The 53,182-nt window shown below is 61.0% G+C and carries 60 protein-coding genes (2 of these 60 cut by a window edge); 21 read left to right on the forward strand and 39 right to left on the reverse strand.

Going from position 1 to position 53,182, the window contains the following annotated elements:
- A protein-coding gene (locus N2601_RS19045) for an aldo/keto reductase (protein WP_104821700.1) crosses the window boundary here: on the reverse strand, positions 1-748 show its 5' portion. It extends 248 nt beyond the left edge of the window; only the first 748 of its 996 coding nucleotides appear in the window; its start codon is at positions 746-748; its stop codon lies off the left edge, out of view.
- Between the two features lie 136 nt (positions 749-884).
- On the opposite strand from N2601_RS19045, the gene N2601_RS19050 reads away from it, so the two are divergent.
- The gene (locus N2601_RS19050) at positions 885-1,778 is read left to right on the forward strand and encodes a LysR family transcriptional regulator (RefSeq protein ID WP_104821701.1); all 894 of its coding nucleotides are present in this window, start codon (positions 885-887) and stop codon (positions 1,776-1,778) included.
- 42 nt (positions 1,779-1,820) lie between these two features.
- On the opposite strand, the gene N2601_RS19055 is transcribed toward N2601_RS19050, so the two are convergent.
- Positions 1,821-2,315 (reverse strand): YciE/YciF ferroxidase family protein, encoded by a 495-nt coding sequence (locus N2601_RS19055; protein ID WP_104821702.1) that lies wholly within the window; start codon positions 2,313-2,315, stop codon positions 1,821-1,823.
- 169 nt (positions 2,316-2,484) lie between these two features.
- On the opposite strand from N2601_RS19055, the gene N2601_RS19060 reads away from it, so the two are divergent.
- Positions 2,485-3,102 (forward strand): hypothetical protein, encoded by a 618-nt coding sequence (locus N2601_RS19060; RefSeq protein WP_104821703.1) that lies wholly within the window; start codon positions 2,485-2,487, stop codon positions 3,100-3,102.
- Between the two features lie 50 nt (positions 3,103-3,152).
- On the opposite strand, the gene N2601_RS19065 is transcribed toward N2601_RS19060, so the two are convergent.
- The 4 genes from N2601_RS19065 to N2601_RS19080 form a co-directional block, all read right to left on the reverse strand.
- On the reverse strand, positions 3,153-3,596 hold the full coding sequence (locus N2601_RS19065; protein WP_104821704.1) for a GNAT family N-acetyltransferase: 444 nt from the start codon (positions 3,594-3,596) through the stop codon (positions 3,153-3,155).
- Positions 3,597-3,615: 19 nt separating this feature from the next.
- A complete protein-coding gene (locus N2601_RS19070; RefSeq protein WP_104821705.1) occupies positions 3,616-4,566 on the reverse strand; it encodes an aldo/keto reductase in 951 nt (316 codons plus the stop codon).
- 112 nt (positions 4,567-4,678) lie between these two features.
- Positions 4,679-5,671, reverse strand: coding sequence for a GlxA family transcriptional regulator (locus N2601_RS19075; protein ID WP_260303286.1), 993 nt, complete (start codon positions 5,669-5,671; stop codon positions 4,679-4,681).
- Positions 5,668-6,234: an isochorismatase family protein gene (locus tag N2601_RS19080; protein ID WP_104821707.1), complete on the reverse strand. Its 567-nt coding sequence runs from the start codon at positions 6,232-6,234 to the stop codon at positions 5,668-5,670. Before N2601_RS19080 ends, N2601_RS19075 begins: the two co-directional genes overlap by 4 nt.
- Positions 6,235-6,549: 315 nt before the next feature.
- On the opposite strand from N2601_RS19080, the gene N2601_RS19085 reads away from it, so the two are divergent.
- Complete coding sequence (locus N2601_RS19085; protein WP_104821708.1) at positions 6,550-7,536, forward strand: Gfo/Idh/MocA family protein; 987 nt, start codon at positions 6,550-6,552, stop codon at positions 7,534-7,536.
- 105 nt (positions 7,537-7,641) lie between these two features.
- On the opposite strand, the gene N2601_RS19090 is transcribed toward N2601_RS19085, so the two are convergent.
- Entirely contained in the window at positions 7,642-8,028 is a 387-nt protein-coding gene (locus tag N2601_RS19090; protein ID WP_104821709.1) for a GtrA family protein, read from the reverse strand.
- Entirely contained in the window at positions 8,025-9,038 is a 1,014-nt protein-coding gene (locus tag N2601_RS19095) for a glycosyltransferase (protein ID WP_104821710.1), read from the reverse strand. Before N2601_RS19095 ends, N2601_RS19090 begins: the two co-directional genes overlap by 4 nt.
- 238 nt (positions 9,039-9,276) lie before the next feature.
- On the opposite strand from N2601_RS19095, the gene N2601_RS19100 reads away from it, so the two are divergent.
- Both N2601_RS19100 and N2601_RS19105 read left to right on the forward strand, forming a co-directional pair.
- Complete coding sequence (locus tag N2601_RS19100) at positions 9,277-11,112, forward strand: hypothetical protein (protein WP_104821711.1); 1,836 nt, start codon at positions 9,277-9,279, stop codon at positions 11,110-11,112.
- Positions 11,113-11,214: 102 nt separating this feature from the next.
- Complete coding sequence (locus N2601_RS19105; protein WP_104824955.1) at positions 11,215-11,769, forward strand: RES domain-containing protein; 555 nt, start codon at positions 11,215-11,217, stop codon at positions 11,767-11,769.
- A 40-nt stretch (positions 11,770-11,809) separates the two neighbouring features.
- On the opposite strand, the gene N2601_RS19110 is transcribed toward N2601_RS19105, so the two are convergent.
- Positions 11,810-12,037: a homogentisate export protein gene (locus N2601_RS19110; RefSeq protein WP_104821712.1), complete on the reverse strand. Its 228-nt coding sequence runs from the start codon at positions 12,035-12,037 to the stop codon at positions 11,810-11,812.
- A 137-nt stretch (positions 12,038-12,174) separates the two neighbouring features.
- Here N2601_RS19110 and xseA point away from each other — a divergent pair, with 137 nt between their 5' ends.
- The 3 genes from xseA (at position 12,175) to N2601_RS19125 (ending at position 15,598) form a co-directional block, all read left to right on the forward strand.
- On the forward strand, positions 12,175-13,791 hold the full coding sequence (xseA, locus tag N2601_RS19115; protein WP_104821713.1) for an exodeoxyribonuclease VII large subunit: 1,617 nt from the start codon (positions 12,175-12,177) through the stop codon (positions 13,789-13,791).
- The gene (locus N2601_RS19120; protein ID WP_104821714.1) at positions 13,791-14,387 is read left to right on the forward strand and encodes an NAD(P)H-dependent oxidoreductase; all 597 of its coding nucleotides are present in this window, start codon (positions 13,791-13,793) and stop codon (positions 14,385-14,387) included. The genes xseA and N2601_RS19120 overlap by 1 nt, the downstream gene beginning before the upstream one ends.
- A 101-nt stretch (positions 14,388-14,488) precedes the next feature.
- Positions 14,489-15,598 (forward strand): endonuclease/exonuclease/phosphatase family protein, encoded by a 1,110-nt coding sequence (locus tag N2601_RS19125; RefSeq protein WP_104821715.1) that lies wholly within the window; start codon positions 14,489-14,491, stop codon positions 15,596-15,598.
- A 38-nt stretch (positions 15,599-15,636) separates the two neighbouring features.
- Here the strand turns inward: N2601_RS19125 and N2601_RS19130 are convergent, their stop codons facing one another.
- From N2601_RS19130 to N2601_RS19165, 8 genes are all read right to left on the reverse strand, one after another.
- Positions 15,637-16,890, reverse strand: coding sequence for an aminopeptidase (locus tag N2601_RS19130; RefSeq protein ID WP_104821716.1), 1,254 nt, complete (start codon positions 16,888-16,890; stop codon positions 15,637-15,639).
- A 90-nt stretch (positions 16,891-16,980) separates the two neighbouring features.
- Positions 16,981-17,454 carry a Cys-tRNA(Pro) deacylase gene (gene ybaK, locus N2601_RS19135; RefSeq protein WP_104824956.1) on the reverse strand — a complete coding sequence of 158 codons (474 nt, stop codon included), beginning with the start codon at positions 17,452-17,454 and terminating at the stop codon, positions 16,981-16,983.
- A gap of 31 nt (positions 17,455-17,485) precedes the next feature.
- A complete protein-coding gene (locus N2601_RS19140; protein WP_104821717.1) occupies positions 17,486-17,713 on the reverse strand; it encodes a ribbon-helix-helix protein, CopG family in 228 nt (75 codons plus the stop codon).
- Position 17,714: 1 nt separating this feature from the next.
- The gene (locus N2601_RS19145) at positions 17,715-18,140 is read right to left on the reverse strand and encodes a putative toxin-antitoxin system toxin component, PIN family (protein WP_104821718.1); all 426 of its coding nucleotides are present in this window, start codon (positions 18,138-18,140) and stop codon (positions 17,715-17,717) included.
- A gap of 50 nt (positions 18,141-18,190) precedes the next feature.
- A complete protein-coding gene (locus N2601_RS19150; RefSeq protein WP_104821719.1) occupies positions 18,191-18,541 on the reverse strand; it encodes an ArsC family reductase in 351 nt (116 codons plus the stop codon).
- 99 nt (positions 18,542-18,640) lie between these two features.
- Complete coding sequence (locus tag N2601_RS19155; RefSeq protein ID WP_104821720.1) at positions 18,641-19,702, reverse strand: M14 family zinc carboxypeptidase; 1,062 nt, start codon at positions 19,700-19,702, stop codon at positions 18,641-18,643.
- Positions 19,703-19,855: 153 nt separating this feature from the next.
- The gene (locus tag N2601_RS19160; RefSeq protein ID WP_104824957.1) at positions 19,856-21,037 is read right to left on the reverse strand and encodes an MFS transporter; all 1,182 of its coding nucleotides are present in this window, start codon (positions 21,035-21,037) and stop codon (positions 19,856-19,858) included.
- A gap of 284 nt (positions 21,038-21,321) precedes the next feature.
- Complete coding sequence (locus tag N2601_RS19165; RefSeq protein WP_104821721.1) at positions 21,322-22,296, reverse strand: quinone oxidoreductase family protein; 975 nt, start codon at positions 22,294-22,296, stop codon at positions 21,322-21,324.
- Between the two features lie 92 nt (positions 22,297-22,388).
- Between N2601_RS19165 and N2601_RS19170 the strand changes: the two genes are divergently transcribed.
- Entirely contained in the window at positions 22,389-23,267 is an 879-nt protein-coding gene (locus N2601_RS19170; protein WP_104821722.1) for a LysR family transcriptional regulator, read from the forward strand.
- A gap of 91 nt (positions 23,268-23,358) precedes the next feature.
- A complete protein-coding gene (locus tag N2601_RS19175; protein ID WP_104821723.1) occupies positions 23,359-24,993 on the forward strand; it encodes a SulP family inorganic anion transporter in 1,635 nt (544 codons plus the stop codon).
- A 14-nt stretch (positions 24,994-25,007) separates the two neighbouring features.
- Here N2601_RS19175 and N2601_RS19180 read toward each other — a convergent pair whose 3' ends face one another.
- Positions 25,008-25,628 (reverse strand): 2'-5' RNA ligase family protein, encoded by a 621-nt coding sequence (locus N2601_RS19180; RefSeq protein ID WP_104821724.1) that lies wholly within the window; start codon positions 25,626-25,628, stop codon positions 25,008-25,010.
- A 246-nt stretch (positions 25,629-25,874) separates the two neighbouring features.
- Between N2601_RS19180 and N2601_RS19185 the strand changes: the two genes are divergently transcribed.
- Both N2601_RS19185 and N2601_RS19190 read left to right on the forward strand, forming a co-directional pair.
- A complete protein-coding gene (locus N2601_RS19185) occupies positions 25,875-26,003 on the forward strand; it encodes a hypothetical protein (RefSeq protein WP_260303290.1) in 129 nt (42 codons plus the stop codon).
- Between the two features lie 172 nt (positions 26,004-26,175).
- The gene (locus tag N2601_RS19190) at positions 26,176-26,739 is read left to right on the forward strand and encodes a methylated-DNA--[protein]-cysteine S-methyltransferase (RefSeq protein WP_104824958.1); all 564 of its coding nucleotides are present in this window, start codon (positions 26,176-26,178) and stop codon (positions 26,737-26,739) included.
- A gap of 32 nt (positions 26,740-26,771) precedes the next feature.
- On the opposite strand, the gene N2601_RS19195 is transcribed toward N2601_RS19190, so the two are convergent.
- Positions 26,772-27,305: a hypothetical protein gene (locus N2601_RS19195; protein WP_104821725.1), complete on the reverse strand. Its 534-nt coding sequence runs from the start codon at positions 27,303-27,305 to the stop codon at positions 26,772-26,774.
- Positions 27,306-27,432: 127 nt separating this feature from the next.
- On the opposite strand from N2601_RS19195, the gene N2601_RS19200 reads away from it, so the two are divergent.
- The gene (locus tag N2601_RS19200) at positions 27,433-28,383 is read left to right on the forward strand and encodes a LysR family transcriptional regulator (protein WP_104821726.1); all 951 of its coding nucleotides are present in this window, start codon (positions 27,433-27,435) and stop codon (positions 28,381-28,383) included.
- Positions 28,384-28,407: 24 nt separating this feature from the next.
- On the opposite strand, the gene N2601_RS19205 is transcribed toward N2601_RS19200, so the two are convergent.
- Together N2601_RS19205 and N2601_RS19210 are read right to left on the reverse strand one after the other, a co-directional pair.
- Complete coding sequence (locus N2601_RS19205) at positions 28,408-28,821, reverse strand: GFA family protein (protein WP_104821727.1); 414 nt, start codon at positions 28,819-28,821, stop codon at positions 28,408-28,410.
- 140 nt (positions 28,822-28,961) lie between these two features.
- The gene (locus N2601_RS19210; RefSeq protein ID WP_104821728.1) at positions 28,962-29,333 is read right to left on the reverse strand and encodes a YciI family protein; all 372 of its coding nucleotides are present in this window, start codon (positions 29,331-29,333) and stop codon (positions 28,962-28,964) included.
- A 240-nt stretch (positions 29,334-29,573) separates the two neighbouring features.
- Here N2601_RS19210 and N2601_RS19215 point away from each other — a divergent pair, with 240 nt between their 5' ends.
- From N2601_RS19215 to N2601_RS19225, 3 genes are all read left to right on the forward strand, one after another.
- Positions 29,574-29,921 carry a YciI family protein gene (locus N2601_RS19215; protein ID WP_104824959.1) on the forward strand — a complete coding sequence of 116 codons (348 nt, stop codon included), beginning with the start codon at positions 29,574-29,576 and terminating at the stop codon, positions 29,919-29,921.
- Positions 29,922-29,927: 6 nt separating this feature from the next.
- Complete coding sequence (locus N2601_RS19220; RefSeq protein ID WP_104821729.1) at positions 29,928-31,187, forward strand: RNA polymerase sigma factor; 1,260 nt, start codon at positions 29,928-29,930, stop codon at positions 31,185-31,187.
- A 203-nt stretch (positions 31,188-31,390) separates the two neighbouring features.
- The gene (locus N2601_RS19225; RefSeq protein WP_104821730.1) at positions 31,391-31,831 is read left to right on the forward strand and encodes a hypothetical protein; all 441 of its coding nucleotides are present in this window, start codon (positions 31,391-31,393) and stop codon (positions 31,829-31,831) included.
- 108 nt (positions 31,832-31,939) lie between these two features.
- Here the strand turns inward: N2601_RS19225 and N2601_RS19230 are convergent, their stop codons facing one another.
- Positions 31,940-32,434, reverse strand: a complete 495-nt coding sequence (locus N2601_RS19230; RefSeq protein ID WP_245463919.1) for a TetR/AcrR family transcriptional regulator — start codon at positions 32,432-32,434, stop codon at positions 31,940-31,942.
- Positions 32,435-32,680: 246 nt separating this feature from the next.
- Here N2601_RS19230 and N2601_RS19235 point away from each other — a divergent pair, with 246 nt between their 5' ends.
- Positions 32,681-33,430, forward strand: a complete 750-nt coding sequence (locus N2601_RS19235; protein WP_104821731.1) for an SDR family oxidoreductase — start codon at positions 32,681-32,683, stop codon at positions 33,428-33,430.
- A 98-nt stretch (positions 33,431-33,528) separates the two neighbouring features.
- On the opposite strand, the gene guaA is transcribed toward N2601_RS19235, so the two are convergent.
- The 3 genes from guaA to N2601_RS19250 form a co-directional block, all read right to left on the reverse strand.
- On the reverse strand, positions 33,529-35,091 hold the full coding sequence (gene guaA, locus N2601_RS19240) for a glutamine-hydrolyzing GMP synthase (RefSeq protein ID WP_104821732.1): 1,563 nt from the start codon (positions 35,089-35,091) through the stop codon (positions 33,529-33,531).
- A 94-nt stretch (positions 35,092-35,185) separates the two neighbouring features.
- Positions 35,186-35,827 (reverse strand): 5'-methylthioadenosine/S-adenosylhomocysteine nucleosidase, encoded by a 642-nt coding sequence (locus tag N2601_RS19245; RefSeq protein WP_104821733.1) that lies wholly within the window; start codon positions 35,825-35,827, stop codon positions 35,186-35,188.
- Complete coding sequence (locus N2601_RS19250) at positions 35,824-36,270, reverse strand: PaaI family thioesterase (RefSeq protein WP_104821734.1); 447 nt, start codon at positions 36,268-36,270, stop codon at positions 35,824-35,826. The genes N2601_RS19245 and N2601_RS19250 overlap by 4 nt, the downstream gene beginning before the upstream one ends.
- 158 nt (positions 36,271-36,428) lie before the next feature.
- On the opposite strand from N2601_RS19250, the gene N2601_RS19255 reads away from it, so the two are divergent.
- Positions 36,429-37,505, forward strand: coding sequence for a DUF2252 domain-containing protein (locus N2601_RS19255; RefSeq protein WP_260303293.1), 1,077 nt, complete (start codon positions 36,429-36,431; stop codon positions 37,503-37,505).
- 14 nt (positions 37,506-37,519) lie between these two features.
- Here N2601_RS19255 and N2601_RS19260 read toward each other — a convergent pair whose 3' ends face one another.
- On the reverse strand, positions 37,520-38,323 hold the full coding sequence (locus N2601_RS19260) for an alpha/beta fold hydrolase (RefSeq protein ID WP_260303990.1): 804 nt from the start codon (positions 38,321-38,323) through the stop codon (positions 37,520-37,522).
- A 328-nt stretch (positions 38,324-38,651) separates the two neighbouring features.
- On the opposite strand from N2601_RS19260, the gene N2601_RS19265 reads away from it, so the two are divergent.
- The gene (locus N2601_RS19265; protein ID WP_260303295.1) at positions 38,652-39,329 is read left to right on the forward strand and encodes a GntR family transcriptional regulator; all 678 of its coding nucleotides are present in this window, start codon (positions 38,652-38,654) and stop codon (positions 39,327-39,329) included.
- Between the two features lie 6 nt (positions 39,330-39,335).
- Here the strand turns inward: N2601_RS19265 and N2601_RS19270 are convergent, their stop codons facing one another.
- From N2601_RS19270 to N2601_RS19295, 6 genes are all read right to left on the reverse strand, one after another.
- Positions 39,336-40,421 carry a DUF1513 domain-containing protein gene (locus tag N2601_RS19270; RefSeq protein ID WP_260303296.1) on the reverse strand — a complete coding sequence of 362 codons (1,086 nt, stop codon included), beginning with the start codon at positions 40,419-40,421 and terminating at the stop codon, positions 39,336-39,338.
- A gap of 5 nt (positions 40,422-40,426) precedes the next feature.
- Positions 40,427-41,536: an imelysin family protein gene (locus N2601_RS19275; RefSeq protein WP_260303298.1), complete on the reverse strand. Its 1,110-nt coding sequence runs from the start codon at positions 41,534-41,536 to the stop codon at positions 40,427-40,429.
- On the reverse strand, positions 41,536-43,095 hold the full coding sequence (locus N2601_RS19280; protein WP_260303299.1) for a di-heme oxidoreductase family protein: 1,560 nt from the start codon (positions 43,093-43,095) through the stop codon (positions 41,536-41,538). Before N2601_RS19280 ends, N2601_RS19275 begins: the two co-directional genes overlap by 1 nt.
- A 45-nt stretch (positions 43,096-43,140) precedes the next feature.
- Complete coding sequence (locus tag N2601_RS19285; protein WP_260303300.1) at positions 43,141-44,427, reverse strand: imelysin family protein; 1,287 nt, start codon at positions 44,425-44,427, stop codon at positions 43,141-43,143.
- 224 nt (positions 44,428-44,651) lie between these two features.
- Entirely contained in the window at positions 44,652-45,941 is a 1,290-nt protein-coding gene (locus N2601_RS19290; protein ID WP_260303301.1) for an RsmB/NOP family class I SAM-dependent RNA methyltransferase, read from the reverse strand.
- 213 nt (positions 45,942-46,154) lie between these two features.
- On the reverse strand, positions 46,155-46,484 hold the full coding sequence (locus N2601_RS19295; RefSeq protein WP_245463961.1) for a septal ring lytic transglycosylase RlpA family protein: 330 nt from the start codon (positions 46,482-46,484) through the stop codon (positions 46,155-46,157).
- Between N2601_RS19295 and N2601_RS19300 the strand changes: the two genes are divergently transcribed.
- The gene (locus N2601_RS19300; RefSeq protein ID WP_245464004.1) at positions 46,378-46,611 is read left to right on the forward strand and encodes a hypothetical protein; all 234 of its coding nucleotides are present in this window, start codon (positions 46,378-46,380) and stop codon (positions 46,609-46,611) included. The two genes, N2601_RS19295 and N2601_RS19300, sit on opposite strands and share 107 nt — an antisense overlap.
- Before the next feature lie 309 nt (positions 46,612-46,920).
- On the opposite strand, the gene N2601_RS19305 is transcribed toward N2601_RS19300, so the two are convergent.
- The 3 genes from N2601_RS19305 to N2601_RS19315 are packed head-to-tail and all read right to left on the reverse strand — an operon-like array spanning position 46,921 to position 49,655.
- Positions 46,921-47,793: an SDR family oxidoreductase gene (locus N2601_RS19305; RefSeq protein ID WP_104821744.1), complete on the reverse strand. Its 873-nt coding sequence runs from the start codon at positions 47,791-47,793 to the stop codon at positions 46,921-46,923.
- A complete protein-coding gene (gene queG, locus N2601_RS19310; RefSeq protein ID WP_260303303.1) occupies positions 47,793-48,950 on the reverse strand; it encodes a tRNA epoxyqueuosine(34) reductase QueG in 1,158 nt (385 codons plus the stop codon). The genes N2601_RS19305 and queG overlap by 1 nt, the downstream gene beginning before the upstream one ends.
- Positions 48,951-48,962: 12 nt before the next feature.
- A complete protein-coding gene (locus N2601_RS19315; protein ID WP_104821746.1) occupies positions 48,963-49,655 on the reverse strand; it encodes a glutathione S-transferase family protein in 693 nt (230 codons plus the stop codon).
- 151 nt (positions 49,656-49,806) lie between these two features.
- On the opposite strand from N2601_RS19315, the gene N2601_RS19320 reads away from it, so the two are divergent.
- Positions 49,807-50,607 carry an undecaprenyl-diphosphate phosphatase gene (locus N2601_RS19320; RefSeq protein ID WP_104821747.1) on the forward strand — a complete coding sequence of 267 codons (801 nt, stop codon included), beginning with the start codon at positions 49,807-49,809 and terminating at the stop codon, positions 50,605-50,607.
- Positions 50,608-50,677: 70 nt separating this feature from the next.
- On the opposite strand, the gene N2601_RS19325 is transcribed toward N2601_RS19320, so the two are convergent.
- From N2601_RS19325 to pyrF, 4 genes are all read right to left on the reverse strand, one after another.
- Entirely contained in the window at positions 50,678-50,842 is a 165-nt protein-coding gene (locus N2601_RS19325) for a hypothetical protein (RefSeq protein ID WP_199773511.1), read from the reverse strand.
- A 285-nt stretch (positions 50,843-51,127) separates the two neighbouring features.
- Positions 51,128-52,108: a complex I NDUFA9 subunit family protein gene (locus N2601_RS19330; RefSeq protein WP_104821748.1), complete on the reverse strand. Its 981-nt coding sequence runs from the start codon at positions 52,106-52,108 to the stop codon at positions 51,128-51,130.
- 111 nt (positions 52,109-52,219) lie between these two features.
- A complete protein-coding gene (locus N2601_RS19335) occupies positions 52,220-52,507 on the reverse strand; it encodes a DUF1330 domain-containing protein (RefSeq protein ID WP_104821749.1) in 288 nt (95 codons plus the stop codon).
- A 25-nt stretch (positions 52,508-52,532) separates the two neighbouring features.
- Positions 52,533-53,182, reverse strand: partial view of an orotidine-5'-phosphate decarboxylase gene (gene pyrF / locus N2601_RS19340; protein WP_104821750.1) — the 3' portion only. Its footprint extends 43 nt past the window's final position; the window shows 650 of its 693 coding nt (coding positions 44-693); its start codon lies beyond the right edge, outside the window — the gene reads right to left on this strand; its stop codon occupies positions 52,533-52,535.

Raw genomic sequence — 53,182 nt, forward strand, 5'->3', positions numbered from 1 at the left:
GCTTGGCGACGAGTGCGGCGTTGGCGTCGAAATTCTCGGCCTGGAAACGCGGCAGATTGCGGCGGAAGTCATCGGCTGCCAGTTCGTCCGCATTGCGGATCGCGCCGGTCAGGAAGCCGCGGCCAAGCGGGCTATAGGGCACGAAGCCGATGCCGAGTTCACGGCAGGCGGCAAGGACCTCTTCCTCCGGATCGCGGCTCCACAGCGAATATTCACTCTGCACGGCGGCAATCGGATGCACGGCATGGGCGCGGCGAATGGTGGCGGCGCTGGCTTCGGAAAGCCCGAGCGCCCGCACTTTGCCCTCCTTCACCAGCTCCGCCATGGCGCCGACGGTATCTTCGATCGGAACATTCGGATCGACGCGGTGCTGGTAGAAGAGGTCGATGACATCCGTGTCGAGGCGTTTCAGCGAGGCTTCGGCCACCTCTTTCACATGTTCCGGCCGGCTGTCGACGCCGACCATCGCTGCCGGACCGGATTTTTCCAGATCGAGCTTGAAGCCGAACTTCGTCGCGATGACGACGCGATCCCTGACGGGCTTCAGCGCACGGCCGACCAGCACCTCATTGGTGAAGGGGCCGTAGGTCTCGGCGGTATCGAAAAAGGTTACGCCGAGGTCGACGGCACGATGCAGCGTTTTGACTGACTCGTTATCATCCGTAGCGCCATAGGCGAAGCTCATGCCCATGCAGCCGAGACCGACGGCGGAGACAGAAAGTTCCTTGCCGAGTTTGCGGGTTTTCATAGTCGTATCCTTTTGAGCTTAATTCCGAGCCGCGACGACAATGATTGCCTGCCGCGTGACAAGCGAGAAACTATGCCTGGCGATAACGAATGAAAATGCATGCAAATCCAAATAGGCTGTTCTATTATTTAGATCAATGAACAGAACCCAGCTCTCTCAGTTGGCGGTCCTCGCCGCCGTTGCTGCCCATCGCAGCTTCCGTTCCGCCGGCAAGGAATTATCGATTGCGCCCTCCGCCGTCAGCCATGCGATCTCCAGCCTGGAGGAAAGCCTCGGCGTGCGGCTGCTTGCCCGCACCACCCGAAGTGTGTCGCCGACGGAGGAGGGTAAGCTGTTGTTGGAACGCCTGGCGCCGGCACTGGAGCAGATCGATATTGCCTTGGAGGATACGCTTGCCGCCCGCGGGCGTCCGGCCGGCAACCTTCGCATCACCGCGCCGCGTTTTGCGACCGACCTGCTGCTCGCCCCGCGGCTCGGCGATTTCCTGAACACCTATCCCGATATCACGCTGGAAATCGCCAATGAGGATGGCTTCAGCGATATCGTCAAGGAAGGCTTCGATGCCGGCATTCGCCTGGAGGAGAGCATCGAAGGGGATATGATCGCGGTGAAGGTCTCGCCGGATATCCGCACCGTCATCGCCGGCTCCCCGGCCTATTTCGAGAAGAATCCGAAGCCTTTGCATCCGCGCGATCTCGTCCATCACCGCTGCATCAAGCGACGATTTACCGATGGCTCTCTCTATCGCTGGGAGTTCGAGAAGGACGGTCGTGAGTTGATCGTCGCCATCGACGGGCCTTTGATCGTGATCGAGGACCGGCTTGCGGTTCTGGCGGCGATCAATGGCGCCGGCCTCGCCTATCTGTTTGACATCCGCGTGCAGCAGGAACTGGCCGAGGGCAAGCTCATCCGCGTGCTGGAGGACTGGTGTGCACCCTATCCCGGCTTCTGCATCTATTATTCCAGCCGCCGTCAGATGCGCCCGGCACTCAGGGCCTTCATCGATTTCTTCAAATATACCGGGCAATAGGAGAGCAGCGGGGCAGGCCCCGCCGCTCTTGCCACGAGGCAATCACGCTGCGGCTTTCTGATTGGCAGCGGTCATCGCCAGCTTCGAGAGGATCTTGTCGGTATTTCCCTCTTCCTGCAGCGTCTGGTCGAGCAGCTTGACCACCTGCTGCTGGCCGAGTGTGTTCGCCCAGGTGCGCAGCGTGCCGTAGCGGGCAATCTCATAATGCTCGACGGCCTGCGCGGCGGAAATCAGCCCGGCATCGAGAGCGGGCGTTCCCTTGAATTCGTCGATGATCTCTTCGCCTTCGGCGATGATTCCTTGAATGGCTTCGCAAGTCTTGCCTTGCGCGCGTTTGCCGATCAGTTCGAACACCTGCTGCAGGCGTTCCACATGTCCTTCGGTTTCCTGCAGATGCTTTTCGAAGCCGGCCTTGAGATCCGGCGATTGCGCTGCGCGAGCCATCTTGGGCAGTGCCCGAACGATTTGCCGCTCGGCATAATAGATGTCCTTCAGTGTATCGTAGAACAGATCTTCCAACGTCTTGTCCTTGGCCATTATCTCTCTCTCCGTGTTGTCAGAGCCTGATTTTTCTGGGATGCCGCTCGACGGCGACCCCTACAGAAGCCAGTGCAATCCCAATTGTTCCCGCTGCTGACAAATTCGGGGTGGCGGCGTGAGATAAGGTGTCTGTACCAGTCACGCGGGCGGAGAGAGGTTCGAGACGATGAAGAAGCCGGGATCGATGAAGGGGCTGGAGGAGCTCGGCCGCGTCCGGCTGTCGAAGAATTTCTTCCTGCGTGATTTCCTGCACTCGGAGATCGCCGATTTCCATCGCATTCCGAATATCCCCGATGATCCTGATCTGGCAATCGAGACCGGCAGCCGGCTTTGCGAGGAGCTGCTGGAGCCGCTGCAGGCGACCTTCGGACGACTGCATATCCGTTCAGGCTACCGCGCGCCCGAGGTCAATGCCTTCGGCAACAGGAACGGCTTCAATTGCTCGACCAATGCCCACACCGCCACGCATCATATTTGGGATATGCGCGATCTTGATGGTTGCATGGGCGCGGCAGTCTGTATCGTCGTGCCGTGGCTGATCGACAATTGCCGCGAAGAGGGAGATTGGCAGAAGCTTGCCTGGTGGATCCACGATCACCTGCCCTACGCTTCGCTCTGCTTCTTCCCGAAATTATGGGCCTTCAACATCCAATGGCACGAGCGGCCGCAACGGACGATCCAGAGCTATGCCCCGCCGCGCGGCATGCTGACCAAGCCCGGCATGGCAAATTGGCAAGGCGATCATTCGGCCCTCTACGAAGGATTTCCGAAACCGGTTATTTGACTGGGCATGATCTTATCCAAAAACCGCTTCACACTTTTTGGGATCATGCCCTAAAAACTGATGCGGTAACGAATGTGTCCGTCGCTCTCGACATAGCTGTCGTAGAGCTTGCGGGCCGTCGCGTTGCTCTCTTCCGTATGCCAATAGAGCCGCGCCCAGTCGTTCTTTTGGCAGAGGGCGACGAGGTCGTCCATCAACGCCCGGCCGACACCCCGGCCACGTGCGCTTTCATCGACGAACAGGTCTTCCAGATAGCAATCCGGCGTACGCACCCAGGTGCCCTCATGCGTCAGGCAGAGCGTGAAACCCTTCACCTCGCCATCGACTTCGGCGACGCGCATGAATATGGCGGACGCCGGATCGAAGACCCGGCGCCATGTCTTGTCGGTAATATCCGGCGCGATGCCGACGCCATAGAAAGCGAGATAGTCGGCCCAGAGCTCGCGCCAGCGGCTTTCGTCTTCTGGCTTGGCATCGCGGATCACCACGGTCATCGTTTTGTCCCTGCCTACGTTATTCGCCGGCTTTGTCGAGCAGCCTCATCGCTTCGTCGGAAAGCGAAAGCTTTGCCGAATTGATCAGCGCGTCGAGCTGGCTGAGACTGGTGGCGCTGGCGATCGGCGCGGTAACACCCCGTTTGCGCAGCAGCCAGGCGAGCGCGACATCGGCCGGCGTGGATTTGGTTTCCGCCGCGACTGTATCAAGAGCGGCGAGAATGCGGAAACCCTTGTCGTTGAGATAAGTCGCGACGCGGTTTTCGCGCGCCCGGCCTTCGGTATCGGCCTTGCTGCGGTATTTGCCGGTGAGGAAGCCGGCCGCGAGGCTGAAATAGGTGATGACGCCGATTTCTTCCTTGACGCAGAGGTCCGCGAGCGGACCTTCGAAGCTGTCGCGCGCATAGAGATTATATTCCGGCTGCAGCACGTCGTAGCGCGGCAGGCCAGCCTTGGCCGCGGCGTCGAAGGAGGCCTGCAACTGCTCGGCATTGAGGTTGGAGCAGCCGGCATGGCGAATCTTGCCCTGTTCCTTCAGCTTGGCATAGGCGCCGAGCGTCTCCTCATGCGGGGTTTCCGGGTCCGGCCAGTGCGAGAGGTAGAGGTCGATATAGTCGGTCTGTAGGCGCTTCAGCGAATCCTCGACCGCCTGCAGGATGTAGTCCGCCTTCAGCCCTTTCTTGCCGGGACCCATTTCCGAGCCGACCTTGGTGATGATAATGGCCTTGTCGCGGGCGACACGGCCCTGCTTCAGCCACTTGCCGATGATCTCCTCGGAATCGCCGCCCTTGTTGCCCGGAACCCAGCTTGAATAGACGTCGGCTGTATCGATTGTGTTGAAGCCGGCGTCGAAGAAGGCGTCGAGCAGAGCGTAGGAGGTCCTCTCATCGGCCGTCCAGCCGAAGACATTGCCGCCTAAGACGATCGGCGCGGTGAAAAGATCAGTTCGTCCAAGCTTACGCATTTCCATAATGGCTCTCCAAATCACTTGAGCAAAAACCGGCGTGGGGAAAAGGCCGGAAGGGGAGGGGACGTCGCGGCAAGCTATCGTTCTACCATTGGAAATGCCACTAACGATTATTTTATTCGGCCGCCGATCGTCGGTAGTGGCTGGGCGGCAGCTCATTATACTTCGACCAGACGCGCCGCATATGCCGCGGCGAGGCGAAACCGGATTTTTCCGCCACGCGCTCCATATCCAGCCGCGAGTTAGCGAGCACATCGCGGGCGAGCGTGACGCGCATCAGATTGACATAGGCGGTTACCGACAGCCCGGCATGCTCCTGAAACAGGCGGGAAATATGCCGCGCGCTCATCGCGCCGATACCGGCGAGCTCCGCGAGCGACCAGCCATGGGCGGGATCGGCCATGATCGCATCCTGAACGCGGTGAATGGCGGGATGCACATGGTTGCGGCCGCTGAGCCAGGGCGAAAGCTGCGGGTCGGCGCCGGTGCGGCGCATGTAGACGACCATGTATCGGGCGATGGTCAACGCTGTCACCGGCGAGGTGAGTTTCGAGACGATGTGCAGCATCAGGTCCGTGCCGGTGGAGATGCCGGCGCTGGAATAGCGCTCACGGTCCTCGACGTAGAGCCGGTTGTCGAGAACCCGCGCAGTCGGGGCATGGTGCTGAACTTCCTCGATGCACGCCGCATGCGTCGTGCAGGCATAGCCTTCGAGCAGCCCGGCGCGAGCAGCAAGTACGGCCCCAGAGCAGATGGTGATGAGGGTGACGCCCGGACGGATTACCGTCCTTAGCCAGGTGGCGAGGAGCCTATTCTCTTCATCGATGTCGCCGGCATCAGCCGGCGGCGTGACGCTGCCGGAGACGATAACCAGTGCACCATCGGGAACACGATCGGGCAGCGGCAGCAGGTCGGCAAGCGTCAGACCGATCGAAGTGGTCTGGGTCGGCCGGGCAGCAATGAAACGGTAATCGAACAGGATATCCTCCTGTTCGATATTGGCGCGGCGCAGAACCTCCACCGGCCCGGCGACATCCATCAGCAGCGTATAGGGTGGCAGTACGACATAAACGGGAATGGTCCGGAGGTGTCGGCCGGTTTGGTTCATGCAGCGCTCCTGGTGGTCGCGGCGGCAAGCGCATCGTCCACGGTGGCGATGCGGGCAAATCGACCTGATAGCACCAGCTCGGTCCGCTTCTTGATATCATCGGCGCTGAACACCGTGCCGGACGCGTGCGTCATCGGGAAAGTCAGCGTCGCCTCGGTGACATAGTCGACATCGTAGCCGAGGTCCGAGGCGTGGCGCGTCGTTGTTTCGCAGCATTGTTCGGTGCGGATGCCGGAAACGATCAGTTTGCGGATGCCATTTTCCACCAGCCAGACGTCGAGACTGGAACCCACGAGCGCGGAATGGCGGGTTTTGTGGAATACGGCGTCGGCCTCCAGCGCAATCTCCTCGAGCTTGCGGACATATCCGCTCGCCAGGCTGAAATGCTCGTCGCCATCGACATGGAAAATCTGGACCACCGGAATGCCGCGGGCTTTGGCTCCGTCGATCAGTGCCTGTAGCCGGTCGACGAAATCCGGCAGATCATCGGTTTGCCAGTATGGGCGCTGACGAAAGGACTCCTGAACATCGATGACCAGCAAGGCGGTGTCGGCATGGGACATTTTCGTATCTCCTGTGTTTGAAGGATAACCGAAGCTAGACCCGCCTTGATAGCCTCAAAAGCCAAAAGCCGGACAAAATGAGGACAAATCCGGCCATAGAGACATCCAGCAGCGCAACGAGTTTTCGGCTTGACGCTGCTCCATGCCATTGCGCCTTGGATAAGTGCCGAATAGAGTTGGTCCCGGTTTCGTCGCGAGCGAGACGACCCATCGTTTCGTTCCACCCATCAATTTCATAAGGTCCTGTTCGAAAGCCGCTCAGCGCTTGCCGCCCTGCGGTTGTTTGCTTCGGGATCGTGCTCCAGGAGGAAAATCATGCTGCGTTTCGGAATTTTGTCGACCGCCAAGATCGGCCGCGAACTCGTCGTGCCGGCTATTCAGGATGCGGAAAATTGCGTGGTGACGGCAATCGCCAGCCGTGATCTGGGGCGCGCTCGCGACATGGCGGATCGCTTCTCCGTCCCGCATGCTTTCGGCTCCTACGAGGAAATGCTCGCCTCGGACACGATCGATGCCGTCTATATTCCGCTGCCGACTTCGCAGCATGTCGAATGGACGATCAAGGCGGCCGATGCCGGCAAGCATGTGCTCTGCGAAAAGCCGATTGCGCTGAAGGCCAACGAGATCGACAGCCTGATCGCTGCCCGCGACCGCAACAAGGTGCTGGTGACGGAAGCCTATATGGTTACTTATACGCCGGTCTGGCAGAAAGTCCGCTCGCTGCTGCAAGCCGGCGCCATTGGCCGGCTGCGGCACATCCAGGGCGCCTTCACCTATTTCAACCGCGATGCCGGCAATATGCGCAACATCCCGGAACTCGGCGGCGGCGGCTTGCCCGATATCGGCGTCTATCCGACGATCAGCACCCGCTTCGTTACTGGTCGCGAACCCCTGCGCATCCAGGCGGTCACCGAGCGCGATCCGGAATTCGGCACGGACATCTATTCCAGCGTCAAAGCCGATTTCGGCGATTTCGAGATGACCTTCTATATCTCGACGCAGATGGCTGCCCGCCAAGTCATGGTTTTCCACGGCACGGACGGTTTCATCGAGGTGAAGTCTCCCTTCAATGCCGACCGCTATGGCGCCGAAGAGCTGGAGCTGACCAATCGCGGCCATTCGGAATCGCAGATCTTCCGCTTCCCCGATAGTCGTCAGTACAAGCGCGAGGCGGAAGCCTTTGCCTCGGCCGCAATGGGCAAGGGTGCGGAAGTCGTGACGCTCGAAAGCTCGAAGCTCAATCAGAAGGTCATCGACGCCATTTATCGCGCCAGCGAGAAGGATGGCTGGGAGCCGGTCTGAACTGGTGGAGCATGATCCCAAAAAGTGCGCAGCGGTTTTTGGATAAGATCATGCAAAATCAAAGAGCTAGAGCATGATGACGATTCGAAGGAAAGTCATCGTCCTCTAGGGATTTTGACGGTGGCGGAAGACGAAGCGTGAATAGCCGAAGAAGCTGAACGCAGTCGCCGCCGCCGAGGCCAGGATCAGCGCGATAATCGGCTTAAGGGTGGGCGCGGAAACGAGCAGCGAGCTGAACAGGGCATAGTTCAGCAATGCCGAGGTCAGGCCGACCGAACCATAGCGGAAGCCTTCGGCCGCGAGCGAGCGGTTGGAACGGCCAAAGGTGAAATTGCGGTTGAGAAACCAGGTGGCGAGCAGCGCGCTCGGGATCGAGATTGCTCGGCCGACGAAGGGGCCGAACGGCGTGAACCAGAGCAGCAGATGCAGCACGCCCGCATCGACCACGAAGCCGATGCCGCCGGCGATCAGGAAGCGAAGGAGCTTCTTCATGCAGCCTTGGCCTTTTTCCTCCGGCTCGCCGGCTTTTCGTGTTCGGCCATATAGAGCGTTTGCTCATCGCCAATCTGCCGCGATGGCGGTTTGGCCAAGCTCATATAGTGGATGCGAAGCTGTTCGGCGCGGGCGCGAGCGACGGAATCGAGGATCAGTCCGGCTGTGAACAGCATGAAGGAAATCATCATCAACGCCATCGACAGTACCCAGGTGGGCATGCGGGCGACCATGCCGGTTTCGAAATATTCGACAAAGACCGGGATCATGAAGCCGATACTCGCTTCCATGAACATGGCGCCCAAAATGCCGAAGAAGGCGAAGGGCCGCGTTTCCTTCATCAGCATCGCGAACATCCAGAGGATCTTCCAGCCGTCGCGGAAGGTCGAAAGCTTGGAATGCGAACCCTCCGGCCGACGACCGTAATCGAGTTCCAATTCGCTGACGGGCAGCTTCAGCCGGGAAGCATGCACCGACATTTCCGTCTCGATCTCGAAACCGCCGGAGACAGCCGGGAAGCTCTTGACGAAGCGCCGGGAGAAAGCGCGGTAGCCGGAGAAGATATCCGTGAAATCGGCGCCGAAGATCGTGCGGTAAAGCCAGTTGAAGATCCGGTTGCCGAAGGCATGGCCCTGTCGGCCGGCATCGTCATGTACGCCGCGGCGTGTGCCCACCACCATGTCCGAGCCTTCGGTCAGAAGTGTGCGGATCAATTCCTCGGCATCATCAGGCGCATAGGTGCCGTCGCCATCGGCCATGAGGTAGATGTCTGCGTCGATATCAGCAAACATGCGGCGCACCACATGGCCTTTGCCCTGACGCCGCTCGCGTACGACGGTCGCGCCCGCAAGCATGGCATGCAGCGCTGTGCCATCGGTGGAGTTGTTGTCGTAGACGTAAATGCCGGCATTCGGCAGCGCCTCGCGAAAGCCGCGTACGACCTGGCCGATGGTTGCGGCCTCGTTGTAGCAGGGCAGGAGAACGGCGATATTCAGGTTCTCATTCCACATGGTCTCTGGCCAATTCCTACGCATGACTTTCACTTGAGGCCCCGACGGATAATTCGAATGAGAACTTATCCCGCTGCGCGTTAATAAGACCCTATGGCTGAGGATGAAAAATGGCAGGTTGTGATCTCTGCGGGAACATTATCGTGATATCGGCTGCGGCGTGGGCCTGCTTTACCCTTTCTTGATCGGCAGCCGTTAGCATGGCGCCCTTGCATGTCCTTCAAACACGAGGTTCGAAATGGTGCAGGCGGTGGGATTATCGCGTGGATCGGCACTGGCGGTAACGCAGAAGACGTCTTCGCGCTGGTCGCAGCCATGGCTCGTCTCGCTGATCTACAGCGCCGTCATCATCGCCGCGCTGTTGATCCTCAATCGTCACGCCACGGACTATGTCGGCCCCGACAATGACGACATCATGCGCCTGGTCGAAGTACGCGATTTTCTCGGTGGCCAAGGCTGGTTCGACATGGTGCAATACCGCCTTGGCCTCGATGGCGGCACGCTCATGCATTGGTCGCGCTTCATCGACCTGCCGATCGCTGGCCTGATTGCCTTCTTTCGACTGTTCCTTGCGCCGGAAAACGCGGAGGCGGCAGCGCTTACGGTTTGGCCGCTGCTGCTCGTGCTGCCGCTGATGTTCTCCATGGGCCTAGCCGGACGCCGCATCGCCAGCACGGAAGGCATGCATTTCTCGCTCGGTCTGACGGCGCTCTTCATCCTGGTGTCGAGCCGTTTCAAGCCGGGCTCCATCGACCATGACAATGTGCAGCTCGGGCTTGTCGCGCTCACGGCCGCCATGCTGGCCGACGAAACCTGTAGGCCGCGTAATTTCGTCATCGCGGCCATCGCCCTTGCCATCGCCCTCGGCATCGGTGCGGAGACCACGCCGTTCGTCGCGGTCGCCTGCATGGCTGTTGCCGGGCTCTGGGCGTGGGATGGCGAGATTTTCGCGCCCGCCGCCCGCGCCTTCGCCTTGACGCTGACGATCGCCGTCAGCGCCGCTTTCTTCGCGCTGGTGCCGCCGCATCTCTATTCCAACGTCACATGCGACAATCTCTCGCTCGGCTTCTATAGCATCATCAGCATCGGCGGCGCCGGCCTGTTATTGTCCGCGCTGTTTGCCAGCCGCCTGTCGCGTCCCTGGCGTCTGGCGGTGTTGGCGGCCAATGGCGCCGTTGTCTTCGCGACGACATTGGCGATCGCGCCCCAATGCCTGCGCAATCCGCTCGCCGATCTCGATCCGATGCTGGTGCAACTTTGGTTGAACAGCGTCACCGAGGCGCAGTCGATCCTGACCCTGTCCCATCATCAGCCGGATTCGCTCGGCGCGTTCTATGCCACCGGCCTCATGGCGATCGTGGTCTGCATCTTCCGCATGATGCGCGGCGAGCGTGCCCGCTTGCATGCCGTCCTTTTGGCGATGGTGGCCGTCAATTGGATCATCGCGCTGGTGCAGGTGCGCGGAGCCGAGTTTTCCAATCTGCTCGCCATTCCGCCGCTCGCGCTGCTGCTTGCCGAGCTTCGTCGCATCTCCGTCGCTGACACGGAAGATATGGGCGCGGCCTTCTTTTATGTTGCCGCCACGCTGCTTTCGGTACCCGCCGTCTGGGCCGTCGGCGGCGCGCTTGCCAACAACGGGATCGCAAACAGTTTCTCCGCTCCAGTCGCCAATGCGGAAGAGAAGGGAGAATGCGCCTCAAAGGACGCGCTGGCGCCGATCGCTAGTCTCGATCCCGGCGTCGTTGCCGCGCCGTCCAACATGGGCTCGCCCATGCTGCGCTTCACGCCGCATCGCGTGCTGTCGGCTCCTTATCATCGCAACCAGGGTGGTATGCTGACCGAGCTGCACATCGGCCTTGCGGAGCCGAAAGAGGCAGAAGCCTTCCTGCGCGGCGCCCATGTAACATTGCTTGCCTTCTGCCCCAGCGACCCGCAAGTGGAAGAAGTTTCCAAGCTGAAGCCGGAAGGGCTCTACGCCCAACTCGGCCAGGGGCATGTGCCCGCCTATCTCGAACCGATCCCAGTGGCGGCGAAGTCGGACGTGCAGTTCTTCCGGTTCAAGCCGCAGGATTGAGGGTGCCCGTATCGCAGGTGGGCTGACTATTGCAGCCGATGCGACTCTGTCACAAATCGCCGATAGCCTGCGTTATCTAGTATGTCGGACCAACGGATCTTCATGGAAGAACAATCGCGCGCTGAACCGTCGAACATCCTGCGCAAGGTGAGTGGGCGCTTCTTTCGTTCTGTCCCTGTCGAACGCCTCGACCATGTCCTCGATCCTCCGGACGAGAGGAGCGCGGGCCGCTATCATCGGCTCGGTCAGCCTGCCCTTTATATGAGTGGGTCCCCCGAGTGGGCGGTCATGGCGATTTCAGGTTATATGCGCGAAGACGGGCGGAGGCGTGTTGTTGTGCCGTTGTTGGTCGGCGACGCATTTGTGCTCGATCAGCATGATCAGCAGGCGTGTGAACGGCTCGGCATTGATCGGAATGCCTCCAATTTCCCCTGGCGCCCCGCACTGGCTGCCGGCGAGGAGCCGCCGTCCTGGCGCACCGCCGATGCTGCCAGAGCGGCGGGTGCCGATGGCATCATCGATCGATCAAGAATGATCCCCGGTGGCTGGCATCTCAATCTGTTTCGCTGGAATGCGCTCGGCGGTCCATCTGTCGAGGTGAGCGGTGATCCGGTTGATATTACTTTGTCGGAAGATGGCCCGAAGTGGGGTCTGTAACCAAAGCTTTGTAAATCCCTTTTGCGCACATGCGCCCGGATCAGGCCTGGCGACGCTCCAGCACGTCGAGCGTGATGAGATAACCAATGAAGCCGAGGTTGTAACCGCCGAGCGCAACGAACAATGTCGTCAGAGGCGGCGGAACCACGGAGGCGGCGACGGCTGCCATGAAGGCGATGCTGACCAAGGCCGCGCCCAGGATCGAACCGATCGCCGAACGCTGCAGGCCGGCCGCAATTCCGATGATCATGGCGGTTACGAATATCATCGCTCCACCTCCTCTTTACCAAAAACAAGTTTGCACAGAATTGCACGAGGATGGCTAAGAAAGGCTTTGTTGATAGGGTTAACGCATGATGAAGGAATAGGCTCCGCATTTGCGGCGACTTTCGATAAAAGGACCGTATGAGCAGCTTCTTTGAGAATGATTCGCCGACGAATCTTGCGGAATATTCCGTCTCGGAATTGTCCGGATCGATCAAGCGCACCGTTGAGAGCGCCTTCGATCAGGTGCGTGTGCGCGGCGAAATTTCCGGCTATCGCGGACCGCATTCCTCCGGCCACGCCTATTTTGCCCTGAAGGATGACCGGGCCCGCATCGACGCGGTGATCTGGAAAGGCGCATTTTCCAAGCTGAAATTCCGCCCCGAGGAAGGAATGGAAGTCATCGCCACCGGCAAGGTGACGACCTTCCCGGGCTCCTCGAAATACCAGATCGTCATCGAAACGCTGGAGCCGGCAGGCGCTGGTGCGCTGATGGCTCTGCTGGAGGAGCGCAAGCGCAAGCTCGGCGCCGAGGGCCTGTTCGATGCGGATCGAAAGCGCCGTCTTCCTTTCATGCCCAAGGTCATCGGTGTCGTCACCTCGCCGACCGGCGCGGTCATCCGCGACATCCTGCACCGCATCTCCGATCGTTTCCCCGTGCATGTTCTGGTGTGGCCGGTGAAGGTGCAAGGTGACGGGTCCGGCGATGAGGTGGCGAATGCGATCCGCGGCTTCAATGAATTTGTACCAGGGGGCGCCGTTCCCCGCCCGGACGTGCTGATCGTCGCCCGTGGCGGCGGCAGCCTGGAGGATCTCTGGAGCTTCAACGACGAGGCGGTCGTCCGCGCTGCCGCGGCGAGCGAGATTCCATTGATCTCCGCCGTCGGTCACGAGACCGACTGGACGCTGATCGACTATGCCGCCGACGTACGGGCGCCGACGCCGACTGGAGCCGCGGAAATGGCCGTGCCGGTCAAGGCTGAACTTGAGGCACAGCTCGCAAGCCTTTCCGCCCGCCTGCAGGGCGGTATGGGCAGGCAGATGGATCAGCGTCGGCAGGCGGTGCGTGCCCTGCTTCGGGCGCTGCCCTCGCTCGACCAGCTTCTGGCCCTGCCGCGCCGCCGCTTCGATGAGACCGCCGCCGGGCTGGGCCGTGGGCTGGAGATGAACACGCTCAACAAGCGCCGCGCCTTCGAGCGCATCGCCGCGCATCTGCGGCCCGATGTGCTGTCGAATCGTATCGCCGAGCGGAGGCAGATGCTGAGCGAGCGGATCAATCGCGCTGAGCGCACCGTCGAGCGGATGATCGATCGCGCCCGCGCCCGCATCGGCCGCGCCGATGCGGTTTTCGCCACGCTGCCGTCGCGGCTGGCGGCGCAGACCGGCCGCGCCCGCGATCTGTTAGGCAATCTTTCCCGCCATGCCGACACCGCGATACGCCATCAGCTCGTGCGGGCGCGTGGCGAGTTGGTGGCCCAGGAGCGGATTTTGCAATCGCTTTCCTACAAGAACGTGCTGAAGCGTGGCTACGCCGTCGTGCGCGACGCGACCGACCGGCCCGTTTCTTTGGCAGCAGCGCTTGCCACGGGCGCCGCGATCTCGATCGAATTTGCCGATGGCCGCATCGGTGCCGTCACCGGCGACAACCCTGCCACTGCATCGCCGGGGGTGCCGCCGGAAGGCACGCCGCCGCCGAAGAAGCGGGCCGCGAAACCGGCTGATGCCGCCGATCCGCCGAAGCAGGGAAGCCTGTTCTAATGCGCATCCTCCTCGTGCTCGCCCATCCTCTTGGGGATAGTTTTGCGGCTGCAGTAGCGAAAACTGCGGAGGAGACTCTCGTCGCCGGCGGGCATCAGGTGGATCTGCTCGATCTCTACCGTGAGGATTTCGACCCGCGCCTCTCCGAAGTCGAGCGGCGCGGTTATTTCGATGAGCCTTATGACGCTTCCGTCGTCGAGAATATCGTCGCCCGGCTGCAGGCGGCCGAGGGGCTGATGCTGGTCTTTCCACAGTGGTGGTTCAATTTTCCGGCCATCCTCAAGGGCTTCTTCGATCGGGTCTTCGCTCCCGGCGTCGCTTTCCGCCACGATGCTGCCGGCGGCCGCATTGTGCCGCAATTGAGCAATATCCGCCTGTTCTGGGCGTTGACGACGACTGGTTCGCCCTGGTGGATCGTGCATCTCTACATGGGCAATCCGGTGCGCCGCCTTTTGAAACGTGGCATCGCCGCCTTCTGCTCAAAGCGGCTCGATTTCCGTATGTTGACCCTGCACGATATGGATCGGATCGGCGAAGCCGGGCGTCTTGCCCATCTTGCACGCGTCAGGAATGCCCTGGCTGCCCTTTCGCTTTGAACCAACTAATCCTCCCGGTATCCAACCAATCAATTCGGCTGATATGCGGTTTTGGCGACGTATGTTATTCTAACACCATGTTTTTTTAGGAGGGCCATACGATGAGGTTGGCCTCTTATAACGTCGAAAACCTGTTCGACCGCGCCAAGGCGATGAATCTCGATAGCTGGGATGAAGGCCGCCCGATCTTGGAGAAGTTCGCCGCACTCGAAGGCCTGCTCGGCCAAGTGAGCTATAACGACGCCGACCGGAAAAGGATGACGGAACTGATCGTCCAGCTTGGCCTGGAGAAAAGCGATACCGGTCCCTTCGTTCTCCTTCGGCGCAATCGCGGTGCGCTGTTGACGCGGCCGAAGACGGGCGGTGTCGTCGTCATCGCCGATGGCCGCGCCGATTGGGTCGGCTCGCTGGAGCTGCGCGAAGAGCCGGTGGATGAAGAGGCGATGCGCAACACGGCGCGCGTCATCGGCGATGTCAATGCCGATGTGCTGGGTATTGTCGAAGTCGAAGGCCGGCCGGCACTCTCTTCCTTCAATTCATTGATCGTGCCGGCTGTCGGCGGCGATCCTTTCGCGCATGTCATGGTGATCGACGGCAATGATGAGCGCGGTATCGATGTCGGTCTCATGACGCGGAAAGATTTCCCGATCGATTTCATGCGCAGCCATGTCGATGATCGCATGCCGGATGGTTCGCTGCTCTTCTCGCGGGATTGCGCCGAATATCGTGTTACGACGCCCGCCGGCGCGACGCTCGTCGTTTTGGTCAACCATTTCAAAAGCAAGGGCTATGGCGGCGTGCAGGTTTCCGATGCCCGCCGCAGGACGCAAGCGAAGCGGGCGCGGGAAATCTACGAGGCGCTGTTGACGGAAGGTGTCGATTACGTCGCCTTGATCGGCGACCTCAACGACTATCCCGATAGCCAGCCGCTGAAGCCGCTGACCACCAGCACCCTGAAGGATGCCTTTACCCATCCCGACTTCGATGATGGCGGCTATCCCGGTACCTATGGCCTCTGCAACACCACCAACAAGATCGACTATCTTTTCCTGTCGCCGACGCTTTTCGACAAGGTTCAAGGCGGTGGCGTTTTCCGCAGGGGCTTATGGCCGGGATCGAGGCCGAAGCGCTGGGACGTCTATCCGGAGCTGACGGCGGAAAAACAGGGCGCCTCGGACCATGCGGCCGTATGGGTGGATCTCGATATCTGAAAATACCTTCGCTCCATCGAAACGAAGGTATTGATGACTTACGCCCACTCGCCTCTGCGCATGACCGGCACGCGCGAGCCGTCGAACTTGATGCCGTCGATGTCGACCTTGTCGGAGCCGATCATCCAGTCGATGTGAATGAGGCTGGAATTGCCGCCCTGGGCCTTGATCTGCTCCTGGCTCAACGTCGCGCCATCGATGAAGCACTTGGAGTAGCATTGGCCGAGCGCGATGTGGCAGGACGCATTTTCGTCGAACAGCGTGTTGTAGAACAGGATGCCGCTGGCCGAGATCGGCGAGGAATGCGGCACCAATGCCACTTCGCCGAGGCGCCGCGCGCCTTCGTCGGTATCCAGCACCTTGTTCAGCACCTCTTCGCCGCGCGACGCCTTCGCCTCGACAATGCGGCCGCCTTCGAAGCGAACCCGGATATTGTCGATCAGCGTGCCCTGATGCGAGAGCGGCTTGGTCGAGGAGACATGACCTTCAACACGCAGCGCATGCGGCGTGGTGAACACCTCTTCGGTCGGGATGTTCGGGTTGCAGGTGACGCCGTTTTTGGCGACCGAGGCGCCGCCATGCCATTCGTGGCCATCGGCAAGGCCGATCTTCACGTCCGTGCCCGGACCCTGGAAGTGCAGGGAGGCGAAGCGCTGGCCGTTCATCCAGGCCGAACGCTTGTGCAGATTGGCATTGTGCTCAGCCCAGGCCCCGATCGGATCCGGCACGTCGACGCGCGAGGCGGCGAAGATCGCCTTGGCGAGCTTGGCGACGGCGATGCCTTCCGGATCGTCCGGGAAGACCAACTTCGCCCAGGAGGGATTGGGGTAGGAGACGATGTTCCAGTTGATGTCGAAATTGGAGATCTTTTCCAGTGCGGGCTTGTAGGCGGCGGAGTTGGCGCGATTGGCACGCGCGACCCTGGCCGGGTCCTGGCCGGAGAGCAGCATCGGATTATCGCCGGAAATGGCAAGCCGCGCGGCGTTGTTGGCATAGGCCTTGGCCATGCCTTCATAGAGCCAACTCGAGGCGCGGTCGAAGCTCTCCTCATGGCCGTATTCATAGCGGGCAAGCGTGGTTTCTTCGTCGGAATAGAACGTGGTGACGAGACCGGCGCCGGCCTTATAGGCCTCGCGGGTGATCAGCCGCACCAGCGGCATCGCGACGACCGGCGCGGTAATAACCAGGTCCTGGTTCTTCTGCAGTTGCAGCCCGACCTTCACGGCCACTTCGGCAAGCTTTTCCAGCTTGGCGGGATCGACGGGATGATGGTTGGGGGAGGCGAACGTCATGGCAAACCTGCGTGTGAGGATCGGAAGAACGGTCCCAGACTTAGACTTGTTTGCGACGGAAATGAAGGCCGTTTTGTTCTTTTGGCACGATCAGGCAATCAACGGCGCGGCCTTCGCCTTCAAAATCCTCAGCGCATCCTGGGGGTTAAGGCGCACTTGCAGGCCGCGCTGGCCGCCGTTGATATAGACATAGGCCTCGGCCATCGCCTGTGCCTCGATCGCCGTCGGCACCGTCTTCTTCTGGCCGAAAGGGCTGATGCCGCCGACATGATAACCCGTCAGCCGCTCGGCATCGGCGGGCTTCATCATAGCCGCCGATTTGCCGCCAAACGCGCCGGCGAGCTTTTTCATGCTGACCTCATGATCGGAGGGGACAACCACGCAGACCGGCTTGCCATCCACCTCCGCCATCAATGTCTTCAACACCCGATGCGGCTCCTCGCCCAACGCTTCCGCCGCCTGCATGCCGACACGCTCGGCATTCGGATCGTAGTCATAGGTATGGACGGTGAAGGCAACCTTGGCCTGAGTCAGCACCTGCGTGGCGCGGGTGGTTTTGGACATGCGGATACCGGTGTCTTTGGCGATGCGGATCTCATCCGCGCTTAGAATGAATGCGGTCGAGCTTTTCAAGAATTTCCAATCCGCGCGCGCTATCACCGTTTGCTGCTCTCAGGCGGAAGCGTGTTTCGGCGTCGAACTCAGTCAGCGCTTTCGTTGAAAGTTCTTCGAAAAGCTTGTTGAGGCTCGTGCCGCGGGCGGCGGCAAGAGCTTTCAGTCGCTCATGTTGATCGTTTGGAAGGCGGATTGTCAGTGTACTCATGTCAAAGCCTCCTTTGAGTAAGGAATTCACCTGCTGTGCGGATTTCCAACCGTGGAAATAGTAATTCAGCTCGTGCGAAGTCTCTCTTATTTGCCGTTATCAGAGCTGAAGCACCACCGCCGACTGCTAGTTCGATCAGATGATTGTCTGCTTCATCACGTAAATTCGGGCGCCACAAATAGTATATGGGGGTCCACAAACAACTTGAAAGGAAAGCATCCAACAAGGCTATCCGATCGTCTTTCGATATCAGCCGATCATCAAAGAGGGCATCTCTTCCGCATACATCTTCATATTCAGCAAAGAGGGCGTTACCGACTAGTGGAATTAGGTGTCCTTCAAGGCAAAGACGAATGACATGCCGCGGAGCTCCATCCGCATTCATGATGGCTGAGACGAAAATATTTGTGTCGACGACCACTTTCATCAGTTTTTGATAGCATATATGCTATCATTTTGGAAGCCAATTGGCTTTAGTCAGTTTCCGAAAATGCCTGCATAAATCTCCGGCTTGAACCCGATCAACAATTTTTCATCGGCCTCCAGCACCGGGCGCTTTATCATCGAAGGTTGGGCCAGCATCAGCGCGATGGCCCTGTCCTTGGTGAGATCGGCGCGATTTTCTTCGGGGAGTGCCTTGAAGGTGGTGCCGGCGCGGTTGAGGACGGTTTCCCAGCCGGCTTGCGCGGTCCAGCGTTCGAGATGGTCGCGGTCGATGCCGACGGCCTTGTAATCGTGGAAATCATAGGCGATGCCATGGCCTTCCAGCCAGGTCCGTGCCTTCTTCATCGTGTCGCAATTCTTGATGCCGTAAATGGTAATCGTCATGTCGAATCCGTCTCTTGCTGTGCGCTCTCGCATAGCACGCAAGCGGAGATGAGCGAAAGTCTGGGGACGGCTCGACGGTCATACGTCCGCTGAGGTGCCTCAGTCTTCCAGCGCTCCCGGCTTGCGGGCGGCCGTGCTCGGCCTGTCACAGCCGATTTTCATCAAGTCGCCGCGGCGGCGCACGAGGCGATCGGAGACGCGGGTGACGATGAGGCCGGCTTGCGGAGCATGGATATCGATCGTCCCATTCGGCATGCCGGGAGCGGTAATGATCGTCGCCAGCAGATCGCCTTCATCGACATGTTCGCCGATATTGCGATGGAAGAGCACGGTACCGGCCTGCGGCGCCCGGATTATCTCGACATTGTCGAGCGGCACGGCGGGCCCGGTAAAGCTCGGCAGGCTCACGCCTTCATCCCGCACTGCGCCGCGGGCAGCGAGGAAACCCCAGAGCCCTTCGGCGTCCCTCTTCGCCATCTCTGGATAGACATCGCGCGTGCCGCGCAATTCGGCGGTCACAGACAGTTTTCCCGGTAGCCGCGCCTTCTTCTCGCCGGGCACTTCGTATTTCCAGGCGAAGCTGACAGCCTCCTCGAAGGCGGAGCTTTCACCATCCGACAGCAGCACGGCGTCCATGTTCAGCGCCGCCGCCAGATCGGCTGCCTCCGGCCAGAAGGCGTCGTCGATATAGGCATATTGCAGGGATTCGTCATCGCAATGCAGGTCGATCACCAGATCGGCCGCAAGCGCCATATGGATGAGCTGCCGCTTCAGCCGGTCAGCGGCCGGGTAGCGCCCCAGGTTTTCGAGCAGCAGATGGCGGTCGCGCGCCGAGATCAGCGGAAAGTCGCGATTGAAATTGGTGCGCGTGCCCAAATCGAACCGGCCCTGCATTTCGCCGAAATGCGATTGCGCCGCGCCGATCGGATTGGCATGCGGCACGACGATGATATCGCTCAGAACCGCGCCTTCCGTCTCCGCCTGCCGCAGCCGCTCGCAGAGGAAATGGGCCAGCGCCGTGCCCGGCAGTTCCCCGGCATGCAGCGCCGCCTGGATATAGACCTTCGGCGCATCCGGCTCGCTGCCTGAAAAATGCAACACGGGCAACCGCCACGCGATCCCCGGCGTATCGCCGTCGATAGTGATGTGCGTAATGTCCATGTGTTTCTCTCCTGCTTATGATGGCCCGATACCAAGTCGTGGCCTCCGTCCGCAACAATTATGGGAAGGCGGCGCGCGGATGGATCAGAACTTGTTTCACCGCCTGCCGAAAGACAAGGTTCCGCTTCCGGAGCCTTTGTCATCGCTTCTGTTCTATAGGCCGCCGCTCCTGCGCAGGCTCATGATCAGGGCGAGGCTGAGCAGGACGGCGCCGGCACCGAGGAGGAAGGGTGCCGTATAGCCGAACTGATTGGCAAGCAGGCCGGCGATCGGGCCGGTGCTTCCGAGCGCCACATCCAGGAAAACCGAATAGAGGCCAAGCGCCACGCCGCGATTTTGTGCTGGAACGTGCGCCATCGCCTCGTTGCCGAGCGCCGGAAAGATCGGTGCAAAGCCGGCTCCGGCAAGAGCTGCGCCGATGATTGCGACCGTGGGCGAGGGAGCAAAGGCCAGCGCCATCAGCCCCAGGATCTCCACCACCAGCGAGACGCGTGCCAGCGGCAAGCCGCCGAAGCGCGCGACGGCTTGCGCCAATCCGAGGCGGACGCCGATGAAGGCCAGGCCGAAAGCGCTCAACGCCAGCGAAGCCCCATCCCAATCGCGGCTATGGAAAAAGAGAGCGACAAAGGCCATCACCACGCCGAAGCCACTGGAGGCAAGCGCCAGCGCCACGCCGAAAGGCGCAACACGGCTGAGGACCTGGCCGGTGCCGATGCCCTTCTCCTTGACGCCGGGTACGGCCGGCCGCGTTTGCGCCAGCATCAGGCCGGCAATTGCCAGGCCGATCGTCACGGCGCCCGTGGCGAAGAAACCATATTGCCCCTCCAGCCAGGCGCCGAAGGGTGCTGCAAGCGCGATGCCGCCATAGGTGGCGATGCCGTTCCAGGAGATGATGCGCACAGTTTCGCGCGCGCCCATCAGCCCGATCGCCCAGGTAATCGCCGCCGTGCTGACCAGGCTTTCACCGACACCCAGCGCCAAGCGGCCGACAAGCAGCAGCGCCAGGCTCAGAACCGGAGCACCCGTCACCAGCGCCGATGCGAGCGTCAGGGCGCCGGAAAATCCATAGGCGATGAAACCGAGGAAAACCGAACGGCGCGGCCCATACTGGTCGCAAAGCCGGCCGACCTGTGCGCGGCTGATGATGGTCGCCACATATTGCGCGCTGATGGTGATGCCGGCCCAGACGACGCCGAAACCGAGACCGCTGTCGACATAGGTCGGCAGCACGGCGAGCGGCAGGCCGATGGCGATATAGCCGAAGAAGGTCAGCGCTACGATGGAAAGGAGGGATAGTGTCGAGGTGGACTGGATGGTCTGGGAGGCAGTGTTCACGAGATATCGCCTGCGGGCACCGCGCGCGGTGTCCTTGCTGTTTGCCATGCGGATCGGGGTTCGTACCGGACAGGAGTGGCGGCAACGGCCCATCGACCGTGCGACGTCACGGATCAATTTCGTATCAGGCGGGAAACGGTGGGGTCAATGAAATTGCTGCTTTGCAGCAAAAATTCATGGCGTCTTCAAGCAATTGTGTTCAGCGCCGTGGCGGAAGGGAACCGCACTAGGCCCGGCCGCGGGAAGGGAGACAAGGTGACGATAGCGCCACCTTGCCCTTGGGTTCACATCGTCAACACCACGCTTGCCGTCGTCCGCCCCGCCTCAAGGTCGGCATGCGCTCTGGCCGCATCTTTCAGTGCGTATTCCGCGCCAATCGGATTGATCAGGCCGGCCTGCAATTCCATCATCAGCGCCTCGGCGCCCCGTCGATAGAGATCGGGATCGTTGGCGTAGGTCAATACGCTCGGGCGAGCGAGACCGATGGCGCGGGGGGCGGTCAGTTCCTCGATCTGGATCGGAGGAATGGGGCCGCCGGCCTGGCCGATGCTGGCGACCATGCCGAAGGGCCGGACGGTGGCGAGCGTCTGCGACAGCATCGCGCCGCCGATGCCGTCGATGGCGAGATGCACGCCCCGGCGGTTGGCGATGCGGCGCGTTTCCTCCACCCAATCCTCGGAATTATGCAGGAGAACGGCGTCGGCGCCGGCTTCATAGGCAAATCCCGCCTTGGCTTCGGAACCGACAGTGCCGATGACGTTGGCGCCGAGCCGCTTGGCCCAGCGCGTCACGATCTGCCCGACACCGCCGGCTGCAGCATGCACCAGCACCCATTCGCCCGATTGCAGCGGATGAACCTTGTGGAGCAGCATATGGGCGGTGAGCCCGCGCAACATCGTGCTGCCTGCGAGCCTTTCGCTGACATCGTCCGGCAGCCTCACCAGCCGGGAGGCAGGCAGGGTGCGCACTTCCGCATAACTTCCCAGCGGATGGCCGACATAGGCGACGCGATCGCCGACCGACAGACCTTCGACGCCGGAGCCGATTGCCTCCACGATGCCGGCGCCCTCGAAGCCGAGAACGGTCTGGCCGGGCGGCAGAGGGTACAGTCCAGAACGGACATAGATATCGACGAAATTGACGCCGGAAATGCTTTGGCGGATGCGGGCCTGGCCGGGACCCGGCTCGGTGATGGCAAGATCAACGAGCGTCATGGTTTCGGGACTGCCGGGACCGGTGATGGCGATGGCTAAGGGCATTGAACGGTCTCCTTTCAGACGGGCTTTTGATCACAAAGGTGCGTCTGAATAAATTCGGTATGAGTTCACGGTATCTGTGCAATAATGCACAGATGATCGATTGGCAGGACCTTCTTCATTTCGCTTATCTGGCGCGGACCGGCTCGCTCTCGGCGGCTGCGCGTGAGCTCGGCGTCGACCATGCCACGGTCGGCCGGCGCATCGCCGCACTAGAACGTACGCTCGACCTGCGCCTGATCGACCGTAGGCCGCGCACCTCGCCGCTGACGGCCGATGGCCGGGCGATCGCCGAGCTGGTGGCCGGCATGGAGGACAATGTCGAGGCCATCAGACGCTATTCAAAGAGCGCGGTTGCGGGGCTTTCCGCCGCAGTCAAGATCAGCGCGCCGCCATCGATCGCCGCCCACCTCATCGCCCCGAAAGCGGTCGCCTTTCGTGCCGAACATCCCGATATCACGCTGACGATCGCCGGTGTTACCCGTCGCGCCGCTCTCGATCATGGAGAGGCTGATGTCGCCGTGCGCATGTCGCGGCCCGAAGAAAGCGATCTTCTGGTGCGGCGCATCGGCGTCATGCGCTTCGGGCTCTATGCTGTCCCTGAGATTGCCGCAACACCGGAGGAGAGCTGGGTCTTCATCGGCTATGATGCGGCGCTCGATCATCTGACGCAGCAGACCTGGCTGCGCAGCCTGCTTGCAGGCCGCCCGATCGTTTTCCGCGCCGGCGACGTCTTCGGTCAATTGCAAGCCGCGCTCGCTGGTCTCGGTGTCGTCGCGCTCCCCGCCTTTCTCGGCGACGGTGAAGCTGCGCTTACGCGTCTGCCGACGGAGATCCCGTCACCCACGCGCGATCTCTGGCTCGTCACCTATCCTGATCTGCGCCGCTCTCCGGCCATCCGCGCAGTGATGGATTTTGTCAGCGAAACGATCGGCAGAACGTGTCCATTGAGAGAGGCTGACGGGGCCACGTAAGCCAACGGTTCGTCATGCTTACTTTCCTGTTGCAGCCTGCCAGCGAAACTCTACACCTAGACAGATTGGCGATTCCTGTGGTCGGTGATTGATGACGAAGCTCGGCGGCTGGCCCGCGATAAACAAAGCCGATGTGATCGCGGGCATATCGGTTGCCGGCCTGATGCTGCCCGAAGCAGTCGCCTATGCCGGTATCGCCGGTCTGCCGCCGCATAGAGCGATCCTCGCCGGTATTGCCGGCTGTCTGGTCTACGCGATTTTCGGACGCAGCCGTTTCGCCATCGTCTCACCGACCTCTTCATCTGCCGCCATTCTTGCGGCGACGCTAGCGGTTGTTCCGGGAGACGCCACCGTCAAGGCGAGCCTCGCGACCATCGCCGTCGCGCTGGCCGGCATCCTCTTCGTCATCGCCGCCGCCTTGCGCCTGGGCGGCATTACCGGCTTCATCTCGCGCCCGGTGTTGCGCGGCTTTGCCCTGGGACTGGCGATTACCATCATCCTGCATCAGCTCCCGATTCTCGTCGGCGTCCCCGTGCAGGGCTCGAATATCTTCAGCTATGCCGGCGCGCTGTTGGCGGCAATTCCTAGGTGGAACATCGCAAGCGTTGCCGTCGGCATCGTGGCATTGGTCGCACTGCTATTGCTCAAGCGGCTGCCGGGCGTCCCCGGCGCCTTCCTCGTGCTCGCTGCCGGCATCCTCGCCTCTTCTGCCTTTGGCCTCGACGGCCATGGTGTCGCGTTGGTCGGGACGATCGAGGTCCTGCCGCAATGGCCTTCGCTTCCCGATGCCGGCTGGCCCGCTTATTCGCGGCTGGTGCAATTTACCGTGCCGCTGGTGCTCATTCTCTTTGCCGAATCCTGGGGTACGATGCGGGCCTTGGCGCTGCGCTACGGCGATGCTCTGGAGGTCAATCGCGAGTTGGGGGCGTTGGGCTTTGCCAATATCGCCAGCGCCGTCGTCCAGGGCATGCCTGTCGGCGCCGGTTTTTCCGCAGGTTTCGCCAGTGAGGCGGCAGGGGCCAAGACGCGGGCCACCGCCGTCTTTGCCGCCATCGGCCTTGCCATTCTGATCGCCTGCGCCGGGCCGCTGGTGGCGCGGCTGCCGGAGCCGGTGCTTGCCGCCGTGGTGATTGCGGCCCTCACGCATGCGCTCGACCCCGGCCCGATCCTTCGACTGCGGCGGCTTCATCGTGATTTCTATGTCGCGCTCGGTGCCGCGGCTGGCGTACTGATCTTCGGCGTCCTCAACGGCATGCTGCTGGCGATCGTACTTTCGCTCGTCGCAATGATGCATCGATTGGCATCCCCCTATGTCGCCCGCCTCGGACGGCTGGGAGGCAGCCATAATTTCGTCGACGTCAGCCGCCACCCGGAGGCGATAGAAACGCCCGGCATTGCGATCTGGCGTCCCGGCGAGCCGCTGTTTTTCGGAAATGCCGATATGATCCTTGGCGAGATTCTGATGCGCAGCCGCGCCGAAACGGGACTGAAGGCCGTGGTGCTGAGTCTGGAGGAAAGCTTCGATCTCGACAGCTCCGCGCTCGACGCTTTGATGGAATTCGACAATGCCATGCGCATTGCCGGCATCCGCGTGCAATTCGCGCGTGCTCATGATAAAGCCCGCGACCTCATGGCCGCTGCCGGAATGACCGATCTCGAAAATCGCTGCAGCTTCAGCGTTGACGACGCGGCCGCGGTGGTTGCACCGGCGGTGGGGAACGGCTGACCTCTGTAGCCGGCTTAGTTCAGCAGCCAGTAGCAAAGATGCTCGTGCCTGCCTTCCCCCTGGAGGCTATGGACCAGCACAAAATCCCGGACGGTCCACCCTACGGGTTCGTCAAGCACGACTTCCGGAATCAATTGACCCCGATATAGCAAGGTCATATGCGGCTCAAATTCCCTTCTATCGTTATTTGCAAAGCCGGTGAACCGCATTGCGTCATCCAGTTCTTGACGCAGCGCTTTCAGTTCCGCATTTCCTTCCTTGCACCATAGGACAAGGGGGCGATTGTCGCCATTACCGAAGCTGACGGCTCGATCGAAAACCACTTGGAATGATGGCTTCCTGACGGTCGACGCCGCTTGCATTGCCGCAAATGCGATCTCATGCGGTGGCTCATGCATGCCGGCGTAGGAGCCCAACTGGTAAAGCGTAATATGAAACAGATCCGAGGGGCGCGGCTTTGCGAAGAAACGGTATTGCCGATGCAGATCGCTTGCTAATTTGGCACTTGACGAAGCAACCTCCCGATCAGGCAGTACAGCAAAATAAAGACCAGCCGAATGCATCGGATCGGCTTCAGATTTCCTGACTCGTGATCCTCCGCCAAGATTGAGCGAAAGCTGTGCGTTGTTCTTCATGAGATCGCTTCAAAGCCAGCCGGCCTTGCCTCGTGCTGTTCTTGCTGAGCGCTGATATCCTACGGTCGCCTAGTCTTAAAATCAAGAACAAATAGAGAACAAATTGAAGTGGCCGCAATTGGCCGGGAAGATCGGATATTTCATCGCATCCCTCGATTTGGAAAAAGCACCGAATAAAACTGCCCTTCGATTGTTCACCGCAGGTCAGGGCATTTTGGCCCGCTCTCAACAAGGGAATGACCTCACATGTTGATCAAAACCATCTTCTCCGCCGTTCTTTTCGCCTTCATCGGTCTCGGCGTCTCCGCCTGCTCCACCACCGGCTCCGGCGGCGGCATGACGCAGAATTCGGCTCCGGCCGGCGGAGGGTATTGATAAGCTCCCAAGCTGGGTGGGAAGTGGTGTGGCGGATGTTGCCGTCGCAGCATCGGCATCGCTTCCTTCACTCCGCAAAATGTTGGCAACAATCGGCCTGCGCAAGAATCGGGTTGAATTCGGGTGCCAGAGGCACGATTTTCATGGCAAGTGGAAACACGGAGACTTTGCCATGAGCGAGACAAGGCAACATTATCTGATCTTCGAAACCGTCGGTGGTTTCTGTGGGATTGCGTGGAACGACATCGGTGTCACTCGCTTCCAATTGCCGACGAAAAGCGCTGAGGCGACCGAGCGCCTCATGCTTCGCCGTTTGCCAAATGCACGACCTAGCGCGCCGACGCCCGATGTCGCCGATGCGGTTGCCGCCGTAAAGCGTTATTTCGCTGGCGAAACAATCGATTTCTCCGGCGTGAAACTGGATCTCAGCGAGCAGGACGATTTCTTCAAGCAGATCTATGCCGCAGCGAGGCAGGTAGGGTGGGGGCACACCACCACCTATGGCGCGCTAGCCAAACAGCTCGGCGCCGGTCCGGAAGCGGCGCGCGACGTCGGCCAGGCCATGGCCAAGAACCCCGTGGCGCTGATCATTCCCTGCCACCGCGTCTTGGCCGCCGGCGGCAAGATAGGCGGCTTCTCCGCGCCCGGCGGTTCGACCGCCAAGGCTCGCATGCTGGAACTGGAAGGCGTCCAGCTCGCGCCGCCGAAGCCCGTGCAGCAATCCCTGGGTTTCTGAACGTTGGTCGTGTGCATAACGCGCCCGGAGGGTCACGCGTCCGTGGATGCGGCCGCATCTCCGGCGATGGCCCGAGCCGTTCCGGGCTGAGGACGCAGCAGCAGATAGAACGCGGCGACATGCGTGATCATCAATAGAGGCACATAGATGATCGGGATTGCGTAGGTGGCGCCCAACTGTCCGGCGAACCCGGGAAGGTCGAATTGGGTGCCATTATAGTAGTCGACGATGAGGTCGACTGTCCCCACAACATTGAAGGCAATGGTGAACAGCCAAAAGAGCGGACGTATCCTTACGGTGAGAAGCGCCAGCATGGCGAGCAGGCCGGTTGCAAAGTCACCATAAGCGGCTGATATCGCGAAGCCGGCGGGCAGATTGGGGCCGACGACGCCGGGAACAATGAAGACCAGCCCGAAGAAACGGAAACTGTGCAGCGTGGCGATGGCGCGTTGCGCTTCGACCTGATCCATGGATTTGAGCTTCGGCCAGACGTAGGCTCCGAAGCAGAGCAGCCAGGGGACGTAACCCAGAACGAGATGTAGCTGGAAGATGATTGCGGGCGACATGTAGCCTCCTATGGTGTGCTAGCTCATGCGGTCTCAAACACGGTGGTCGGAATGCCGAGCCGGGCCGTCCGGGTCAGATGTACGACCGCTATCGCCTGGCGACTATTCGCTATAATGTTGACGGGCCATGAAGCAGAATTTCACAGTCAGACGAGGCGCGCTCGATGGGGTGGAGGCGTTCCTGAGCGTTGCCGAGCACCGCAGTTTTCGCAGAGCGGCCGCGGAACTCGGGGTAACTCCATCGGCGATCAGCCAAGTGGTGCGCGCACTTGAGGCGCGCGTCGGCGCAGCGCTCTTCCTGCGCACCACGCGCAGCGTGGGCCTGACCGAAGCAGGAGAACGATTCCTGTCGCGCGCAAAGCCGGCCTTCGAAGAGCTCGTCGCTGCAAGCGAGGTCGCCGGTCAACTCGGAGAGCGGCCGGCCGGATTATTGCGCCTCGCCGTGCCGCGTTCGGTCGTGCCGATCGTGCTGGAGCCACTGATCGCGTCCTTCTGCGAGGCCTATCCCGCGATCGAGGTGGAGATCGCCGTAAGCGAGAAGCTGGTCGATCTCGCAGCCGAAGGATTTGATGCCGGTGTCAGGCTGGGCGAGTTCATCGACGCCGACATGGTCGCGGTACGGCTGACGCCGCCGTTCCCGTTTGTAGTCGTTGGCAGCCCCGATTACCTGTCTCGGCACAAGCGGCCGGAGCGTATCGACGATCTGCGTGACCACGCCTGCCTGCGCATGCGCCGCACAAACGGGTCGGTCGCGCCCTGGTCCTTTGTCGACGGCGGCAAGGCGGTCGAGGCAATCGTCTCAGGGCCGCTCATCGCGCATGACTACCCCACGGTCCTGGGAGCTGCCATCCAGGGTGCGGGAATTGCGCAAGTGCCAAGCCCGCTCGCCGAAGCGGCTCTTGCCGATGGCCGCTTGCAAGTGCTGCTCGCCTCCTTCGCCGTCACAACCCCCGGGGTTTTTCTGTACCACCCGGGCAGAAGCCAGGTTTTGCCCAAACTGCGCGCATTCATCGAGCATGTCAGATACCGCAGCAACGACGCTCCGCGCAGAGGCGACCCAGCTAGATCGCACCAATGATCACATCGATATGCCCGCTTGGACTCAGCTCGGCATGTTCTCGAATTGCGGAAGGTCGAGCGGCTTCACCCATTCAAGACGTCGCTTGGTGAACATCTCGAGCACCGGTTCGATGCCCGCGGAACTATCCAGGCAGCCGATCGTGGCGAAGATCATTCCGGGGAAGCTCTCCAGCTTGCTGCTGAAGACCCTGGCGCCGCAATTGGGGCAGAAGTTGCGATCCAGGCCCTTGCCGGATTGGGCGATGTAGTGAAACGCCTTCGGCTCGCCGCTGACCAGCGCAAAATCATCCTCGGGCACGCCGAAGAACGTCGCCGCCTCGCCGCCTGACGCCTTCTTGCAGTCGAGGCAGTGACAGACGGCAACAAAGGTAGGATCGGTATCAAACTCGAATTTGACGGCCCCGCATGCGCACTGACCGGTGTGCTTCTTCGCCATGTATCAGCCCTCCATATTTGACTGGCAAAGCATCCGCGCCGCTCGTCGGCTGTCAATCGCTGTATTTCAGGGATTATGCAGAAGCATCGGGCATGCGGATAAAACAGGCAAAGCCCCGCGCGTAACTTCTGCCCGTCGGATTATTGCTGCAAATCAGCCATCTCGTATAGTGGCCGGATTTCGATCTCGCTCGGTCCCGGCATGGGATTGGGGCAGCGCTTCACCCAGGCGATTGCCTCGTCCATGTCCTTGACGTCCCAGATCCAGAAGCCGGCGACCATCTCGCGACCACCGGCGAAAGGCCCATCAATGACCGCACGGCCGGGGCCTTCGAACGCAATGCGCTTGCCCTGCGAGGTGGGCTTGAGGCCGCCGGCGTCGAGCATGATGCCGGCATCTTTCAGCTCGTCATTGAATCTGCCCATCGCTTCCATCATCTCCGCCTCCCAGGCCGTGTGGAGGAACCCCTTCTCGCTGTCTTCCGTAGCCTTCACGATCACCATCACACGCATCGTCCGTCTCCCTGTTTGAGCTGGCCGCATCGGCCTGACATTGGAATGACGAACGGAGTTTTTGGAAACCGACACCGTCTCGCGATTTTTTAGCGACACGACCGTTCCCATGAGAGTAGCGTCGAAGATATCGATGGATGCCCCTAGTTTCTTCCAGTGCCCTGTCAAAATCTCGCCGGTTCAAACGTCTTTGTCGCAGCGGGCCATCAGGCTGCGCGTATCGAGAGAAAGGAACGCATCATGCAATATATGCTGTTGGTGTATTGGAACGAAGCCGAGCATAAGAATGCTAAGAAGGAACAGAAAGCCGAGACGTTTGCGGCCTATGCGGCCTATACGGAAACGTTGAAAAAGGCCGGAGCCTACGTTGCGGGTAGTGGATTGCAGGATTCCTCGATGGCAACCGTGGTGCGTGCGCCGGAGGGCAAGGCCACCGTTCTCAACGGCCCCTATATCGAAAGCAAGGAGCAGTTAGGCGGCTATTATATTATCGAGGCTGATGATCTCGATAGCGCCGTCGCCTGGGCGGCGCGCTGTCCCGGCGCCCGGCAGGACACGGTAGAGGTTCGCCCTCTCATGGTCTATTGAACTATCATGTCGCAAGGAGATGACCGGTCCGCCATCAAAGCTGCCGAAGCGATGGCGCGTCGAAGCTATGGCAAACTGGTCGCCATCCTTGCGGCCCGCACACGCGATGTGGCCGGCGCCGAAGACGCCCTGTCGGAGGCCTTTGCGTCTGCCTTGGCCGATTGGCCGGCCAATGGCGCGCCGCTAAACCCCGAGGCTTGGCTGCTTGCCGTTGCCCGGCGCAAGATGATCGACGCCGTCAGGCGCAGACGAGTAAGCGCCGTTGCCTCCGAGCATCTGAAGCTCATGGCGGAAGAGTTGGAGGCAACGGCGAGCCTCGCACCAGACATTCCAGACGAGCGTCTGGCTTTGATGTTCGCCTGCGCGCATCCGGCAATAGAGTCTGGAGTGAGAGCGCCGTTGATCCTGCAGACGATCCTTGGGTTTGACGCCCAGACAATCGGTTCCGCCTTCCTGGTCTCGCCGGCGGCAATGGGCCAACGGCTGGCGCGGGCCAAGAACAAGATCCGTCGCGCCAGGATTCCCTTGCGTGTGCCCGACAGGGCAGACATGCGCGCACGCCTGGCGGCGGTCCTGGAAGCGGTCTATGCGGCCTATACGGAAGGCTGGAGCGACCCGGCCGGCACCGATGCGAGCCTGCGCAACCTCGCGGAGGAGGCGATTTGGCTTGGCCGGCTGATCGTCGCGCTCTTACCGAAGGAGGCTGAAGCGCTCGGCCTGCTTGCACTGATGCTCTATTCGCATGCTCGGCGTGGCGCCCGGCGCAGTCCGGCCGGCGAATTCGTGCCGCTGGCCGATCAGGATCCCGCTCTATGGGACGAAGCGTTGATCGACGAAGCTGAAGATCTGCTTATTCGCGCCAGTACGCTTGACGCCTTCGACCGCTATCAATTGGAAGCGGCAATCCAATCGGCGCATGTCGTGCGACGCCGCACAGGCGCGACCGATTGGGTGGCTATCGAGCGCCTCTACGATGGCCTTTGCGCAATTACCGGCTCGCCGGTGGCGGCAATTAATCGCGCGATCGCCGTGGCGCAGACGCGCGGGCCTGCGGCAGGGCTGGCGGCGCTGCCGATACTGGCCCCTGGCAGCCGGCTGGTCGAATATCAGCCATATTGGGCAGCGCGCGCCGAACTCCATGCGAGAACGGGGGAAATGGCAGCGGCCCGCGAAGCCTATGACCAAGCGATTGCGTTGGAAATAGATCCTGTCGTCCGCCGCTTTTTGCAAAGGCGGCAGACCGAAAGCCTAACGCCGCCGCGCTGAGCTTGGTGTTCCGCTCGGACCGGTCGAGCTCGCCTTCTTGGCTGGAAGGTGTAACCCCTCATTCTCGCGCGATTATTTTGATATGTTACTATTATGGCTTGGAACTAATGACGCGCGAGACTGTTCAGTTATAACTTTGATACGACGCTAACGTCGTGCCCGGCCGGCTGGGGTAAGCGGCGCTTTTTCAGGAGTCTCTCATCATGAAGATTTCGTCCGGATTTCGTTCAGTCGCGGTTGCCGTCATCGCCGCCGCGGGAATCAGCTTTGCCAGTGCCGCGCATGCCGACAGCGGCACGATCCGCTTCGCCGTCTACAAGGCAGCCTTCTTCGTCGGTGGCTCCGGCGGCGAGGGCACGCTGACCTTCCACGGCCGGCGCTACCCCATCACGATCGGCGGCATCTCGGGCGGCCTCGCCTTCGGTGCCTCCAAGACGTATTTCAGTGGTACCGTGCGCCACATTCGCCGCGCTCGAGATGTGTCGGGAGTGTACGGCGCAGTGGGCGGCGGCGGCGCGGTCGTCAAAGGAGCCCAGGTGATCGTCATGACCAATGACAAGGGCGCTCAGCTCGAACTCACAGGCAGGCAGGTAGGCCTGCAAATCAATGCCGATATCAGCGGTCTGAGCATCACGGTGAAGTAAGGGGCTGTTGCTCCGTTCGTCATCTCCCCGGAGAGGCCCGATTTGCTGAGTTTGGCGATCGGGCACTTCCGGAAAAGTGCATTCAGGAAGTGGCTTTCGCCACTTGTGCTATGCCGCAGTGCTGCTCGCGACGAGATAAGAGTGAAACATTATCGTTAGCTGTTTTTCGGCCTCGCTTCCCACAGCCGGGGGCATGACCCGTTTGCAGAATGCCGGGACCGTTCCGTAAATCACTGCCGTCATTGTTTGGGCGATCACGTGCGGATCGGCGAAACGGCCGTCGCTGGCGGTGGACAGCATCGCCTCGATCGCCCTTTCACTCCGCCGGGACGCCGATTCGATCAGCTCGCGCGCATCAAGCTCCGTAGCGATGAGGTAGAGGGCGGGCGCGACCTCGGTTTGCGCCATCCTTGCGTCAAGATAGGCCTTCACCACCGCCCGAGCTATTGTCTCCACCGGAGCGTACAGGTTTTCGTCGCTCGCTTTCTCCACAGCCTCGGCCAGCAACGCGAGATGCCGCTCCAGCACAGCGAAAAGCAAGGCCTGCTTATGCGGGAAATATTGGTACAGCGTTCCGACCGAAACGCCGGCACGACGCGCCACGCGTCGTGTTCAGGCGGATCGGCCCATCGCTCAGCAAAACCTGAATGGTCGCCTCGAAAATAGCGTTCACGGTGACGATGGATCGGACCTGACGCGGTAGTTTCCGGCGGTTTAGCGGTGACGGAGCAGCGTTTTCCATATGCGAATCCAAAAACTGAATAATGCTTCATATATTACAGCCGTCGCCGATGCTCTAGCCCCGTGTGGTTGCCGGTGACGCCTTAGGAAGCGAATTAGGAGACGAATATGGGTAAATTGGACGGTAAGATCGCTGTCATCACTGGCGGTAACTCAGGAATGGGACTGGCGACGGCCAAGCTGTTCGCACGCGAAGGCGCAAAGGTGGTCATCACCGGCCGCGATCAAGCGGCGCTCGACGCTGCCGTGCAAAGCATCGGAAATGGCGCCGACGCGGTCCGCAGTGATATTTCCAGGATGTCGGACATCGAAGCGCTTCGCGAATATGTCGAGAGAAAGCATGGCCGCGTCGACATTATTTTCGCGAACGCCGGGGGCGCGCGACCGAACATGTTTGAATACACGTCCGAAGAAGAATTCGATTTCACGGTCGCTAACACGTTCAAAGGGACGTATTTTACGGTGCAGAAGCTCCTGCCGCTGATGGGTTCCGGCGGCTCGATAATCCTAAACACCTCGACCCTGAGCAGACAAGGCCGCCCCTATGTCAGCGTCTATTCGGCGGGGAAAGCAGCCATCCGCTCGCTGGCACGGTCGCTCACCGCGGAGCTGACCGACAAGGGCATACGGGTAAATGCCCTGGCGCCTGGCTACATCGATACGGACCAAGCACGTAAAGCCGGAGTGAGCGAGGAGATGATCGAACAGACGAAGACCCAGGTGCACGCCCAAATTCCAATGCACCGCAGCGGCACCGTTGATGAGATCGCCAAGGCCGTCCTGTTCCTCGCCTCCGATGACTCGGCTTACATCACAGGCAGCGAACTCTGCGTCGATGGTGGCTGGGCTCAGATCTGAGTGTCCCGGCGGCGCGGAGGGGGAGATACAGCGAGTGACTGCAAAAGTTCGGCAGCGAATATCGCTGCCGAAACTACGCTATGGCCGCAGCTTGCCCCTCATTCCCACTCGATCGTGCCGGGCGGCTTCGACGTTACGTCGTAGACCACGCGGTTGATGCCACGGACCTCGTTGATGATGCGGGTCGCGGCGCGGCCGAGGAATTCCATGTCATAATGGTAGAAATCGGCCGTCATGCCGTCGACGGAGGTGACGGCGCGGAGCGCACAGACGAATTCGTAGGTGCGGCCGTCGCCCATGACGCCGACGGTCTGGACCGGCAGCAGCACGGCGAAGGCCTGCCAGATGGCGTCGTAGAGGCCAGCCTTGCGGATTTCGTCGAGATAGATGGCGTCTGCCTCGCGCAGGATCTCCAGCTTCTCGCGGGTGATCCCGCCCGGGCAGCGAATGGCGAGGCCGGGGCCGGGGAAGGGGTGGCGGCCGATGAAGCTGTCGGGCAGGCCGAGCTCCTTGCCGAGCACGCGCACTTCGTCCTTGAAGAGTTCGCGCAGCGGCTCCACGAGCTGCATCTTCATGCGCTCCGGCAAGCCGCCGACATTGTGATGCGACTTGATGGTGACCGAGGGGCCGCCGGTGAAGGAAACGCTCTCGATGACATCCGGATAGAGCGTGCCCTGGCCGAGGAAATCGGCGCCGCCGAGCTTCTTCGCTTCCTCTTCGAAGGTCTCGATGAAGAGCCGGCCGATGATCTTGCGCTTGGTCTCGGGGTCGCTGACGCCCTCCAGCTCGCCAATGAAGCGGTCGGAGGCGTCGACATGCAGCAGATGCAGATTGTAGTGCTCGCGGAACATGGCGACGACATTGGCCGCCTCGTCTTTGCGCATCAGGCCGTGGTCGACGAGGATGCAGGTGAGCTGGTCGCCGACTGCCTCATGGATCAGCAGCGCGGCAACGGAAGAGTCGACGCCGCCGGACAGTGCGCAGATGACGCGCTTGTCGCCGACCTGATCGCGGATCGCCTGCACCGCCTTGGCACGATAGGCCGACATCGACCAATCGCCCTTGATGCCTGCGATATTGTGGATGAAGTTGCCGATCAGCTTGGCGCCGTCAGGCGTATGCACCACTTCCGGATGGAACTGCACGCCGTAATATCTGCGCTTCTCGTCGGCGATGAAGGCGTAAGGCGCGTTCGAGGAAGTGGCGACGACTTCAAAGCCCTCGGGCAGCGCGGTGACGCGGTCGCCATGACTCATCCACACTTGATGGCGCGAACCGTGCGACCACAGCCCTTCGAAGAGGGCACAATCCTTGTCGACGTCCAGGAAGGCGCGGCCGAATTCGCGATGGTGGCCGCTTTCCACCTTGCCGCCGAGCTGCATGCACATGGTCTGCTGGCCATAGCAGATGCCAAAGACCGGCAAGCCGCTGTCGAAGATGATCTGCGGCGCCCGCGGCGAGCCTTCATCCACGGTCGAGGCCGGGCTGCCGGACAGGATCACGGCCTTCGGCTGCAGCCGCTTGAAGCCGGCTTCGGCGGATTGGAAGGGGACGATCTCGCAATAGACGCCCGCTTCGCGCACGCGCCGTGCGATGAGCTGCGTCACCTGGCTGCCAAAATCGACGATGAGAACGGTGTCTGGATGTGCTGTCTGGGTCATGGCGAGCCTTTAATGAAAAGCGCTTTCCCTGGCAATCCGGCAAATCGCGCGAGGGCCGATTTTATTGTCCCGATTGTATCAGCCGCCGCGCCGTTCAGAACCAGAAAACGCCGTCTTCCAGCGCAGTGAACAGTCCGTCGACGGCGTAGGAGAGCTTGCGGTCGATGACGTGCAGATATTCGGTCCAGCCGGAAATGTGCTGGAGCTCGACTAGGCCATCGGAAATACCGCGCAGTCCGATCAGCGGCCGGTCGTAGAGCTGGCAGACACGCAGTACGGAGAAGGTCTCCATATCCACCATGTCGGCGGCGATCCGGCCATAGGCATCGGCGCCGGAGATGACATTGCCGCCGGTCGAGAGGCTTGCTTCCGGAATGGCGGGAATGCGCAACGGCAGCTCGATCGTGGCGGGCAGGTCGAGGAACGGCGTGCGGCCTTTCTCAAAGCCGAGCGGCGAGGCGTCCATGTCGCGATAGGAAACGGAGGTGACCTGATAGACCTCCGTCTGCTCCAGCTTGGAGGAGCCGGCCGAACCTAACGAAACCACCATGTCCGGCAAATCGTCCTGCGCTTCGAGCTGAGCGAACGCTTTCGTCATGGCGATCGCCGCCTCGACTGGACCGACGCCGGTCATCAGCGGGTCGATGCGGGAGCGCAGGAAGGGGCCGTATTCCGCCTCCGCCGCCATGACGAACAGGATCGACTTTCCCGATACGCGTTTCAGTTCGAATTTCATCCGGTAATTCCCTCTCGGCCTCGGATGACCATCATCGTTCCGGTCATGGAGGCAATCAGCTTGGCAGGCCCGTCGCTGATGGCATAGGCTCGCCCATCGGCGACGATAATGGTGGAGCCGGGCTTGGTAACATCGCCGCGAAACAGAAACCGCTCGCCGCGTCCCGGGGACATCAGATTGATCTTGAATTCGATTGTAAGAATTGATGCTGTAGGATCGATGACGCTGTAAGCCGCAAATCCGCAGGCCGAATCCAGCGCGGCGGCAATGATGCCGGCGTGTAGAATACCGTGCTGCTGCGTCAGCTTGACGTCGAACGGCAACTCGATCTCGACCGTGCCATGCTCGACGCGCGTCAGCTCCGCGCCGATCGTCGTCATCGCCGCCTGTCGCTCGAAACTCGTTCGAATACGCGCCCGAAAGTCGCTGCTTTCCCCAGTCATCCCATTCCCTTTCGCGGGGTGCGAAATTGGCATGGCAGGAGGATTTGGACAAGGGCACTGCGGTGGAATTCGCCTCGCGGAAATAACGCGCGATCGACATTGTTTTCCCATGATGCTGGGTATTCGATACGCATCAACAGATTCGAGATGGAACCGAGATGACGACGATCCTGCAATCGACGAGAGCCTATGAGACCTGGATGCGGACGCAATTGGGGGACGATCTGGTCGATGCCGATCTCGACAAGAAGCACAAGAAAATGAAGAGCGGCGGTTTTGTCTTTCTGCGCGCCACCTATTGGCGCTGGGCCGAGACCATCTTCGACATCTGCCCCCATCTTGCGGGCGCGCCGCAGGTGCTGGCGATCGGCGATACGCATCTGGAGAATTTCGGCACCTGGCGCGACGAGGAGGGGCGGCTGGTCTGGGGCGCCAACGATTTCGATGATGCGGCGGTAATGCCCTATGCGCTGGACCTTGTGCGTTTGGCGACGAGTGCGATCCTTGCGCGAGGCGCCACCGCGCCGCCGCCGCGCGCCATCGCCGAGGCCATTTTGGGCGGCTATCGCCGTGGGTTGAAGACGCCGTCACCGGTCATCCTGGAGCGTGATTACAAGTGGCTGCGCAATGACGTCATCCTCTCGAATGGCGAGCGCAAGGCTTTCTGGGACAAATATCGCGATCTGCCGCCCTCCGCCAAACCGGTTCCTGCGCCTTACCTTGAAGTGCTGCGGCGATCGCTGCCAGATGAGCAGCTCCCTTTTGTCGCCAAGCCGCGCACGGCCGGCACCGGTAGCCTCGGCCGCCCGCGCTTTGTCGCCGATGTCGAATGGCGCGGCGGGCCGGTGATCCGCGAGGTCAAGGCGCTCGCCCAGTCCGCCTGGTCGCTCCGACACAATCCGTCCGACACGACGATCCACACGGGCGTCATTGCCGCCGGACGCGCCCGCTCTCCCGATCCGCACTATCAGGTGGTGGGCAAGCTGTTGGTCCGTCGGCTGTCGCCAAACAGCCGCAAGATCGAAGTCGAGGGCGATGCGCAGCTCCTGCTGTCGCCGGCGATGCTCGACCTGATGGGTTTCGAGATCGCCAACTGCCATGCCGATGACGCCTCCCGCATTCCAGGCATTCTAGCTGACCTCGACAGGAGGGAGGTGGACTGGCTGAGGAACTCCGCCAAGGCGGCTGCGGTCGCGATCGGCATGGAGCAGGCGGAGTTCGCGGCGAAGGGCTAAACCGGCAAAGCCGGTCAATGCCCGGCGGCTTCAAGGATCAGACGGGCGATCGTATCGGGGTGCGAGATCAGCGAGAGATGGCTGGCCTTCACTTCTATGGTCTTGGCGCCCATGCGCTTGGCCATGAAGCGTTCCAGATCCGGATTGATCGTCCTGTCTTCGGTGGAGACCGCATACCAGCTCGGCTTGCTGCGCCAGGCGGCCTGGGTGGTCTTCCCGGTCAGCAAGGCCTTTTGGAAGGGCTCCTGCACAGCATAAAGCACCTCTGCCTTGGCCTTGGGCAGGTCGCCGGCGAAATCCCGCAGGAAAGCTTCCTCTGTCAGTCGTCCTTCATCGCCGTCGAAGACAATGCCTGCCGATGCCGGAGGCGTCGGATATGTCTTGGCGAGCGCCGTATAATCTTCGCCTGCATCCGGTGCGCGGGCTGCGACATAGACCAGCGAAGAAACCTTCGGATGCACACCGGCTTCCGTCACGATCATGCCGGAGAAGGAATGGCCGACGAGGACTGTCGGGCCGTCCTGGCGATCGAGAACGCGCTGGACGGCCGCAACCGCCTCGGGAAGCGTCGTCAGTGGGTTCTGCACCGCCGTGCACTTCAGCCCCTTGGCCTGCAGCCGCGCGATGACTTCCGTCCAGCAGGAGCCGTCTGCGAAGAGCCCATGGGCAAGGACGACGTTGCGAGCCTTTGGCGGCGCCGGGAGCGCGGAACCCGAACTCGAGGCCGCGCTGCTGGCGGCCATGGCGCGCGTCGAAAGTAAGGAGGCGGCGGCGCCGGCAATGAGCGCGGTCGAGAAATTCCGTCTGGTCATCATCATCATCGTGATCCTTGTGGCTAGAGGATAAACGGGCACCAGAAAGCCGTCCGCGCCGGATGTTGGAGCGGTGAGCTTCTTGAAGGTTTCGTATTTCTGGGAGCGGCATTTGCCCGAACGGATCAAATGTGGCTCCGTCTTGCATTCCGGATGGGTATTCGAGGCTGCTTTATGCATGCAAGAGCGCTCTCGTTGATCGTTTTTGTATTCTAGATGGTGATATCTGTCAATAATTGGATGCGTAACAGTTGCGTGATGGAGGATTTGCATGCAAAAATGAGGCGCAGAGATGTTTTTGCATACAAGCAGTATGGACGCGGGAGAATGAGAAATGGCTGATAGATCGGATGACACTGAGGATCGCGAATTGTTGTCCGATCGTATCCGCAACGCGCTGGCGGATGAGATCGCGGCGGGTAAGCTGGAAGCGGGCGCTGCGATGGACGAGCAGCACCTTGCCGATCGCTTCGGCGCTTCGCGCACGCCGGTTCGCGAGGCATTAAGACAATTGGCGGCAAACGGCCTAGTCGAAGTGCGGGCGCGGCGGGGCGTCGTCGTCGCCCGTATGACGCCCGAGCGCATCATGGACATGTTCGAGACGGCAGCCGAAATCGAAGCCATGTGCGTCAGGCTCGCCACCTATCGCATGACGCCCCTGGAGCGTAGCCACCTGATCGAACTGCACGATGCATCCGAAGCTATTGTGAAAAAGGGCGATTTCGATGCCTATGATACCTTCAACCGCGCCTTCCACGAGGCGATCTATCAGGCGACCCACAATAGCTTCCTCGCCGAACAGGCAATCGCGATCCGCAATCGTCTAATGGCCTTCCGCCGCGCTCAATTGCAGCAAGAACAGCGCCTCGATCGATCCCGGGCGGAGCATGAAGCCATCATGCAGGCAATCGCAGAGGGTGACGGGGAAATGGCGTCGCGGCGCATGCGGGCGCATATGCTGAACGCGGCGACGGCGTTGCGGCGTTTCATTGAAGGCAACAAGCTAGTTTAGGCAGCGTCAGCCGCGGGTGATGCGCACGATATGCTGATCCCAGGCGACATCGCTGTGCTCGCCCAGGAAATCGCCGCGATAGGAGGAAACGGCAAAGCCATGCCGTGCCGGTGCGATGCCAGCGGCGTCGGCGATGCTTTCCACCTTCAGCACCCTGCCTGTCTTCGCATCGAGCGTCACCGACGTGCCTTCGACCGGCGAGGCGACGCCGACGAGGTTTTCGGCGCGATTGACGGCAATGGCGCCCACATAATTTCCAAGCGCCCGGGTCGTATCGTCGGGCAGGGTTACGAAGGTCAGGTCTTCGCCCTTGGAGAAATGGCCGATGAGCGGCGGCAGGTCGTTGCGATGGCCTTCATATTGGCAGGCGAACCAGATGCGGCCTTGCGCGTCGATATCGACATGGCGGGTGGAGACCTGGGCATATTGTGGCGGCAAGGCGTGCTTTTCGATCAGCCGGCCGGTTGCCGCGTCGATCAGCGTCAGCGACGGCTCCATATGATCGAGGTTGAGCTTGGTGCGGCCGAAATCCGGATGAGTCTCGATGCCGCCATTGGCAACGACTAACAGCGTCCCGTCGTCGGAAACTGTCATGTCATGCGGGCCGGTGCCGTAGGTTTCGTATTCGCCGATCCGCGCGAAGCGATTGCGGGCGTCGTAGATGCCGATCATGCCCCTGTTGTTGTCGAAGTCGTTTTCGCTGGCGTAGAGCAGCTTTCCATCAGGGGAAAACGTGCCGTGGCCATAGAAATGCCGGCCCTCGCGCGAGGTGATGACAATGGGCTCGCCCTTGTTCCAGGGATCGAAGATCATCGCATAGGTGCCGGGGCGGCGGGCGAAGGCGACGGTCTTGCCGGTTACCTTAGAAAAGGCCATGCCGTGGGCGCGGGCGGGCAGTGCCACCTGATCAAGGATCTGGCCGCGCTCGGTGACCGTCGCCACGGCGAAGGAACCGTCTGATGCGCGGATGCCGGAGGCATAGACTGCATCGGCCCGCTCCAGCGCCATCAAGGCACCGGGCTTGAGCGCCGCGAGGAAGGTCAGCCCCGCCGCCTTGACGAAAGCTCTGCGATCGATCAGGCCGCTGCGCATCGCGCTCAGTCTCCGTCTGCGAAGGAGAAGCCGGCCGAGAGCCCGATGGCGCCGCCATACTCATCGCTGAAGCTGGTGGCGAGGTCGCGGCTGACGGAGAGCAGCTTGTCGATCTTGGCGCGCTCCGCGTCGTTGCCGATGGCGGCCTCGATATCCGGATTGATTGTCGTCGCCGTCGTCGCAAGCTCGTTCAGGAGGCCGTCGATCTTGGCGGCGACGGCGGGTTTGTCTGATGGCAGCAAGCTTGCCATGTCGGCCTTTTCCCAGAGCGTCTTCAGACCCTCGATATTGCCTGATAACGAGTTCCAGGTATTGGCCGAGCGCCAGTAGATCGCCATCTTCGGCCGGGCCGCTGCCTGATCGCCCTTATAGAAGGTTTCCAACCGCTGGTCGCGGACATTGGCAGCTCCATGCACGAGGATGCCGAGCAGCGCCGTTACGGCTTCCTTGTTGTCCATGAAGTCGTTGCTGGTCTTGCCCGGAAACTTCCAGGATTTCTGCACGCCGTTCGGATCGTCCCATTCGTCGGCGATGTCCTTGGCCGTGTTTTCGATATTGCCGGCGACGGCCGCGCCATAGCGGCAGCGGAATCCTTGCTTTTCGGTGCTGAGAACGCTGGAGCCGTTGCCGTAGAGCACGTATTCCAGCGCCGTTAGGCTCATCAGTGCCACGCTCTTGCCGGCGACCGCCTCGACCGTGGTGTCGTGCTCGTCGGCCTTGGCGATCAGCGCCTGCACTTGTTTCAAGCCGACGCCCTTGCGGTCGGGATAAAAGAGGATGTGTTCGAAACGGTTCTTTTCGATGATCGGCCCGGTCTGCACGATCTCGATGCGCGACCAGCTTTTGATCGTATCGCCGAAGGCGGACTGCGCGTTGGCAAGGCTTGCGGCGGAAGGATCAGCGCAGAGCGCCTTCATCGCCGTGGTCAGCTTCGAGGCGCTGTCATGCATGGCGCGGTATCCGGGGCGGATGACATCGTCGACCGCCTTCTGCAGGACCGCTGGCACGGCTGCTTCGTTCAGCCCGGCGCCATTGGCCGTCGCGTCCTGGGCGCTTGCGGGCAGTGCCGCAAGGCTGAGGAGCAGGCTGGCCGCGAAAGGTTTCCAATGGCGCATCAAAGGGACTCCAGAAAATCGATGAGTGCTTGCCTGTCGTTCTGCGGCAGGTTTGCGAATGTATTGCGGGCCTTTTCCGCCTCTCCTCCATGCCAGAGGATGGCTTCGGTGAGCGTGCGGGCGCGGCCGTCATGCAGGTAGGCTTGCTGGCCGCTGACCGTTTGCGTCAGCCCTATACCCCAGAGAGGCGGCGTGCGCCAATCGCGTCCCGATGCCACACCGACCTGCTGGCCGTCCGAGAGCCTATCGCCCATGTCGTGCAGCAGGAAATCGGAATAGGGCCAGATGAGCTGAAAGGCCTGCGCGGCAGCCTTGCCGTCGCTTCCCTTGAGATCGTCGCGGGTGACGAATTTCGGCGTATGACAGGCAGCGCAGCCGGATTGATAGAAGATTTCCTTCCCATGCAGCACATCGGGAAAGCTCGCCTTGCGGCGCGCGGGCACGGCGAGGTTCTCGGAATAGAAGGTGACGAGATCGAGGATAGGCCCTGGTGCTTCCGTGTCGCCAAGACGCTTCTGCACGCCGGTCGGCATGGCAAGGCAGTGTGCTTCCTTGGCCGTGCAATCGCCGTGGGCGTTCGGCTGGTCGGGCGTGGAAATGCCGATATCGTTGAGGAATGCGTCGGCGACCTGATCGCGCACGGTGGCGTTCTGCGCCTTCCAGCCGAAGCGGCCGAGAGCGAGCTGGCCGGTGCGATGATCGCGGACCACGGCGGCGCGGCCGCGAATGCCGTCGCCATCCTTGTCGTCGGGGTCGGCATGGGCGAGGATATCGGCATCTGGAATGGCTTCGATCAGGCCAAGGCCGATCATCGGCGGCGCGACACGCGCCGAGACCGTCGTCGTCTGGCCGAGAGGACCGTAGGCCAGCGCGGTCACGGCATAATGGGGCTTGCGCAGCGAAATAGCTTCGCCACCTGCCAGCGTCACCGGCTCTTCCGCATAGGTGACAGCCACCTTGCCTTCGGCCGCGAGACCGGGAACGGCAAGGTCCTGCAACTGAGCGCCATAGGTCGAATCCGGAAAATTGAGCGCCTTGGAATCCTTGACGACCTGTTCTTCTTCCGGCGTGATCGCCGGCCGCGCCAGCCGCAGCACCATCGACGTGGCGGGGGCTCCCGCCGTCTCCGGCGGATGGCCACGACCGTCCCTGATATGACAGCTCTGGCAGGAACGGGCGTTGAACAATGGCCCCAGCCCATCAGTCGCCTGCGTCGAAGAGGGCGAGGAGACCCAGAGCTGGCGAAACAACGCGTTGCCGAGATGGAAATTCTCTTCGCGCTCCAGGCCCAGATTGGCGGAAGGCTGGGAAAAGATATTGCGGCTGACGGGGGCAATCGACGTCGTCGCGCCACTCTCCATCGCCTCATAGGGCTCGGCCTTGGAAAAATCCGCCGTCGGGCGGGTAACGTCCTGAACCCGTTTCAGCGTATCGGCCGACAGATCGGTGCGGACGCTTGGGAAATTCAGCGCATCGGCTGCCGCCAACGTCACTGCAAAAACCACAAAGCCCGCTGCGAGGGCGGGCAAGAATGCGCGGCTGACCGGAATGCGGATCATCTGGATCAGGGCGGCAGCATCGTCAGATACCGCCGCCCTCCTTTATTACTTCTTGAAGACGGCGTTAGGATTATCAAGGCTGTCCGAGCCTTCAAGCTTGATCGTGCCGAGATCGAGGTCGGCGACGACGCGCTGGATGCTCTTCGTCTGATCGAGCAGGCCGTCGATCGCTTTCTGAACGGTGGCGTTGCCGACCTTATTGCCCTCGGCGATCATCTGGTCGTACTTCTCGACGGTCTCTCCGCGATGAACCATGGCCTTCATGGCATCGAGCGTCGCGTTCAGCTTGCCTTCCATCTCCTTGTCCAGCGCCTTGTCCTTGGCGGCAACGAGATCGTGCAGCGACGGACCCTTCATCTTGGTGCCGTCGACGCGCGTGTAATTGCCGTTATAGGCGGCCGCAATGCCGATGGCGGCATTGTTGTGGGAGTTGTAGGTGTTGTCGGAGAAGCAATCGTGCTCCTGCTCCGGATCGTGCAGCAGCAGGCCGAGCTTCATGCGCTCGCCGGCGAGTTCGCCATAGGAGAGCGAGCCCATGCCGGTGAGGATGGCGGCGAGACCGGCCTTCGGATCGGCTTCGATATGCTTGGTGGCTTCGCCATCCGGCGCCCAGTCATTGGTCATCTCCTGCATGGCGGAGACGAGCAGGGTCGAGGCCGATTTCAGGTATTCGGCGCGGCGGTCGCAATTGCCGTGCGTGCAGTTCTTCAGGTCGTAGTCGGTGGCGGGACGTTCGCCGGCGCCCGGGCCGGTGCCGTGCAGATCCTGTCCCCAGAGCAGGAATTCGATGGCATGGTAGCCGGTCGCGACATTGGCTTCGACGCCGCCGGCCTGCTGCAGCGTACCGGAGAGGAATTCCGGCGTCAGATGCGAAGCGTCGACATCCTTGCCGTTGATCTTGATCGTCTTGTTGGCGATGACATTGGCGACATAAAGCGAATTCTCATCGCTCTCGGTACCGTAGGAGGCGTCGACATAGTCGATGAGGCCTTCGTCGAGCGGCCACGAATTCACCGCGCCTTCCCAATCGTCGACGATTGGATTGCCGAAGCGGTAGACTTCCGTCTGCTCGTAGGGAACGCGCGCCTTGATCCAGGCGGCCTGGGCGGCCTTCAGCGTCTTGTCGCTGGGATTGGCAAGCAATGCGTCGATCGCCTTGTCCAGCGTCTGCGCCGTGGTCAGCGCGTCCTGATACTTGGCATGCCCCACTTCGGCGTAATGCTTGATGATGGCGGCCGGCTCGGGTGCGGCTGCGAGCGCCGGAAGGGTGGACATGGCAGTCGAGGCGACGGCCAGCGCCAGGCCGGCGCCAAAATTGATTTTCAGTTTCATGATCCTCTCCTGTGACGGCGGGGGCGCCGTCAGAAACTTGGTAAATTGTCTCATGTATTAAAAACAAACTGGTGTCAAACACTCTAGTTTGGAATGATTTTAAAACGGGAAATTGATAGTTCCAGCATTGGCAAAGCAGCGCATTTGCCTGGAAAAAGCGGCAGATGTCGCGCCGTCTCGTTCCGCCGAACCAGCAAACGCGCCGCGAGCGGGATAAGCCTTGCCTATCCCTTCCGCCGCAGCCGGCAGAAGAAGAAGCCGTCGGTATCCGTCGATGCCGGCGTCAGGGTAATGGTCTTGCCATCGGAAGAGCGCGGCTTGGGCGCATCCTTTCCGAACAGCTTCTCCCAGGAGCTCAGCGCCTCGACCACTTCGAAGTCCGGATTGTTGGCTGCGAAGCGGTTGACCTGCGTTTCATTTTCTTCCGGCAGGACCGAACAGGTGACATAGAGCAACAGGCCGCCGGGGCGGACGAATTCGCCGGCCTGAGCCAGCGCTTCCTGCTGCTGGCTGGTGCGCTCGTCGAGGTTCTTCTGCGTCAGCCGCCACTTCGTATCGGGGCGGCGGCGCCAGGTGCCGGTACCGGTGCAGGGGGCATCGACCAGCACCTTGTCGAATTTGCCGCGCAAAGGGAGCAGGCCGTTTCTTTCGTCATGCACCTGAACATTGCGCGTGCCGGCGCGCTTCAATCGCTCGATAATCGGTGCCAGCCGCCGCCGATCGGAATCATAGGCATGGACCTGGCCCTTATTGTGCATCGCCGCCGACATGGCGAGCGTCTTGCCGCCGCCGCCGGCGCAATAGTCGAGCACCTGGTCGCCTTCTTCAGGCAGGACGAGATCGGCAACGATCTGCGAGCCTTCGTCCTGCACCTCGAACCAGCCTTTCTGGAAGGAAAGTTCGGCGGTGACATTCGGCAGGCGCGATGCGCCTTCGCCGGCGGGAATGCGGATACCGTAACGGGCGATCTTCGAGGCATGCGCTCCGGCGCGTTCCAGTGCCTTCACGGCCTTGTCGCGGCTGGCCTTCAGCGCATTGGCGCGCAGATCGAGCGTCGGCCGCTCGGCTAATGCCTGGGCCTCGGCAAGCCAGCTATCGCCGAAAGCCTGTTGGAAGGAATGCTCGACCCATTCCGGAATGTCGCCCTGGATATGGCGCGGCGCATCTTCGATCTTTCGGGCGGCAAAGGCTTCCAGCGCCTCGGCGCTGGGCGGCTCGGGTGCAAATTTGTCGCCTTCAAATTCGGCAGCCAGCATCTCGGGCGTCAAGCCCCATTGGCGAAAGAGCACGGCATGGGCAAGCGCGGAGGGACTGTCGTCGCCCATCAGCCAGGCATGAGACAGCCGCATGCGCAGAGCATCGTAGACGATGTTGCCGATTGCGGCGCGGTCGCCGGAGCCGGCGAAGCGATGGGCCAGTCCCCAATCCTTCAGGGCGTCGGCCACTGGTCGCTTGCGCGCTTCGATATCGGCAAGAACTTCGATGGCCCCCTGCAGCCGGCCGCCCAGACGCATTCACTATTCTCCTGCTTGCGCATGGCTCCGAAATCACCTGGATCACCGGAAAGGCTCATGCACCACCAAAGTGTCACTGACACCTCATCAATCCGCACGAAATAAGCACGTGGCGGCAGATTATTGAGACGTCTCAACCGCGTGGTAGCCGCGATTGACGGAGAGAGCAAGCGTCAGGCCAAAACGCCGGGTCGTTCCCAGCGGATCTGCCGGTTATTTCGAGGCGACGACGTCGTAGCAAACACTCGCTGTGCCGGAGGCAACCATGCCGATATCCTGCGCTGCAGCACGAGAGAGATCGAGCACGCGTCCGCGAATGAAAGGTCCGCGATCGTTGATGCGAACGACGACGCTACGACCATTGTGGCGGTTGGTTACCTTCAGGCGAGTGCCAAAGGCAAGCGAGCGATGGGCGGCAGTAAAATGGGAGGAACTCATGCGTTCCCCGGAAGCAGTCTTGGAGCTTCCCCCGTACCATGATGCGCCCCCGCATCCCGTTGCTGCAAATGCGTCCGTCGAGAGGATAGCAAAAGCGGCGGATATAGTTGCGATGATCGCAACAGAACGATTGATTTTCTTCAAACCGATTTTCCCTCAAACAATTGAACTTGCGCCTGGTGAGCGGCGGGGGCTTAAATCGGGCGAAAAATGGCAAAAAAGTGCCTGCTAATATCACGGAATGTTACAGGCTGTAACATTTGTGATTTATGACGAGTGATATCGAGTATCGCTAAAACTAAGGTTTGATGGAAAAAACACAATAAATTCAGTTAAAAACCGAACGAATTTTCCCAAATCGATGCTGCAATGCAGAAGATCACGAAATTTGAAAAAATAATTTTCCGACTTCGCCTTATTTGCTGCCGCATTTGTGCAATTTCAGAGATCATTAACCATAAATGTGGAGCAAATTGAACTAGCCAATATGGGTTAGTAGGAATTTTCGTGCGATTGATCCGGGGGATGAGGTCGAATTCCCTTAGCCGCGCCAGCGCCCCGAGGACCACAGTTGGGCGAGCGACATGCGATAGTCCGGATAGCGGAATGGGAAGCCCAGCGCGCGCAGTTTTGCGTTCGAAACCCGCTTGTTCTCACCATAGAACGAACGCGCCATCGGCGTCAGCTCCGCCGTTTCGAAAGCCTGTTCCGGCGGCGGCTCGACACCCATCAGACGGGCGGCCTCGACGATGACGTCCTGCGGCGGACCGGGCTCGTTATCGGTGACATTATAAATGCCGCCCAGTTTGCGATCGGAAAGGAACTTGGCGCAGGCGCCGATGTCCTCGACGCGGATGCGGTTGAACACCTGGTTCGCCTTGATCAGCCGCCGTGCCGTTCCCTTTTCCAGATTGCAGAAGGTGTTGCGGCCCGGACCATAGATGCCGGCAAGCCGGAGCACGGCAACCGGAATACCGAGCCTGATTCCGACGCGGTGCCAGCCATCCTCCGCTTCGACGCGTTCAACCGAGCGGTCGGAAACCGGATGCAGCGGCGTTTCCTCGCTGACCCAGGCGCCCTTGTGGTCGCCATAGACGCCGACGGTGGAAAGATAGCAAACCCATTCGAGCTTCGGCATGAGCGCGCGGATATTCAGATGCGCCAGCCGCAGCAGCGGATCACCCGACTTGCCGGGCGCGATCGACTGGACGAGATGCGTGGCGGATTTCATCACCTCGCTCAATGCGGGATCGAATGTCTCTCCGTCGAAGACGAAAGCTTCGATGCCTTGCTCGCCAAGAGGGCCGGTCTTTTCGGGCGAACGAGTCGTGCCGGTGATCCGAATGCCCGGGCCGGCGAAGGCCTTGGCGATAGCCGTTCCCGAATAGCCGCAGCCGAAAATCATCACATGCATCACGCAACTCCCGCCAGTATCCACTCCGCGCGGACATCCGCGTCCGGTTCGTCACCTCTTTCTGCCGCAAAAGTGCGGAACTCGCCAGCCGTCATCAACCGCGACAGCGCCCAGACGGCCATGCCGCGCACGACGGCCGAGGGATCGTCCGACAGGCCACCGCACGCCGCGATCAAGCCTCGATCCCCGGAATTGCCGGCGGCGATCAGCACATTGCGAATGAAGCGATCGCGGCCGATGCGCTTGACCGGCGAGCCGCTGAAGAAGGCGCGAAAGGCGGCATCGTCGAGATCGAGCAGAAAGGCGATCGACGGCTCCCTGAGGTCGTCGCGAGCGACCAGCTTCATCTCGGCGGCCGCACTGGCGAATTTGTTCCAGGGACAGGCGGCGAGACAGTCGTCGCAGCCATAGATGCGGTTGCCGATCAACGGCCGAAGCTGCGGATCGATCGGCCCCTTATGCTCGATGGTCAGGTAGGAGATACAGCGGCGCGCATCGAGTTGATAGGGGGCCGGGAATGCGGCCGTCGGGCAGACGTCGAGACAGGCGCGGCAGGAGCCGCAGTGATCGATCTCGGGCCGATCCGGTTCGAGATCGGCCGTTGTGAACATCGAGCCGAGAAACAGCCAGGAACCGTGCGTCCGGCTGACGAGATTGGTATGCTTGCCTTGCCAGCCGAGGCCCGCTGCGGCAGCCAGCGGCTTTTCCATGACCGGCGCCGTGTCGACGAAGACCTTGACGTCCTCCTGCGATCGCGCCGCAAAGCGGGTGGCGATCTCCTTCAGCCGGCCCTTGATGATGTCGTGATAGTCGCGGTTGCGGGCATAGACGGAAAAGGCCGCTTTATCGGGCTTCTGCAGAATGCCGCGCGGGTCTTCCTCGGGACCGTAGTTGAGGCCGAAGACCGCGATGGAGCGGACATCGCCCCAGAGCATGTGCGGATCAGCGCGACGTTCGCGCGTTTCCTCCATCCACGCCATGGTGCCGTGGTAGCCTTGTTCAAGGAATTGGTTGAGCCTGATCCCCGCGTCGGGAATGGCGTCCGGCCGGGTGATGCGACAGAGATCGAAACCCTGCGCCCGCGCTTCGTCGCGAAGAAAGGCCGTTAGCCTATGCCGTCGCTTGCTTTCTTTATCTATGGCACGGTCTTCGGGCATATGCAGCCCTCGTCAGAAATCCAGATCGGCGTAGTGCGATACAGGCGTGATGCCGCGCACGCGTTCCGCCAGGATCGGCCGGAACGACGGGCGCGATTTCAGCCGCTGATACCATTCCTTGGCAACGGGTGATTCCATCCAGTCGATCTCGCCGAGGTAATCGAGAACGGAAACCGAGGCGGCAGCAGCGAGATCCGCATAGCTCAGTCGATCGCCGGCGAGCCATTGGCGGGAACCCGCAAGCCAGGAGAGATACTTCATGTGTTGGCGGATGTTGCCGCGAGCCATGCGCATCACCTTGGAATCGGGAGCGCCGCCGCCCTGGTCGGCAGTCATCTGCAACTTGTAGACCCGTTCGCGCACCAGAGGCCGCGTCACGTCCTGTTCCATCTTCTGCATGAACCACTCCGTCAGCCGGCGGATTTCGGCGCGCTGGAACGGGTCTTCGGCCAGAAGCCGGCGGTCTCGCTTCAAAACGCCATGCGTCTCGTCGAGATATTCGGAGATCACGGTCGCGCCGCAGAGCGCCCGCATGCTGTCGTCGACATAGACCGGCAGGGTGCCGGCCGGATTGAGCGCCAGGAAATCGCGCCGTTTTTCCCACGTCTGTTCCTCGATCAACTCCGTCTGATAGCCGTATTCGGTCAGAATCAGACGGACGAACCGTGACGGAGATGACATGGAATGATGATACAGCGTCGGCATTGATACTCGGGCTTTTGCAGTTGATGCTTATAAGAGTCTCGGGCCCACCATCTTGCGGCCCTAGTCATACGTCATCGGTTGAAGCTATAGGAGTTTGGCCTAGCTATTACAAGCGAATCGGGCCACCCCGCTCTTTGACAAAGGACACAATATGGCTGAACAAATTGTTATCGCGTTGTTTTTGGGCCTTGTGGAAGGCCTGACGGAGTTCATTCCCGTATCCTCCACGGGCCATTTGATATTGATCGGACATTTCCTCGGTTTTGATGAAGCTGCCACTTTCGACGTTCTGATCCAGCTCGGTGCTATCCTCGCCATCTTGCTCGTCTATTTCAATCGTCTCGTTCAAATCGCAAAGGCGCTGCCGGTCAGCGTCAAGGCTCGCCATTTCGTGCTGGCGGTCCTTTTCGGCTTCCTCCCGGCTGCCGTGATCGGCGCGATCGCGCATGATTTCATCAAGACGGTGCTGTTCGATTCGCCGAAGGTTATCTGTATCTCGCTGATTCTTGGTGGCATCGTTCTGCTGGCGATCGACAAGATCGAGTTCAAACCCAAATATACCAGCGCCTATGAGTTTTCCTGGCCGATGGCGATCAAGATCGGCTTCTTCCAATGTCTGGCAATGATCCCGGGAACATCGCGTTCCGGCTCCACCATCGTTGGCGCCCTCTTGCTTGGCGCCGACAAGCGCTCGGCCGCGGAATTCTCTTTCTTCCTTGCCATGCCGACCATGGCTGGCGCCTTCGCGCTGGATTTGTGGAAGAGCCGTCACGACCTCAGCACGGACCAGGGCCTGCTGATCGTCGTCGGCTTCTTCACCGCTTTCATATCGGCATTGTTCGTGGTCCGGGCTCTGCTCGACTTCGTCTCGCGCCGCGGCTATGCCCCCTTCGCCTGGTGGCGCATCGCCATTGGCGTGCTCGGCCTGATCGGGCTTTATACGGTCGGCTGAGGCCGATCGCCGGGGGTGAAATCTTGAGAAAAACGAAGGCCGGTGAGAACCGGCCTTTTTTCATGCTCGATCAGTTCGAGGATGAAGGCTCGATGGAACCCGTCGTGCAGGGATCGACGCCATAGGTCGGCGTGCATTCACCCTTGACCGAGGCGATGCTGCCGCGGGCCACGAACGAGCCAGCGAGGATCACCAGTGCCGCGCACGCAAACAAAAGCGCGATAGACTTACCCATCGAAGAATGCCTTTCCGCAGAAGTGAAACGCGCCACGATTGGCCCGTGCCGGGCTTGGCGACGCGCGGTTGTGTTAGTCAGTGAAATGATGAATAGCAATAAAGGTTCATGTTAAATTTGACGTTAATGCTACTATTTTCAGTGTGCGTCTTTTGAGCAACGCCAAGCTGTGAATCAAGACGGCAAAGCTAGCTCTCCCGGTGCCGAAAACGCAGCCAGAGGAAACAAAAACGCCGCCTGGATAAACCAGACGGCGCTTCAATTTTTCCGAATCGCTACAAAGCGTCACGCGGCCTTGCCGGAGCCGGTGAACTGGCCCTGCGGGCGATAGCGTACCAGGTAGGACGGCAGCACGGAGACGAGCAGGGTCGGCATCAGGCCGATACCCTGCAGGGTCCGGCCTTCCGCCTCGGCTTCCTTGGAGACGACATTGTCGTGCTTCAGCAGGCGAACCTGATCGGGCGTGATCGGCGGCGTGATGAGCGGCACCAGCGAAGCAGCCGAGCCGATGAGCGAAGCGAGGCCGAAGGGGATGGAGACCAGCGACTTCTTCCGGTTGATAACGGCAAGCGTCGTTTCGAGACATTCGCGGAAAGAAAGCACCTCCGGACCGCCAAGCTCGTAGATCGTGCCGGCCTTCAGCTTGCCGTCGACGCCGCGGGCGACTACCTCGGCGACATCCTCGACATAGACCGGCTGGAACTTCGTCTCGCCGCCGCCGATGAGCGGCAGGAAGGGCGCGGTGCGCGACATATCGGCGAATTTGTTGAAGAAGCTGTCTTCCGGACCGAAGACGATCGATGGCCGCAGGATGACGGCATCGGGCTTGATCGACAGGATGCCGGCTTCAGCGCGAGCCTTGGTGCGGGCATAGGCGGAAGGCGAATTGGCATTGGCGCCGATGGCGGAAATATGCGTCAGCGAAGCGCCGGCGCCGCGTGCAGCTTCCGCGATTGCCTTGGCGCCGAATTCCTGCACGGCATCGAATTTATTGCGGCCGCTTTCGGCGAGGATGCCGACGCAATTGACCACATGCTGTGCGCCTTCGACGGCGCGATCGATGGAGTTGCGGTAACGCAGGTTCGCCTGGACGATCGAGATTTGGCCGAGATTGCCGAGCGGCTGCAGAAAACCGGCGAGATCGGGGCGGCGCACGGCGACGCGGATGCGATAGCCGCGCTTGGCGAGCACGCGGACGACATGCCGCCCAATGAAGCCCGATCCCCCGAACACGGTCACGAGCGGTGGAAGGTTGGACAGGGTCATGGCAGGCTCCTCGAAAGGCTTAAATAGGGCTGATCTGGTTTCGTCTTAACCGATCCGAGGGCCGAGGTGAAGTGCTATCACACCGCATGTTCCGGCTGCTTTTTAAAAGCGTTAGATGCCTTCGACGACCACCATTTCGGCGTCCGCGACTTCATGACGAATCTTGGCGGCGATCTGATATTCCGGCGAGTTGTAGCAATCGACAGCATGCTGCAGCGACGGGAATTCGATGACGACATTGCGGCCGCGCGCCTGGCCTTCCAGTGGCGTGAAAGCGCCGCCGCGGGCGAGGAAATTCGCGCCGTATTTCTCGAAAGCCGGCTTGGCGGCGGCAACGTAGTCCTTGTAGCGCTCAGGGTCGCGTACATCCACGCGTGCGATCCAATATCCCTTTGCCATGTCCGGTCTCCCTGTTTCCTGCAATTTAGAGCGCGGCGTCCATCTCCGCGAGGATGGCGCGGGCAGCTTCCTTCGGGTCGGCCGCCTTGACGATCGGCCGGGCGACGACGAGATGGCTCGATCCGGCCTTGATGGCCTCGGTCGGCGTCATCACGCGCTTCTGGTCGCCCTTGTCGCTGCCGGTCGGGCGGATGCCGGGGGTCACCAGCGCCATGTCCGGACCGATGATCTTGCGCACGGCGGCAGATTCTTCGGCCGAGCATACGATGCCGCCCATGCCGGCGAGGAGCGCCTGTTCGGCGCGGCGCAGCACCAGCGTATGCGGGTCATATTCGTATCCGGCAGCGATGAGATCCTCTTCGTCCATCGAGGTCAGCACGGTGACGCCGAGCAGGCAGAGATCGGAACCCTTGGCTGCGGCAACGGCGGCGCGCATTGCCTTCGGATAGGCATGCAGCGTCAGCATCGACATGCCCATTTTGACGATGTTCTCAACGCCGGACGCAACCGTGTTGTCGATATCGAGCAGTTTCATGTCGAGGAAGATCTTCTTGCCGCTGGCGGCAAGGTCGCGTGCAAATTCCAGGCCGCCGGCAAAGGCAAGCTGATAGCCGATCTTGTAGAAGAGAATATCGTCGCCGAGCGCCGTGACGACCTTTTCGGCCTCCTGAAGGT

The organism is Rhizobium sp. CB3060 (assembly GCF_025200735.1).
Taxonomy (GTDB): Bacteria; Pseudomonadota; Alphaproteobacteria; order Rhizobiales; family Rhizobiaceae; genus Rhizobium.

What these genes read in the sequence shown, in the direction of transcription:
- N2601_RS19170 (WP_104821722.1), top strand. Translation starts at nt 22,389, where the DNA reads ATGATCGATTGGCAGGACCTTCTTCATTTCGCTTATCTGGCGCGGACC.
- N2601_RS19175 (WP_104821723.1), top strand. Translation starts at nt 23,359, where the DNA reads ATGACGAAGCTCGGCGGCTGGCCCGCGATAAACAAAGCCGATGTGATC.
- N2601_RS19090 (WP_104821709.1), bottom strand. Translation starts at nt 8,028, where the DNA reads ATGAAGAAGCTCCTTCGCTTCCTGATCGCCGGCGGCATCGGCTTCGTG.
- N2601_RS19320 (WP_104821747.1), top strand. Translation starts at nt 49,807, where the DNA reads ATGGCTGAACAAATTGTTATCGCGTTGTTTTTGGGCCTTGTGGAAGGC.
- N2601_RS19210 (WP_104821728.1), bottom strand. Translation starts at nt 29,333, where the DNA reads ATGCGTGTGATGGTGATCGTGAAGGCTACGGAAGACAGCGAGAAGGGG.
- N2601_RS19100 (WP_104821711.1), top strand. Translation starts at nt 9,277, where the DNA reads ATGGTGCAGGCGGTGGGATTATCGCGTGGATCGGCACTGGCGGTAACG.
- N2601_RS19110 (WP_104821712.1), bottom strand. Translation starts at nt 12,037, where the DNA reads ATGATATTCGTAACCGCCATGATCATCGGAATTGCGGCCGGCCTGCAG.
- N2601_RS19140 (WP_104821717.1), bottom strand. Translation starts at nt 17,713, where the DNA reads ATGAGTACACTGACAATCCGCCTTCCAAACGATCAACATGAGCGACTG.
- N2601_RS19260 (WP_260303990.1), bottom strand. Translation starts at nt 38,323, where the DNA reads ATGATGATGACCAGACGGAATTTCTCGACCGCGCTCATTGCCGGCGCC.
- N2601_RS19205 (WP_104821727.1), bottom strand. Translation starts at nt 28,821, where the DNA reads ATGGCGAAGAAGCACACCGGTCAGTGCGCATGCGGGGCCGTCAAATTC.
- N2601_RS19275 (WP_260303298.1), bottom strand. Translation starts at nt 41,536, where the DNA reads ATGCGCCATTGGAAACCTTTCGCGGCCAGCCTGCTCCTCAGCCTTGCG.
- N2601_RS19255 (WP_260303293.1), top strand. Translation starts at nt 36,429, where the DNA reads ATGACGACGATCCTGCAATCGACGAGAGCCTATGAGACCTGGATGCGG.
- N2601_RS19305 (WP_104821744.1), bottom strand. Translation starts at nt 47,793, where the DNA reads ATGCATGTGATGATTTTCGGCTGCGGCTATTCGGGAACGGCTATCGCC.
- xseA (WP_104821713.1), top strand. Translation starts at nt 12,175, where the DNA reads ATGAGCAGCTTCTTTGAGAATGATTCGCCGACGAATCTTGCGGAATAT.
- guaA (WP_104821732.1), bottom strand. Translation starts at nt 35,091, where the DNA reads ATGACCCAGACAGCACATCCAGACACCGTTCTCATCGTCGATTTTGGC.
- N2601_RS19220 (WP_104821729.1), top strand. Translation starts at nt 29,928, where the DNA reads ATGTCGCAAGGAGATGACCGGTCCGCCATCAAAGCTGCCGAAGCGATG.
- N2601_RS19285 (WP_260303300.1), bottom strand. Translation starts at nt 44,427, where the DNA reads ATGAAACTGAAAATCAATTTTGGCGCCGGCCTGGCGCTGGCCGTCGCC.
- N2601_RS19050 (WP_104821701.1), top strand. Translation starts at nt 885, where the DNA reads ATGAACAGAACCCAGCTCTCTCAGTTGGCGGTCCTCGCCGCCGTTGCT.
- N2601_RS19125 (WP_104821715.1), top strand. Translation starts at nt 14,489, where the DNA reads ATGAGGTTGGCCTCTTATAACGTCGAAAACCTGTTCGACCGCGCCAAG.
- N2601_RS19215 (WP_104824959.1), top strand. Translation starts at nt 29,574, where the DNA reads ATGCAATATATGCTGTTGGTGTATTGGAACGAAGCCGAGCATAAGAAT.
- N2601_RS19270 (WP_260303296.1), bottom strand. Translation starts at nt 40,421, where the DNA reads ATGCGCAGCGGCCTGATCGATCGCAGAGCTTTCGTCAAGGCGGCGGGG.
- N2601_RS19330 (WP_104821748.1), bottom strand. Translation starts at nt 52,108, where the DNA reads ATGACCCTGTCCAACCTTCCACCGCTCGTGACCGTGTTCGGGGGATCG.
- N2601_RS19075 (WP_260303286.1), bottom strand. Translation starts at nt 5,671, where the DNA reads ATGAACCAAACCGGCCGACACCTCCGGACCATTCCCGTTTATGTCGTA.
- ybaK (WP_104824956.1), bottom strand. Translation starts at nt 17,454, where the DNA reads ATGTCCAAAACCACCCGCGCCACGCAGGTGCTGACTCAGGCCAAGGTT.
- queG (WP_260303303.1), bottom strand. Translation starts at nt 48,950, where the DNA reads ATGCCCGAAGACCGTGCCATAGATAAAGAAAGCAAGCGACGGCATAGG.
- N2601_RS19225 (WP_104821730.1), top strand. Translation starts at nt 31,391, where the DNA reads ATGAAGATTTCGTCCGGATTTCGTTCAGTCGCGGTTGCCGTCATCGCC.
- N2601_RS19335 (WP_104821749.1), bottom strand. Translation starts at nt 52,507, where the DNA reads ATGGCAAAGGGATATTGGATCGCACGCGTGGATGTACGCGACCCTGAG.
- N2601_RS19280 (WP_260303299.1), bottom strand. Translation starts at nt 43,095, where the DNA reads ATGATCCGCATTCCGGTCAGCCGCGCATTCTTGCCCGCCCTCGCAGCG.
- N2601_RS19180 (WP_104821724.1), bottom strand. Translation starts at nt 25,628, where the DNA reads ATGAAGAACAACGCACAGCTTTCGCTCAATCTTGGCGGAGGATCACGA.
- N2601_RS19095 (WP_104821710.1), bottom strand. Translation starts at nt 9,038, where the DNA reads ATGTGGAATGAGAACCTGAATATCGCCGTTCTCCTGCCCTGCTACAAC.
- N2601_RS19290 (WP_260303301.1), bottom strand. Translation starts at nt 45,941, where the DNA reads ATGCGTCTGGGCGGCCGGCTGCAGGGGGCCATCGAAGTTCTTGCCGAT.
- N2601_RS19265 (WP_260303295.1), top strand. Translation starts at nt 38,652, where the DNA reads ATGGCTGATAGATCGGATGACACTGAGGATCGCGAATTGTTGTCCGAT.
- N2601_RS19200 (WP_104821726.1), top strand. Translation starts at nt 27,433, where the DNA reads ATGAAGCAGAATTTCACAGTCAGACGAGGCGCGCTCGATGGGGTGGAG.
- N2601_RS19250 (WP_104821734.1), bottom strand. Translation starts at nt 36,270, where the DNA reads ATGACTGGGGAAAGCAGCGACTTTCGGGCGCGTATTCGAACGAGTTTC.
- N2601_RS19185 (WP_260303290.1), top strand. Translation starts at nt 25,875, where the DNA reads ATGTTGATCAAAACCATCTTCTCCGCCGTTCTTTTCGCCTTCATCGGT.
- N2601_RS19150 (WP_104821719.1), bottom strand. Translation starts at nt 18,541, where the DNA reads ATGACGATTACCATTTACGGCATCAAGAATTGCGACACGATGAAGAAG.
- N2601_RS19120 (WP_104821714.1), top strand. Translation starts at nt 13,791, where the DNA reads ATGCGCATCCTCCTCGTGCTCGCCCATCCTCTTGGGGATAGTTTTGCG.
- N2601_RS19060 (WP_104821703.1), top strand. Translation starts at nt 2,485, where the DNA reads ATGAAGAAGCCGGGATCGATGAAGGGGCTGGAGGAGCTCGGCCGCGTC.
- N2601_RS19130 (WP_104821716.1), bottom strand. Translation starts at nt 16,890, where the DNA reads ATGACGTTCGCCTCCCCCAACCATCATCCCGTCGATCCCGCCAAGCTG.
- N2601_RS19085 (WP_104821708.1), top strand. Translation starts at nt 6,550, where the DNA reads ATGCTGCGTTTCGGAATTTTGTCGACCGCCAAGATCGGCCGCGAACTC.
- N2601_RS19070 (WP_104821705.1), bottom strand. Translation starts at nt 4,566, where the DNA reads ATGGAAATGCGTAAGCTTGGACGAACTGATCTTTTCACCGCGCCGATC.
- N2601_RS19300 (WP_245464004.1), top strand. Translation starts at nt 46,378, where the DNA reads ATGCGTTCCCCGGAAGCAGTCTTGGAGCTTCCCCCGTACCATGATGCG.
- N2601_RS19105 (WP_104824955.1), top strand. Translation starts at nt 11,215, where the DNA reads ATGGAAGAACAATCGCGCGCTGAACCGTCGAACATCCTGCGCAAGGTG.
- N2601_RS19155 (WP_104821720.1), bottom strand. Translation starts at nt 19,702, where the DNA reads ATGGACATTACGCACATCACTATCGACGGCGATACGCCGGGGATCGCG.
- N2601_RS19055 (WP_104821702.1), bottom strand. Translation starts at nt 2,315, where the DNA reads ATGGCCAAGGACAAGACGTTGGAAGATCTGTTCTACGATACACTGAAG.
- N2601_RS19315 (WP_104821746.1), bottom strand. Translation starts at nt 49,655, where the DNA reads ATGCCGACGCTGTATCATCATTCCATGTCATCTCCGTCACGGTTCGTC.
- N2601_RS19195 (WP_104821725.1), bottom strand. Translation starts at nt 27,305, where the DNA reads ATGTCGCCCGCAATCATCTTCCAGCTACATCTCGTTCTGGGTTACGTC.
- N2601_RS19235 (WP_104821731.1), top strand. Translation starts at nt 32,681, where the DNA reads ATGGGTAAATTGGACGGTAAGATCGCTGTCATCACTGGCGGTAACTCA.
- N2601_RS19245 (WP_104821733.1), bottom strand. Translation starts at nt 35,827, where the DNA reads ATGAAATTCGAACTGAAACGCGTATCGGGAAAGTCGATCCTGTTCGTC.
- N2601_RS19080 (WP_104821707.1), bottom strand. Translation starts at nt 6,234, where the DNA reads ATGTCCCATGCCGACACCGCCTTGCTGGTCATCGATGTTCAGGAGTCC.
- N2601_RS19190 (WP_104824958.1), top strand. Translation starts at nt 26,176, where the DNA reads ATGAGCGAGACAAGGCAACATTATCTGATCTTCGAAACCGTCGGTGGT.
- N2601_RS19165 (WP_104821721.1), bottom strand. Translation starts at nt 22,296, where the DNA reads ATGCCCTTAGCCATCGCCATCACCGGTCCCGGCAGTCCCGAAACCATG.
- N2601_RS19325 (WP_199773511.1), bottom strand. Translation starts at nt 50,842, where the DNA reads ATGGGTAAGTCTATCGCGCTTTTGTTTGCGTGCGCGGCACTGGTGATC.
- N2601_RS19145 (WP_104821718.1), bottom strand. Translation starts at nt 18,140, where the DNA reads ATGAAAGTGGTCGTCGACACAAATATTTTCGTCTCAGCCATCATGAAT.
- N2601_RS19065 (WP_104821704.1), bottom strand. Translation starts at nt 3,596, where the DNA reads ATGACCGTGGTGATCCGCGATGCCAAGCCAGAAGACGAAAGCCGCTGG.